Raw genomic sequence first — 57,671 nt, forward strand, 5'->3', positions numbered from 1 at the left:
TGGTAGTCGGTTTCGTTCATTTTAACTATTTCCTTGAAAAGTCCCTTATCAAAGGCACTTCCGGACGTAGGATCTCTTATTTGATCAAAAACCAGCAGAAACCCCTCTTGAAGCGACGAATAGAGGAATCCATGTCCGACTCCCCCTGAAAAAGAAGGGTTCCCACTAAGATAACGAACCGTATGTCCTAAAGGATTTTTTCCGGCTTCCCCACTATGGAGACCGCGCATTAAATGGTATAATTATCCATATACCATTATTGAATAGAGTGAGGCGGTAATTCAATGGAAACAGGTGATAAAGTAACCCTATCGGTAGAAACCATCGTTCGTCAACCAAAGGAGAAAGTGTGGAAATACTGGACAGAACCACAACATATTACGAATTGGTATTTTGCTTCAGACGAATGGCATTCACCCCATGCCGAAAGCGACTTAATAGTCGGCGGTAGATTCCTTACAAGAATGGAAGCCAAGGATGGAAGTGTTGGATTTGATTTTACAGGTGTCTATGACGAAGTGCGAGTAAATGAATTTATTTCTTACACTCTTGAGGATGGAAGAAAAGTTGCCATTACTTTTATAGATCAAGGTAGTCAAACGAAGATCATTGAATCCTTTGACACAGAAAACACCATTTCCATTGACATGCAAAGAGGCGGCTGGCAGGCCATTCTGAACAATTTTAAAAAATACAGTGAAACTTTGAATAAAGATTAGTAGAAATAATGCAGAAGACCCTCCCAACGGAAGGTCTTTTTCTCTTCTCCTTACTGACAAAAGTCAATTGCTGTTTGTAGGTAAATTCTTACTGCATGTTCTAGTTGTTTGATCTCTATTTTTTCGTTCCTTGAGTGCGAATAGGCAATGTCGCCAGGTCCACAGATCACGGTTGGAATTTTTGCATAGTGCGAGATCAGTCCTCCATCGGTCCATCCTCTTTTAGTGGATATTTTGGGGTTATGAGAAGTAACCTTTCGAATAGAGTTATGTAGTACATGAACTAATGGATCTTTTGGGTCTGTGAGCATGGGTACATGATAAAGATGATTCATTTGGTTAGCAGCCATCGGCCGACAAGTTGCTTGAAAGCTTGCATCTTCCCCGGATAATCGGTTGATGACGGCTTGTATTTCCCCAATCACATCTTCCACTGATTCCCCTCGAACATAACGTCGATCAAGTTGTATGGTACATTGATCCGCAACGGTGCTGGGTTGGGTGCCACCATCTATTCTCCCGAAATTCAGAATAGATGGTCCTGTATAGGGATTATTCCTTTCTTTCAACTTGGGTCCTAGCTCCTTTTCTAACTCTACAATGAATTGGGCAGCTTTTGAAATAGCATTGACCCCTGTTTCAGCCACTCCACTATGAGCAATCTTTCCCTTAACATGGATCTCTATCCATTCCAATCCACGATGTCCGATAGCATAATCAAATTGAGAAGGCTCGCCAACAATAGCTCTATCTGCATGGATTCCTTCTAAGACTAATCTTTCTGTCCCTTCACTTCTCCCCTCTTCCCCCACGACGGCCGTGAAGATCAAATCACCCTTCAATTCGATTTTATTCCTTTTACACAGCAACAGGGTCATCCCTTATTCCATCGAAAATCAGAAGAAAAACCTCCTGAAACGAAAAATAGCGGAACACATGTCCACTTCCCTCTAAAAAACACGGTTTTCCCTCAAAATAACGCATGATATGTCCTCAAGAAAATGTTCCGCTCACATCGTTCCTCCATGAGGTAGAATTAAATAACCAATGGCCCTCCGTGTTTTAAGAACATTAATCGTCTGGTTCTGCAAAGAAGAATCACATGTGACCTGTATAATGACTTCACTTTTACGACTTGCAAACACTTGTAGTTTCTTTTTATTAAGTAATAATTCGACAATCAAGCCCAATATGAAGCCGCCTATTAAGCCGAGAAGACCCCAAATGACGGGTCCCCATTTCCAGACGAATCCATAGATCGTTCCAAGAACCATAAAGATCGAAGCACCCACCATAGCTCCGTCCAGAATACTTCTGCCATCGACCCGATGAATAGAATCAATGATATGGGTTTTAGCATCATTATTTTCCAGGGGTAAGGCAATGATATTCTGCGCCGGAATTCCCATCGTCTCCATATCATGAATCGCCATCTCGACAAAAGGGGAATGGTCAAATGAGGCAATGATTTGTACGGTATTGTTTTCAGTTGTGTTTAGTTGTCCCAAGTTTTCAGCCCTCACTCTAAGGTAGCGTATTTGCTCAATATCGTACAAAGCATTGTTTTCATTTACCGCTGCATAAGCATGATACATTGAAAACACGTACATAGAAGGCAAAAAAAGAAACCATTGCCAGTTCACAATGACAGTTACAGTGTTAAAATCTCCAAGGAATGAATAAAGCCAAGCACCAATCGCCTGGGCTTTGTAAGTCACAAATATCCACCAAGCCAAAACAAAGGCACCAACAACCGTACTACCGCTATAGAGTTGCCCCAACCCAGGTGATAGAATTGACCAGACCATTCCCACTAAAGGATTTTTCTTATCCAGGATCGTATAGTCAAAATAACTAATATCAGAAGGTGAGATCGGTGCATCTTCAATTTCGGACAGAATATGAGCTTTGCTGAGTTCAACCGCAGAACGGTAGCTGTCCCATATGGCAAATAAATAGACAGCCACATAAAGTAGAACCCATTCTTGGCTTATGACGGACTTAGCCTCTTCAAACTTCCCATGAAAAGATAAGGCAATCCCCATGTTTAGATCGGCTTGACTATTCACAACGAGTTCCCAAATCACAAGGATAAAACCATAAATCGTTCTTCCTAAGAACAGGTGCCCGAATCCTGGAAAAACAACCGACCACCATGCCGCAACCCAAGGAGGGCGAGGATATGCCGAGTTAATTCCAAATAAGGAAATATGACCTTTGGCATATCGAGGCTTGATGTTAGAGGATTGGAATCTTTGATGTGGCATAAGTTTTTTGCTCCTATGGCATGCTGAGTACTTACGTCAACTACTTGGAATTATGTACGGTAATAGTATCCACCACCTGTTTAAAAACATACGAAAAGCGAACTGTAGCTTCACCTATTGACCTACACCCCACGCCCCCACAACATACCACCTCCGTGTTTTTTTGAAGACAATTTCAATTTCATTTTGAATGCAATATAATCATCTGTTGACTCAGCCCAGATCTGCCCATCATGTAATTCAACTATACTTTTGGAGATCGCTAAACCGAGACCCGAACTGTCATCCTCAACCGACCTCGATTTATCTAACTTATATAGTCGTTCAAATATTCTTGGTAGATCCTCTTTTGGAATAGAATTTCCGCGATTTCCAAACTCAATAACAGCAAAGTCATTTTGCAATTCTAATTTTATTTGGATAGTACCAGGTTTTACGCTATACTTAAAGGCATTACTCATTAAATTCTCAAAAACTCGAAGCAATTGGCTAGGGTCAGCTTTAATGGGAACAGAACCATCTGGAAACTCACTTTTGATGACAATCTGGTTTTCCCCAGGTACACTCACTTCATCTATAAATTGCACCATCATGTCTTTCAAATTTATATCTATAAAGTGTAATTGGACTTCATTATGATTTAACTTCGTATAAGCAAATAAATCATCCATGAGTTTTTTTAATCGCTCAGCCTTTTCGAAGGCTGTATCTACGTATTCATCATGAGATTTTTCATTTTCATATCTCTTATCTTTAAGGATACGTAAATATCCTATAATCGTGGTCAGCGGGCTTCGCAAATCATGTGAAATGTTGGTAATCAGTTCATTCTTCAGTCTTTCTACTTCTCGCTCTTCCTCTATTTTTTGCTTTAACGCTAAGGACAGTCCATTAATACTTGATGCAAGCCTAGCTAGTTCATCTTTTCCTTTCACGATCATGGTAGAACCAAGGTTTTCATCAGCCATCTTTCGAATATTTTCTTCCATGTATTCAATATACTTAATACTACTTCGAATACTGAAGATGAATATAAGGATAAACAAACCAACGGCCAATAAGAAACCAGTAATGATAATGGAGTTGTGTTCTACAGGCGAGGTAATTCCGCCTTCAAGATATTTTGTTAAAATCCAAATAGCATATAAATAAAAGAATAAAAACGAGAGCAAAAAACAAATAGTGATAATCAGGAGTAGTTTGGTTACAATTCTCATGAGTACGGCTGCTCCTTAGTATGATTCCAGTTTATAACCCACACCCCAAACCGTTTTAATGTATTTGGGCTCTTTGGGATTTTCCTCGATTTTTTCTCTTAGTTTTCGAATATGAACCATCACCGTATTCTCTGAGCCAAGAAACGCTTCATTCCATACTTTTTCGTATATTTGTTGAATACTAAAGACAATATCCTTATTTCGGGCAAACAATTCTAGAATATCAAATTCCCTACGGGCTAATTTTACTTCCTTGCCTCCAACGGTTACCTCACGTGTTTTTCCGTTAATCCTTATTTCCCCAATTTTTATTTCATCTTTGTTGTTACCAGAATCCCCTCGACCTTGCAGCGTCATATACCTTCGAAGATGAGATTTGACTCTAGCCACCAATTCTAAGGGATTAAAAGGCTTCGTCATATAATCGTCAGCTCCAATAGACAACCCCCTTATTAGATCCATGTCTTCCGACTTAGCGGTTAAGAAAATAATAGGAATGTTCTTGTTCTCCCGTATTTTCATACAGGTTTCCATCCCGTCCATTTTAGGCATCATCATATCCAAAATGATCAGATGAACATCTTCTCTGCTCAGAATTGCCAATGCTTCTACTCCGTCGAAGGCTTGAAGTAGGTGAAATCCTTCGTTTTTTAGATAAACTTCAATGAGCTTGTGAATATTTTTGTCGTCATCAATAATGAGTATGGTTTCTTTTTCTTTCATTCCACTTGTTCACCCGTTTTTTTTATTTTATTTACCAAAAAAATAACTAGGGCCGTAATCCCCGAAATTGAAATGGCCATCCATCCTATATGAGTCATATAACGGCTAATGACCTCGATGGATTGACCAAAATACATTCCGGTGATAAAGAGAGCCAATGTCCAAACGAATCCCGTTGAAAAAGAGAACAGGGCATATTGATAAAATGGCATTTTATTCATTCCTACAATATACGGAACGACATGACGAACAACAGGTAAGAAGTAGCTCAGAACCAAAGAAAAAGCCCCATAGCGTTTAATCAGATCATGGGCCTTCTCTATATATTTACCCATTTTCTTTTTTCGCATCAGATACTGAATGGCTGGAAAACCAATGGCTCTTCCTACGCAGTACCCAATGGTAAGTCCTGATACGACTCCTGCATACGTAAGAATGAAGGCAGGTAGTGGTTCAAATATCCCCGTGGATGTCATAAAACCACCACTCATGACAATCACTTCATCTGGAATTGGCATCCCGACAATCCCCAACCACAAAAAGAAAAATAAAGCAGCATATCCATAATGTTCGACCCCATGTAAGATAACATCTAAATCCATTCTAATCTCCCTTCTTTCTTCTTCTTGCACGTATAAACAAATGCAGGTGGAAGATTACGCACCTCTAAGCCGATTTCTACATGATGGAAGTATTGTTTTAACATGCTCTTCATCTGTAGAGAGTATTGAAATGCAATAAAAAGACCATCCGGCTTGAGACTTTTGGTGATAGCCTCCATGATATTTTTTCTAAGCTCTAGTGGAAAGTTAGCAAACGGTAAGCCTGAAACAATACAATCCACTTGGGGAATGTTTAGTTTATGAAGTAATAGATCTAGCCTCTCTGCGTCTGGCCCAAAGATTAAGGATGGATAGCTTTTCTCTAAGTTCAGCCTCATTTGAGTGTCCTTTTCAATAATAACGGCCTTTGTTGAAACTTTTTTACGTTCAAAAATGTGGTTGGTAAAAACTCCGGTTCCAGCACCCAATTCAACAATGGTGTCCAGCTTATCCCATGAAACATTCTCAAACATCTTATTTACAAGAAATTTCGAACTAGGGGTTATACTCCCCACTTGCGCCGGTGATTCGATAAATTTATTTAAAAACGTGAAGCGCTGCTTTGCTAAACTCATCATAAATTTCACTCCTATTAAAAGGTTTCATAAGAACATTATCGTTTTCAAATCTTAAAAAAACCTACAGATATTCTTAAGAAATCCTTAAGAATTGCAAAATAAAAACCCACTTAAGTAAAGTGAGTTGAAAATTTAGGACTTTTATCTACCAGCTTTCTTATCTACAAACGTATCGAACTTCTTAGTTGAGAATTTTGGTTTAGGTGCATGGAAATGTTCATTCTCTTTATTTATCTTAACCCAACTACAATCTAAATTTTTCGGTTAGCTCCTTCATATTAGAGGACATATCTGCAAGCTTTTCAATCAACATGGACATTTCGGTAATCAACGCTTCTTGATTCGAAGTAATGTTAACCGTATTTCTAGTATCTGCTGAAGCTTGTTCTGCAATTTTTGCTGTTTCATGTGCGGATGCCGTGATCTCCTCCGTAGCTGCAGACATTTCTTCAGATGTTGCTGTTACTTCTTGAATCTTCTCATTCACTTCTTCTATCGCCACAAAAATGTTTCTAAATACATCTCCAGTTTCTCCTACGGCGTGGATTCCCTCTTTTACGTCGGTTAAAACCACTTCCATGATCTCTACGGTTTGAGTAGTATCCTTGTTGATTTGATCTATTATATCGCTGATCCTAACCGTTGATTCTTCCGATTGTTCAGCAAGTTTACGAACTTCATCAGCCACAACGGCAAATCCTTTTCCAGCCTCACCAGCTCGAGCTGCTTCAATGGCCGCATTCAATGCGAGCAAATTCGTTTGAGAAGAAATTTCTTGAATGATGCTCACAATAGATTCAATTTCTTTAGAATGTCTTTTTAGAGTCATAATTGAACTCGACGATTCATTGACAGAACTACTAATCGTATTCATTTGTTGATTTAATTTGTCAATTTTTTGTCTACCAAGTTCAACTTCCTCCTGTGTTTTGGCAGAAAGCTCTGATACAATTGCAGAATTATTCGCAACATGGTTTATACTCATTGAAATCTCTTGAATAACTTGTGCACTTTCACTTAAGCTCTTATGCTGTTCACTCACATTGTCAGCGATTTGTTCCATTGTCACCGCCATTTCGCCACTTGCAACTTTTGTTTCTGTGGCGCCTATTAATAGTTGTGAGGTTGTATGATTTAATTCAGATGAACTGTGGTTGATTGCGGAAATGATCGCTTTTAAATCCTGAAGCATTTGATTAAAGGAATGAGTTAGTCTTCCTATTTCATCTGTTCTCTGTGATTCCATCGAAACGGTTAAATCCCCTTTTCCAATGAATTCAACACTTTGACTCAATTTTTGGAGAGGTTTTATGATGGATGTCGTGGTTATGTAAATAAGAATGATACTAATCAATACGATAAATAGGGTAAGCATCATGATCTTCAATTTACTTTCTTGCATAGAAGAATAAACATGGGTGGCATCCAAATCTGCACCAAGGATACCGATGACCTCACCAGATTTTGATTTAATGGGAACATAGGATGATATCAACGCCCCATATTCATCTGTATAGCTCATCTCACCCACTTGTTGCTCTCCTGTTTCAAAGGCTTTCACAATCTGTGGATATTCCTGTATTTCATTCTCCACATCCCCTAGAGCAGATACATCTTCAGAACCCTTTGGCATACCGTCTACCATATAGATATACTCATAACCACTACTCGCTTGTTTCCGCCCCATTGTATATAAATAGATTAAACCATTGGTTTCTCGAATCTCATTCAGCTTGTCTCTCAGCTCATAATAATAATCCGTCTCCCCTGACTCAACTGTAATCCCTAGATATTGCTCTGTATCCATTATTTTTAAAGCTTGTTGGGTAATTGATAAAGCTTGGTTACCCAATGAATCCGTTACAATCTTCATGGACGTATTTATTGATATTAAGCTAGTTAGTACACCGGACAGCAAGATTAAACTTGAAAAAATCACAATCATTCTAGCTTTAATACTGGTTCTCATATATTCTCTCCCTCTTAGCACGATACATCTCATTACAGGAAAATAGACCCAAGACCATTATACTATATTTATAAAAAGAACCAATTTATTTCTAAACCTCTTGATGACGAAAGTCATCATCAATTGCCCCTTCCATTAATGAGAAGGGGCTTTCTGTTGAAACTATTTCTTTCTTAACAACAACGGTAAGGGTAAGCTGGATTTCTATAATACGGGTATCCAAAACCTGGACGACCAAAACCTAGACCTGGATACAATCCGAAACCGGGGCGACCAAAACCTAGACCTGGATATAAACCGAAGCCTGGAGCACCAAAACCTAGACCTGGATATAGACCGAAGCCTGGGGCACCAAAACCTAGACCTGGATATAGACCGAAGCCTGGAGCACCAAAACCTAGACCTGGATAGACACCGAAGCCTGGAGCACCAAAACCTAGACCTGGGAATATCCTTTCGCCTGTAGGGTTGTAGACCTTTTCGCTAACTTCCGTATGATTAGGATTCACCAATATTCGCCTCATTTTCCATAGTAAATTGTTTTCTTTAAATAATATGGGCTTTTTTGGGCTTAGGTGCTTGGAATATTCATTACTCTTGTAAGATTTTTGTTACAGGATGGTAAAACGGGATATACAGTGGTTGTGTCTACTTATTTTTCAATAAATTCATAAACATTTATATTAATGGTAATTTACTTAAAATTATGTTATATTTTACCTATATACTAGTTTTTTATGGCATATTTTTAATAGAAGGGAGGATTTGGGTTAGAAAGATTCATATTTTTATTGCCTATTAAACTAGTCTTTCTACTTAACAGGTAAAATTATTATGGAGGCCTACATATGATTAAAAAATTGCTCGCTTTGTCGTTAACTGCTGTCTTACTATCCTCTCCAGTAGGTGGGAATATCTATGCTGCACCTACAGAAACCAATCAACAGCTTCACCCCATAACGAAACAGCCTATCTATGAATTAAGCTCTATGGATTATCAAGGAATGATCAAGACCCTTGAAGAGTTTGAGGAAAAGAGCAATGGAAAACTAGAAGTGTTCACCCTGAGTGAACGTGGTTATCAACATTCAAAAAGTCAACAAGGTCGCGAGCTTTATGTAGCCAAGATTGGTAATGGGGACAAAAAGATTTGGATTCAGGGGCGTATTCATGGTGATGAGCCTTATGGATTAGAATCTCAGATCGAAATTCTTGAGAGATTAATTGAGCAAAAAGATGAAAAATACAAAACGCTAATGAATGAATTAACCATGTATTTTATTCCGATGTACAATCCAGATGGAAGCGAAATGAATAATAGAAGAACCTTTTTATTTGACCCTAAAACAGGTGAACCCGTGTTAGATGAAAAAGGTGAACAGAAATCGGTTGATATGAATCGAGACTGGGCAGAAAACATGTTCCTTGCGAGCGATTCCATTGCTTTTTACGAGTTTTGGGCAGATATTAAGCCTGATTTCGCCTTTGATATTCATCACCAAGGATTGAAAACGCTTTACGGAACTGAGGACAAGCAAGTCACCATGTCCCTAGGTATTTCTTTAGCACCGGGTGGACCGACACTTCCTGGGGTACAGGATGGCAAATATGACGAAGTCACTCGTCAAGCCTTAGTTCATGTTTATGATGAGCTGCTTAAGTACGATCAGTTTGTCGTTGACCGTTATACGGTAGGGAATGGTACTCAAGAAATTGATATTAAAGGCGGCGTAGTATCTGGTATGATGCTCGGCCTGAACTACAAAGGGCTCAATCCAGATGGTCACAGTAACCCAGCCATATTCATTGAAACTTCCGGTAATACACGTCAAGGTGATATGCCAGAAGATCAGCGTGAAGATTTAATTTTACAGAACGTCGTTGCACTCGATACCTTCCTGACTGGTATTGCATCAGGAGATATTTATAAGGAAGATGCGTCACGCTGGAGTGAAATCCCTCATGCACCCATTGAAGGATATCAAACAGATTATGATGGCATCATGCCTATTATCCCTGTAAAAGGTAAAACCGATGAAAAGATTGTCTTGGATAAGCCTAATAACACAATCACACGTTATCAGGCAGCCGAATTGTTAGTAAAAGCATTAAACCTCCCGGTTAGTTCAAATAATGCCGTATTTAAAGATGTTCCTAAAGGCCATGAGTCTGAGATTGTAGTCGGAGCCGTACATGCTGCGGGTATTTTTACTGGTAAAAGTGATGGAACATTCGGTTCGAATGATGAGTTAACAAGGGCTCAATTAGCTGTTATACTTGAACAGGCTTTTGATTTAAGCGCAAGTACTGGAAGCGTGCCTTCTTTTGAAGATGTCCCTACGTCTTGGGCTTCTCAATCCATCGGAGCTGTTGCATCATTAGATATTTTAAATGGAAAAGATGGAAAGTTCAGACCGAATGAGGCCGCTACAAGAGGAGAGTTTGGTACGGCATTAGTTAAAGCTATCAACCAAACAAAGATGAACTAGAACTAAAATAATTGACTACGATGAAGAAGATGATTCCTGTACCTACGGAATCATCTTCTTGTGCGTGTGGCCGTTCCAAGCCCAAGGTCTAAAAGACCAACAAACCTCCTAATTCGATCCAAGAGGAAGGTTGACATCAACGATGGTTCCTTGGTCTACTTCACTTTGGAAGCTGAGGGTTCCCTGGTGCTCCTTAATAATCTTATAGCTAACCATGATTCCGAGGCCTACTCCTTTTTCTTTCGTGCTGTAGAAGGGCTCTCCGAGAAACTTCAATCGATGGTCAGATATTCCGCACCCATTGTCCGCAATTCTAACTCTGATCGTATCTGCGTCAATCAGATAGGTCTGAATCGTGATTCTCCCTCTATCATCGATAGCATCTATCGCATTCTTTACTAAATTAATAAAAACCTGTTTTAATTTATTGGGGTCACACCGTAAAGGCGGAAGTTCCGAAGCCAGTTCGTAAAGCATTTCAATGTTTTTTATTATGGCCTGATTATGAAGTAAGGTGATCACATGGTACAGAATGCTGTTCACGTCGGTTTCCTTAAAATCAACCACTTGTGGTTTGGCGAGAAGCAAAAACTCCTCGATGATGGATTCCAGACGATTCATTTCCATAGAGAGAATCTCAAAATATTCGGGTTTAGTGATTCCAGTTTGAAGCAGTTCAATGAATCCCTTGATGGATGTCAGTGGATTACGTATCTCATGTGCAACTCCTGCAGCTAATTCACCCACTATTGACAAATTTTTCGTCTTGCGCAAAAGTTCTTCTGATCTTTTTCGTTCCGTAATGTCCCGGGCGACAAAAACAATATGTTTGACTTCTCCCGATCCCTCTATGATGGGATTTCCTTGCGCTTCCAACACGACCCAATTTCCATTGTCATGTCTGCAACGAAATTCCACTTGGGACGTTGACTTCGACTGAATCATCCGATCATATTGCTTTTGGAAGTAAGACAGATCTCCTGGATGAATAAAATCGATAACGGATAGACCCATAATAATTTCAGGTGAATAACCCAACACCCATCGATGGGAAGGCGATGCATACTGTATGACTCCATTTAAATCTAAAATTCCTATCAAATCACACATGTTTTCGGTAATCAGTCTATACTTTTCCTCACGATCTCGCATGATCGCCTCAGTTTGTACACGTTCTGTAACATCTCGTATGATTTTTTGAGTCACCAGTACTCCTTTATAATGAATGGGAGCGGCAGTGGTTTCCACATGGATGCATTGTTTATCCAAACGAATAAGTCTCTTTTGAACAGCACCGATAGTTTGATTCTTATGCTGAACCTGTTCGATCCGTTTTCTTGTCAACTCTTGGTCATCCGGGTGGATAAAATCTAGAAAAGACTTTCCCAAAATATCCTCGGCACGTTCTGCTCCCAATAGAGTAACCCCCGCCTGATTAACATAAAGGATGTTCCCATGATGGTGAACGACAATGGCATCCGGGGCAATATCGACTAATTGACGGTATTTTTCTTCACTTTCTTTGAGTTCCTCCTCTATTAGCTTGCTTTGCGAACTGCTATTAATAAGTTTGCATATTCTTTTTGGTTCCATCTGATATCTCCCAAAGAAAAGTATTAGGATTCTACTGCCCATTATTGCCGATGCTCACGCTATCCATTACTATTTATAAACAAAAAAATAACTACAAGAAATTTTTCTCGTAGTTATGATCAAGCGCACTAAACTTTAAATTTCCGCACCCATTGTTGTAATTCTTCAGCCATATTAGACAAGGAGGCGGCAGAGGATGTAATTTCCTCCATGGACGCTAATTGCTCTTCGGAAGAAGCTGCCACCTCTTGAGTAATTCCCGTTGTTTGCTGCGCTATACGAGCAATCTCGGTAAATGAAGTGGTCACTTCTTGTGTTCCTGCTGACATTTGCTGAGCCGTTGAGGCCATGCTCTCCATTTGGATCGCTACTTTATTCGTCGCTTCCACAATCTCCTCGAAATTTCTCCGGGTCTCATTAGCAATTATTAACCCCTGACCTACTTCATTTTTCACTTGGGCCATGGAAGTAGTCGAGGCTATCATGTCTTTTTGAATTTCATGAATCAGGTGACCAATGAGACTAGATGAACGTTGTGATTCTTCGGCTAGCTTTCTTACCTCATCCGCTACAACAGCAAATCCCCTTCCTTGTTCGCCAGCCCTTGCCGCTTCAATCGCCGCATTTAACGCTAGGAGGTTCGTTTGTGCTGCAATTCCATTAATGACGTCAAGAATTTCACCAATCTCCTTAGAGCGCTCCTCTAAACTGCGAATTAACGTATCCGTTTCTGTCACGGAATCACGGATAAATCCCATCTGATCGACTGTTTTTTGTACGCATTGTCCGCCTTCCTGTGCTTTTTCAAGTGTAAGTGTAGAGCTTTCCGATATCGAAGAGGATACCTCAGCTATTTGTTGAACACCGGTTGAGATTTCTTCCAACGACCTGGCGCTTTCAGCTAATCCTTCATTTTGCTGCCCCGCTCCAGCAGACACCTGCTGAATCGAGCTAGTCACGAGCTCTGTGGTCTTTGCGGTTTGATCCGCACTAGCGGTCAATTCTTCCGCAGAAGCCGCTACTTGCTCTGCACTAGAACCTACTCGCTGGATTAATTCCCTTAACTGGCGGGTCATACGATTGAAATGTTGGGTCAACTCGCCAATTTCATCCCGACTTCTCGCTTGAATATCTTCCCCGGATAAATCCCCTTCTGCCACCCTTTTTACTTGATCGGTTATCACTTGGAGGTTGCGACTAAAGCTGCGGGAAATTAACCAAGCCAGAAGAGCAATAAGGATGGCAGATATTCCCAGGATTATAAACGAACCCAACTTGACCTCGTTCGTAACAGCGAGCACAAGGTCCATTGGACGATGTAGATAGAGTCCATAATTAGCTAAGGACACAGGTGCATATGCGACTACAAATTCTTTCCCATCTACATCTATGATGGAGTGTCCGCTTTCTGATTTTCCCATTCCCAATACGGATACTAAATCTTCATCTGCCTCGATCTCAGTAATACCTTTACCGATCATCTCCGCATCAGGGAATACCTGTAATCGATCTTCCTTATCCACTAAAACAGGAAACATGCCCTTAGCAGTTACATTTTCACTCTCTAAAAACTGATGAATCAGCTGTTCAAAGTTTACCGGGGCCGAAAGTACTCCTTGGACCCTTCCATTCTCTCCTTTCACAGGTACAGCAACAACCACAATCCGGTTTCCAGTCCCTTTAGAGACAAGTACACTTGAGATGCTAGATTGCCCCTGCATTCCCGTGATAAAGTAATCCCGGTCTCCTAGATTCATAACTCCGATACTGGCTTCATTTGTATGAGCGCGGACAAGTCCGTCAGCTCCCGTAAATACAACATTCTCATACGCTTCCGACTGCTTTTTAAGTTGATGTACAACGGCAAGCTGTCTTGCCGGGTCCATCGAAATCATTCCTTCGGTTTGCGAGGCTACTTCTAGTTCAGCCAACCTAATGGTAAGCCATTGTTCCATCCCTTGTGCCGTGCTAACAGCAAGAGATCTCATCGACTCCTGCTCCTGTTTGATCATCTCATTGCTTCCAAGGTTCAACACCACCATAGAAGAAATGGCCATAGGAAGAAGTCCTACTAACAAAAATGAAAGAACCAGTTTAACTTGCATCGTAAATCTAAGCTGTCCTACCCTCTTCACACTCACTACCAAATCCCCCATCTTTTTCCTATTAACTTTACAAAGCAAAAAACAAAGTACAGGACTTATATACTGTTTTCTCTTCCGTAAATACTATAATAATGGAATTGAAACAAATCAACACTTAATTGACTAAGATTGCAAATAAATTCATCCTACTTGCAAATAATTCTTAGCGGCCTCACCAACCATAATGTTAAAACAGCCTAGGATTCATCTCATTTTTGCCCCAGAGGTACGTGAGTGTATAACGATTTGGACCAATTACGATTTAACTACTAAAAATTCACCATAAATAGAGACAAACTTGCGAAGTTATAGATAGAGAAATGCAAATGATAGAAAAGGGGAATGATAGGTAAAATGCTACAACGATTATGGCAAAAATGGGACTGGGATTCCTCTAGGTTATGGTGCATCATCTATATTGACTCCAATACATTTCGCCGGGATCGTGTAGGGGAAATCTTACGAGACGCCGGTGTGTTAGTGAAATCCTCTGAAGAGCATCTTTTCGTCACACAGGAACAGTATGACCAAGCGCTGGTGGTGCTGAAGCACCATGGATATTAAATGACAAAAACCCATCACGAGTGAAGTGATGGGTTTTTTGCCACACTAGTCCAAGTCCTCTGTTATCGATTCGCGACTCTGAGCTCTGCTCAGCTTAAACAGGGTTACTAGGCCGTGAGAATTCAGGAAATTTGTTAGAACTAGACTCAAATTTATAAGTAATTTGTAAGTATGAGCAGGCAACCGCCTACCATCGCACCCGAATGCTTGCTCTCAGCAACCCATCGCGGGCATGATCTGACTAAAGAGTAGCTTTGGTAGCATTCAAAAAAAACCACTGCCTGAGCAGTGGTTTTACTATTTATGGGGAGATTCTAATAAACTCGACGCCTGGTACTGATCCACTTCCAAGACAAGGGAGAGCTCGCTGACAAGCATTTGCTGGGCATGGTTGAGCATCGTTCGATCGGCTTGATTGAGCTTTCGATCCTTACTCAGTATCATTAAATCTCGAAATACACTAGCTCCCTCAAAAATATCTCCGCTTTTCATCTTATCCATATTAATCCGATGTTTCTGTTGTCGATGAGAGATGGAGGTGTCTGCTTCCTCTCCATGACAAATGGTGAGGGCCTTTTGTACGGTGTCACTATCCACCACTCCGCGCAGTGAAGATTCGGTATTCGGATGTGTAGGAACCATCAGTTGCATACTTGTCAAAGAAAAGTGCAAAATATAATACAGCTTCTTTTCACCTAATATTTCTTTTTCTTCAATGGCTTCAACAATACCTGCACCGTGCATGGGATAAAAGATTTTGTCGCCGACTTGAAACATCATCTACCTCCTGTTAAACATTTATTATAAATCCAAAAAAATCAAAACAACGAAAGCCCTACCTCTCTTTCATCCTTACGGCTCCGAAGACCGTGCCAGTGCGAATTGAAATCTTAAAATATAATGGTGGAGTCAATTAGAAAGTGATTAGACAAAAGAGGTATATTTATTACGGGGAAAGATGGACTAGGTTATGTGCAAAAAAAATTCACACATTACAAAGAGCAACCATCCATCAAGTGATAACCCTTTGTAAAATGTGAATTCCACATCGCGAATTATACCTTTTCTCAACATCTCTTACTATACCTCTTTTACGTTAATAAAGCAATGGATACCTTAACCAGTCACCTGATTGAGGATCAGCTTATTATATCTTTTCGTTCCCTTTTTCGTCCTGAGATGGTACGATCAGGTAAAAAGATCATAAAAGGAGGCCAAAAGAATGTATTACGTCACTTGTTTTGAAATTGATACCCCCGTTCTCCACTAATCTAAAACGGAGAACGCGCAACGCAACTCCGTTTTAGGTATAGCTTATTGACCTAAAGAACGGAGGGATCATCGATGAAGTCCACTTTACTTGGAGCCATTTGTTTATCATTAGCCGCCGCGATCTGGGGTGGCATGTATGTCGTTAGTAAGTATGTCTTAGATTACGTTCCGCCTCTTACCTTGGTTTGGTTTCGCTATATTGTTGCGTTTGCCGTTCTATATGCTGCTTTAAAATGGACCAGACGAGGCAAAGAGAAGCTCAAGCTATCCAAACAGGACTGGAAACTGTTTGTGTGGATTGGTTTTATCGGATACTTTGCATCCATCTCTTTCCAATTTATGGGGACAAAGCTTTCAGATGCTCACACCGGAGCGCTTGTAACCTCAGCAACACCTGCCTTCATCGTCATCTTTGCTCGCTTGGTGCTAAAAGAGCGGATTACCTGGGCAAAGCTCGTCGCCTTACTCCTATCGAGTGTTGGAGTGACCTTCATTATTGGTTATGATGGAACTCATGGCGATTACTTCTGGGGAGTTCTATTCCTTATTGGGGCGGCCTTAACTTGGGCTCTTCTCTCCGTGTATGCCAAAGTGGCATCCGTTCGTCACGACACACTAACCCTAACAACCTATGCGGTGTTCTTTGCTTTACTATTTACAACACCTGTTATGGCATGGGAAATACAAACAGCCCAAATCCAGTTAAATACTTCGGTCATCTTCGGCATTCTCTATCTAGGAGTCATCTCCACAGCGGGAGCCTTCTTCTTATGGAATAAGGGAATGGAATTAATGGATGCATCAGTCGGGGCTTTATTTTTCTTCTTACAGCCTGTCGTCGGCACTTTCTTCGGATGGCTGCTCCTAGGTGAACAGCTGGAACTGAACTTCTTGGTCGGCGCCGTGTTCATTCTTCTTGGGGTATCGATTACCACTTTTCATAAAGAAAGCTTGACGGACGCCAAACCTTTGGTACAGAAATCTTGAACGAACGAGAGGGCTCTCCCTCTCGTTTCTGTTGCTATTTTCTCTTTATCTCTAAGTATTAATTGCCCTAGTTAAATCATCACTTAACTCCCTGAGGCTAGAATAAGGTTCATCGAGTTCAAATAATCTTCGAATCACGCTCCTCGTTGAAGGACGGAGGGTCAGCTCCTCCTCCCAGCTCGCTTCCTTCTTCTTATCCGAGACATAAGTGGTATATAAGAGAAAGAGCAAAAAGTGCCCTAGAGCGTTAAAGTCACGATCCGACTCATTGGCTATCTCTCGAGCTAATCCAAAGTCAATCAACTTCATATGTTGCTGTTGATCCATCATCACGTTGGGAATTCGAATGTCTCCATGACTAATTCCGTTCTCATGAAGGTATTCCACAATGGGGAGCAGCTGTTGAATGATTCGTAAAGATTCTCTTTCGTTATATTTTGTTTGATCTTCGAAAATCAAATCTTCAAAGTTTCTCCCCTCCATGTATTCCATCGAGAAGAAATAATCCCCTCCGTGCTGAAACTGCTGATAAAATTTCGGGATGGACGGGTGATCCAGCTGCTGCAAGAGGGTCGTTTCATACTCGTAAGCCTGCCCTCCTTGTTTTGTTTTCTTCTTGCTAGGCTTGAGTTGCTTAACCACACAATTCCTACCCCCGATCTGATCCCTGCAAAAGTACGTGATGCCGTAACTCCCCATTCCCAAAATCTTCACCAGTTCATATCGATCACCGATAACTGTTCCCGCTGGATAGGGTCGATCCTGAAAGTAAGACCAGATCTTCTTTATCATCACTTTTAACTGCTAAAAAAGCTGGAATGCTTCTTTTTCTTATAATGAGATTGTCCATAATACGATTGTCCTCGACCAAAATTTCTTTTGCCCTTGCGATCGTCACTGCTGCTATATTTATAGTGTTTATGAGATCCACTGCGTCCTAGGAATTTGTTCATAAGTATTTTTACCAGTTTACCGAACATCTGATCACTCCTTTTTCCTTATAGACTAGTTATACCTTATATCCGGTATCCCTGAATATAGGACTGAAGGTCATTTTATTCACCAACAAAAAAAAGACGGCTTCACACCGTCTGTCTACTCCACCGTTTCCCTATACACTAGTCGACTCTGAGCTTTCCGAAGGGAATCCACCTCATAATACCCGATGGACGCCTCTGGACCGTTGACCGACATCACCGCATACGCGTGATAGTAGAATCCATCGGGATTGCTACTCAGCTTTGCTTTTTTGAGATTCATCTTCGGGGGGTGTTGCTGCCCCTGTAGATTCAGGTTGAGAATTGGTTGGTACGGTTTTTGATTCGCCATCTTCGGAATCGCCCCGGAACCGATACATCGACCTTTCCTCAGTGACACGTAAGGATCGAAGACGATCAAATTATGTTCATGTCCCCATAACCATAAAGCAACTTGATCCATGACTTTGTTAAAGGTTCCTTGCAAATGATTATTGACCGCCACCCGTTGGCCCTGTCGATCCCTACCAATCCCTTTGGCGCTAAACAGGGGATGATGTGACAGCAAGATGGTTTTCCGTTGGCCTGCCGTTTGAAATTTATCTAAATGCCAAACTTCCTCTCCTGGATCAAGGAATGTCACATTCGATTTCAACGTATAAGGATTATGATCGTGTAAGGCCGTATCCATCGCTAAGAACTGCCAATGCTCATTTCTCAAGCAGAAGTAGCTAGCTGGCTGGTTTAATTGGTTAAGCAACCCGTAGTAGCCTTTTCCCCCGGAATACATCTCGTGATTCCCCGCTAGCGCATACACCGGTGTGTTGCCCGCTGCTTTTTGCATAATCTTTAGGAAATGATCTTGAATCTCGCTTTGTGTACCCGAATAATAAATATCCCCCAAATGGATAATCAGATCCGGTTTATGTACCATGACTTGTTTCAATAACCACTCTGCAGATTCTGAACCCGTTCCCCAATCCGAGAGGAAAGCGATCTTTAAACGACTCGGGATGGGGATGATGAAATCATCGAGCTGCTGATAACGGATGTAAGGGATCCTCCCTTTTTCCTTTTTCACTTTTGAATAAACCTTAAGAATCTCCATCCATCCGGGATCACAAATTGACATCTGGATCCTGTTCTTCAGCTCCTGATATCGCTTTTTATCCCCAATCATCTCCGCAACAGCCAAGGCTCCCATCAGCATTGCACATTCTTGAATCTTGTTCCCCAGATTGTCTATGGTAGGTGAGGGATTCCCCTCTGCAAATGCTTGAGCCACCTGCACAAACTGATTCATTCGATGGTCGCTTGGATCCCTAAAGGACCTGCTTTTTCCTACTTCCGCAATAGCTGTTTGCCAGAGGGATAATATAGGACTGCGAAACGTGTAAAAAGCACTCATGATTTCACCCCTAAGGTAAGCGTACAGATACTCTTTAGCTTATGTGGGCTTTTTCCTCCGGTGCCTGTCAAACCAAAACAAAATAGGTTGATCACATAATCATGTGGTCAACCTTCATTTTTGAATTTCTTTTAAATATGGCCTTCATAGAGTCTAATACTTTCGTAAAATATCATGATGACCGATTGCAACTAACACGAAGGTATCACCTTCATGTTCATAGATAAGACGAATATCCTTATTGACGTACGCTTCCCACAAATTTCTTGTTCCTTTGATCCGGTGGACTTCAAGAGACGGATGTTTTGGATTTTCAGCAAGTAATCTAATTGCTTTAGCTCATTGTTTCCGTTCTCTTTCTGTTAGTTGAGTGAAATCTATCTTAAACGGATCAGTTCGAACTATTTTCGGCATTTCCGTCCTCTTCGTCAGTATGTTCCACACCTAAATCGGCTAACAGATCGTCGACGCTATCGAATGATTTATACTCGCCTTTATCCATCGCTTCTTTACTACGCTTCATCTTTTCCTGCCATTCTCTCGTCCAAAAATACTCTTGGCTTTTATCGTGCCAACCGACAGGTCGAATAAAGATTCCCCCATCCTTTTCTTCAAAGAACATGATCGCCTTCCTTCAAATCGAGTTCTTTGGCTATTTGCGCTAGACTTACTAGCATTCGCTTTTGGACTTGTACTACAACATCAGGCATCACAACACCCCCAAATCACTTGACAGGCTGTAGTTACAGTATAAATGTAATTTCAGTTATTATCAATTTTAAACAACCCACATATGAAATAATTTGTCAAACGCTAACGGAAATCAAATGAAAGAAGGGCTTCTTCATCAACATAGCAGTTGAGAGAAGTCCTTCTTCTGTAATTTTGACCCTCGATTAAAGATGTTTAAGTCCCTGACAAATCGCTTCCGTGACTTCCACCGTATTCGCTTTCCCGCCGATGTCTCCTGTCTTGATACCACGAGCCGTCACTTCTTCCACCACATCAAGCAACTTCGCTCCAAGCTCTTCTTCTCCTAAGTGATCCAACATCATTTTCGCCGTCCAAATCTGACCGATCGGATTGGCAATTCCTTTTCCATAAATATCAGGGGCAGAACCATGAACCGGCTCAAACATGGAAGGATATTTCCCATTGATGTTGATATTCGCTGCAGGAGCAATTCCGATGCTTCCCATAATCGCTCCACCAATGTCCGTTAAAATATCACCAAATAAATTACTAGCCACAATCACATCAAAGATCTGAGGGCGGGAGACAAAGAAGGCCGCAAGCGCATCGATATGATAGGAGCTCGTATCGACATTCGTGTAATCGCGCTTCACTTGATTAAACACGTCATCCCAGAACGGCATCGCGTGGACAATTCCATTCGATTTCGTGGCGCTGGTCACATGACCACGACGCTTCTGAGCCAATTCAAACGCATATCTCATCGCTCTTTCGGTCCCTTTTCGAGTAAAGATTGCGTTCTGAATCGCGATCTCGTCATCGCCTTTATGGATTCTTCCGCCTGCTTCGCTGTACTCCCCTTCGCTGTTCTCACGAACCACAATTAAGTCAAAATCTCTAGGGTTAATTAATGGGGAAGCTAAGCCCTTGAACATCTTGGCAGGACGGATGTTGATCACCTGTTCAAACTCGCGACGAATCTTAATTAATAACCCCCATAACGAGATATGATCCTCTACAAGTTGCGGATTCCCTACCGCTCCAAGGAAGATCGCTTCGAAGTTACTTAAGGTCTCAATCCCGTTATCCGGCATCATTTTCCCGTGCTGCACATAATAATCACAATCCCATGGGAACGAAGTGAAATGAAAACGAAGACCTCCATGCACCTCCGCAATGGTATTTAAGACGTCTAAGGCGGCAGGAACAACTTCTCGTCCAATTCCATCCCCTGGGATCACCGCAATTTCAAAGTTTTTCATCATTCATTACTCCAATCTATTTTTAATTTAGACGACGGTCGACTGCAATTTATTATGAAATTATCATAACACAAAACGAAGAATTTTCAATAACAACCATGACCTACTGATCATGGTTAGATAGAACTTGCAATAGATAGTCCAGATCGCATTGCAGATGCTCGATCATCTGCTTCGAGGCTTTCTCTGCTTCTCTATTCTTGATAAAGTCAAAAATCTCACGATGTTGACTTAATATCGTTTCCGCTCGATTTTCTCCCTGGAAGTTGAGGATACGAAACAGATACTTCAGTGACTTCAGATCATCTAGCTGCCTCTTTAACCGACGGTTTTGGGTACAATTGACAATCAGATCATGAAACTGGGCATTAAGCAAAATGATCTCACGATCCTCCTTTCTTTCCTTTATCGCTTGTTCTGTGTCCTGCAGCGTTCGTTCAATCGTCTGTAATTCGAGATCGGTCGCGATCGTGGTCGCTAATCCCACAGCAAAGGACTCTAGCGCCATCCGGCAAACATAGATCTCTTCCACATCTCTTAACGTAGGTTCATAGACCATGACTCGTGATTTTTCATCTACCACGATAAGTCCTTCTTTTTCTAACACACGGATCGCTTCCCGAATCGGACTCTTGCTTACCCCAAACTCTTTAGCCAGCTGCGTCTCATTAATGCGCTCACCGGGCTTATACTTCCCCTCATAAATCATTCTCTTGATAGAGTGATAAAACTGTTCATAATATGGTGCCTTCTTCTCGATCCCATAATCGTTCATGTTCTGACCCTTTCTTCTTCCCGCAACTTATACTTAGGTTCTATTTTACACAAACAAAACCCAAGTTGAAAAGGAAAGTCGGTCGCTACCCTCCCAAGCCATCAAACAAATCATAGAAAAAATAGATTTCTTCCATAATGGCTTTATCGTCCTTAGCTTCAATTCCTCCCTTGATGCGGGCGAGTGCGCCGTTGATTTCAAACATGTAATCTCTTTCAACACTAAATTGAATACGATTGACGATTTTCTTCCAAGCTTCTGTAGCAGAGTCCGCATTGTCTTTCGCTTCCTTCCATTGCTTGGCTCTTACGTTCTTTTCTATCTGTTGCACGGCATCGAGGACGCGATCATCCTTACCCCATGGTTTTTTGAGGATACTCCCGCCCGCCATCACAGCGATACTTACAGTAAGAATTAGGATGGGAACCGCAAAGACCATGATTTTTCTAATAAGGCCGATTTTCATAATATCCTTCCATTTCTAAAAGGGTCCTTTATAATCGCTGATATCCATACATTCCTTGATATCATCTTTGTACTTATCTATGTATAACGTATCGTTTGGAAGAATGGCTGCGAAGGCTACTTCTTTTACATCATTTATTCCTTGAGCTTTTAGTTGCTCCATGAGCCAGGAATGATCCTTGTTGCGTTGCTTGAGATTTTGCTCAAGAATAGTCTGATTCATGATCACTTCCGTTACTAATTTCGCAGGAGTTCGAGTAATGTGCATATCTTGACCGGTTACGGGCTGAGAGTCTGCCTTAGGGAGTACGGACAGCTGACCATCCGTTTCTAAAATGGCATATTCTACTTGTGTGATATCAAACATATCCTTGCGCCGCAGAAGCATCATCAGTTCATCCATGCTAATTCTCATCTTTTTTAAATTGTCCTCGAGGATCATTCCATTTTGTACAACAACAGCTGGTTGTGCATTGACCATCTTGGAAAAATAGCGACTTTTTAATGTGCTGATCTGGAAGACGAAGGTAAGGAAAACAAAGGTGGTTAGGCCGACCCAATGCACCCATGCCTTCGCTGAGAGATCCGTCGCCAGCGTTCCTCCGATCGACCCAATCACAATCCCATTGATATAATCGAAGTAGGACAAGTTTCCCATCTGTTGTTTGCCCAGAATACGCGTGAAAATTAACAAGGTAAAGAACGCAATAATGGCTCGTACGATAACCACCCATGTTTCTTCCATCATAACGGGCAAGCCCCCAGTCTTCACGTGTCACATTTACCTCTTTATTGTTCTTCCATTAGGATATTATTATTTCAGATTAAGAAAAACTCTACAGAAAGATCTGCAGAGTTCTCTATACAAGAATGGACTAGCGGCGAGGCCTGAAAGACATTTCTTCATCATCAATCATATTGTCGTCGTAATCTGCGTCAAATACCCTGCCGTCATTATCCGTCAACTCAGGGTCATTACGAAGAGGCGAATCTTTTAGAGGCCTCGTATACATTCCGTTATCCAAGTTAGTGTCGTAGGGAGTCATGTTTTGGCCGCGATAGTTGTCATTGACATCTTGAACCCCAGCCGTACCACAAGCAGAAAGGACAACCACCATCATTAGACTGGAAACCAAAGTTGCAAATTTCTTCACTTTAGCACCCCTATTCGTTGATTGTTTTTTTGCTTGCCTTATTGGTATGGCTTGATTCGATCTAAATTATGTTTAACATTTTCTGGTGATCTTGCTCTCATACTTCAAGAGCCCTTGCGAGACCAAGATTTGTTTATAAACAAACATTATGTTGATCTACTAACAAATGGTAGAATGTAGGAAGTAAAACAAAAAGGAGATCACTTGTTCATGCGCATATGGTCAAAAAGTAAGAAGATCCTATCCTGTTTCATTTCATCGGTGCTTTTTTGCTTGCCGATGTCTGGAGCTATAGCTGAAACCAACTTCTCAGACATTCATCAATCCTATGCCAAGCAAACTATTGAGGAATTAGTAGCAAAAGGGATTATTAAAGGGCAATCCAATGAACAATTCAACCCTGCGGGGACCATTACCAGGCAGGATTTCTCCATTATTTTAGCTAAGTCTCTAGGACTCGAAACTAGCAATCTACCAAACAAGCCCACGTTTTCAGATCTACCTCCTGAGCATTATGCATACTCTTGGGTAGAGGCGGCCGTCCAGGCGGAACTGATTAGCGGAGTTGGGGAGGGAAGATTCGGGGTTGGAGATAACCTGACACGTGAGCAGATGGCTACTTTTTTTGTCCGTGCTCTAGGCGTCGATGCGACGGGGAAAGGCGCAAGTCTTTCGTTTTCCGATGCGGACCAAATTTCCTCATGGGCCAAAGACAGTGTAGCAGCAGCCATCGAATTAAAGCTCATGCAAGTGGCTCTTGACAACCAGTTTCATCCACAAGGCAACACCCAAAGAGAACAAGTGGCTCTGGTTGCCTCTCGCTTCTTGACCATTAAAGATCAATACATAGAGCCGAAAATAACGAGCGCTGAGTATGTTACCAACCGCTCGATAACGCTCTTCTTTGACCGTCCTGTTCCTTCTCTTTCTCCTCAGGACATGACGATCCAAACGAAGGCTACACAGGAACAAATGCTTGTCGAGAGAGTAGACATCTCCTCAGATCAGAAACAAGCAACAATCTATCTCTCCCCTCTCCATGTAAGCACCGTTTACACCCTGACTTACAAGGGCCAGACGATAGAATTCTCTTCACCCATGAACGTGCAGATTCAGGTCACACCAACCCATCCAACGGTTGAAGTGAACCAAACCCTGCAATTCCAGGCTAAGGAAGTAGATGAACAAGGAAACGAAACGACAGGGGGTACGTATGAGTGGTCGACTCAAGATCTGAATTATGCTGATAATCAGAGCAAAATTAGCCATACGGGGGCTTTTATCGCGAGCAGAGCCTCGCAATATAAAGTCACTGCCAAGAGTCCATCAGGCGCTGTCGGTTACACTACCGTTACCGTCCAATATCCTGTATCCTCAGACAGCGGTGACAGCAGTGATGATTCCCCTTCACCTTCTCCTGATGCTCTGGCAGTTCAGAAGATTAGAGAGGTCCTAAGGAAGGATTACCTATACGAGCCATCAGAAGAACTACTCAACCAGTACTCGGATCCTGCTCGTTTAGTAAAGGCCGTTTCAGAACAATCGAATGATCCTTACACAACTTACCTGAATCCGGAAGAGTATGCACATTTTAATAGAATGATGGATGGATCTTTTGCCGGAATTGGGGTTAATATCGCTACGGATCCTGAAGGAGCAAAGGTGGTACAGGTATATGAAGATTCCCCTGCCTCCCGTGCTGGAATTTTAGTAGATGATGTAATCATTAAAGTAGATCATATCTTATTGTCTACCATCCCTTGGGAATTACGCCCCACACTATTACAAGGTCAAGCAGGCACCGAGGTGTCTGTTGTCGTGAGGCGGTCAGGTGCGGAGCTCCCTCTATCCATCACACGCGATAAGGTTAAGATTCCTACGGTAAAGGTAGAGGTCATGGAGATTCAGGACAAACTGATGATTTATGTTCGCATCAATAGGTTTACCGAAGAAACGTATGATGAGTTTAACACCAAATTCATGGACTCCATGATGGAAACGATGGAAACAAGGAATCCCGAAGACCTAACCGGGCTCGTTTTTGATCTGAGGGATAATCCTGGTGGATTGTTATCCGCAACAACATCCATTCTTTCTTGGTTCATTCCTAATGGAGAGATAACAAGCATTCTAGAATATCGGAACAAGGAACCAGACCATTTCTTGAGCACAAACTTGGAACCTTTCCCTTTACCCATCATTGTAATGAGTAACCATAATACAGCCAGCTCCGCTGAGATCATGACTTCTACGTTGCAGGATTACAAAATGGCTACTATCGTTGGAACCAGAACTTTTGGGAAAGGCGTTGGACAATCAGATGTTAAGCTCCCAAATGGAGGAGGCTTGTTTTATACCCAATTCCGATTGTTGACGCCTGTAAGCAAGAGCGATTACCATGGTGTGGGAATTGAACCTAACCTATCGCTATCCTCCACCGATCATGACAAATGGTTGGATACGGTTCGCCTTTTATTATCCGGAAGTCTTGATCCTAGGCTAGGAGATCTTTGCCTTTCTGTAGGCGATAAAGAGTTCTTCATCGATAGCGAGTTTGCCAAACAACCTGAGACTTGGAATCTATTTAAAGAGGTCATGACCCTCGTATCAGGCACCTCTTCTGTTTCGATCTACACCCTTGCCGGATTCATTGATGTAGAATCCAACATGATCCCAGCTATTGAGGGCGTGTATTTAGCCGAAATCAGCAAGACTCAAACGGATTACCTATCGGCGATGGCAGCCGTAGAAACGATCGAACAGGAAGACATAAGGAATGTATTATTATCTAGACTCCATGCCATACCGCTGACGACACCTGAAACCGAAACTGTAAGTGATTCTGTGTACACCGAATAAACCGAAAAAGAAAGGGAGCTTCTCTTTTATACAAGAGATAGCTCCTTTCTTTATACCCACAGGATACACTGTCTTATCTCATTTCCCTTTCACTTTCTCCCGCCAGAGTCGAAACTCTTTCTTTTCTTTCTCTTCCTTCTTCTTCTTTGTCATGACCTCGTCTTTAAACGATTTCAACATAGAAATCGCCATCAGTAAAAGCACAAACGATAAAGGAAAGGCACTCACAATAATGGCGGTCTGCATCGCGCTCAGTCCACCGGATACCATGAGAACCACAGCAGAAGCTGAAAGGATAATCCCCCAAACGAGCTTAACAAGGGTAGGGGGATTGAGGCTTCCGTTGGTCGTCTGCATTCCTAACACAAACGTAGCCGAGTCTGCCGAAGTAATAAAAAAGGTGGATATCAAAAATAAAGTGAGCACGATCAACACCATAGTTAAAGGCAGGTGCTCATACACATAGAACAGGGCTGTTTCCAGGGATTGTGCCGATACAGGAAGTCCTGCAAAATACTGCATATGAATCCCTGTTCCGCCAAAAACGGCAAACCAAAGCGCACACACCACCGTCGGGATGACCAGAACGGCAATGACGAATTCTCGAACCGTTCTTCCCTTCGACACGCGAGCGATAAAGGTTCCCACAAAAGGTGCCCAGGCAATCCACCAGGCCCAATAGAAAATGGTCCATCCCTGTACCCATGCCGCTCTTTCTGTATTAAACGGAGCAAGACGAAGTCCCATACTGGGGAGATTTTGCAGATACGATCCAAAAGTAGACACAAACAGATTCAACAGAAAGACCGTCGGTCCCATAAAAAGAAACGTAAAAAACAGGATAACAGCCAAAATCATATTGGTGTTGCTTAGATATTTAATCCCTTTGTTGATTCCCGTTCCAGCAGAAATAAGGAATAAAACCGTTACAATCGAGATAATCACCAATTGAACGGCAAATGTATTTGGTATCCCAAACACATAATTTAATCCCCCATTGATTTGAGCCGCTCCTAGTCCGAGCGATGCAGCGACACCAAAAATGGTGGCAAACACCGCTACCATATCAATGAAGGTCCCGATCGGCCCCTTCGTCCTCTCTCCTAGAATGGGGTAAAGCGCTGCGCTCATTAGACCTGGAAATCCTTTACGAAACTTATAGTAAGCAAGCGCAAGAGCAATCGTCGCATAAATGGCCCAGGCGTGAAAACCCCAATGGAGATAGGTGTATCGCATAGCGATGTTAGCGGCATCGCTCGTCCCGCCTTCACCCAGTGGAGGGCTGGCAAAGTGAGAGATGGGCTCTGATACACCAAAGAAAAGAAGTCCAATCCCCATCCCTGCACTAAACAGCATGGCAAACCAGGAAGCACGGTTAAACTCGGGCTTGTCTTCATCCTTACCTAATTTGATTTTCCCATAAGGACTGAAGATCAGGAAAAGGGCAAAGATCAGAAAGAAGGTAGCTACAATCTGATAATACCAGCCAAAGTTAACCAAGAAGAATTGCTGCCATACATTCATGACACGGCCAAGGTTTTCAGGGGTAATGACACCCCAGAGCACAAACCCTAACGATATGGCAAGTGAGAACCAGAAGACCTTTGTTACATCCTTCAACATTGTCCCTCGCTTTCCGGTTGGTTTTCGCTACCTTATCATTATTTACCAGAACGGCGGAAATCATTTTGAAGGTCATGTTGTTCATCTTTTCCTCCACTCACATATGGTAATATATATTCCCCATCAGAAAGGGCGTACGATATGTCTGTTTTCAACCCTCAGAAATTGTCGGTAAAACTCCTTCCCCCTGCGACGTTCCTTCACCCTATCGAAGGGAGGAAATACACCCTCACCCACTCCGATGATACCGGGGAGCTGTTCCTAGATATTGGGTATGTTTATAATCAGCAAGCCATCAATCCGAAGATGAGAGATGAAGTCCTAGCGGAATGGAAAAAAGACCCACAGGGGCGTTTCTACTTGCTCGGAAAAGCCTACGTAGACGGTGGCGAATTCAGTAAACAAGTTGCAGGCTTTCGTTTTAACATTTTCCAAAGAGAAATGAATTTAGCCCTAAAAGGAATCATTTACGGAGACCGACCTTTTTACGCCAACTATCCTCTCCTGCTTGATGCCTCCATCTTCATCCATTATGAATCCACTTTCCCGGAATACAGGGGACTCTATAACTATGGTACTCCACGGTCGATATTTAAAAACTTGACCTAAACGTTCAAAATCCCCAATCAACAAGTGATTGGGGATTTTGATACATTACCACGCTGCGATTTGGCCGTCCGTTCTCGGCTCCGTTCCACCGGTAAGTACGCCCGTTTTTGGATCTCTCCAGATGATTTGACCTCTTCCGAATCTGGAATGGTTGATCGACTTTTGAACCTCATGACCCTTCCGCTCCAGAGCTTGAACAAGATGATCCGGGAAATTCGGCTCTACTTCCACCACCTTATCCTTGATCCAACACCATCTTGGACTGTCTAGGGCCGCTTGTGGGTTTAAGTGGAAGTCAATCGTGTTCATAATGACCTGAACATGTCCTTGCGGCTGCATGTAGGCGCCCATCACCCCGAAAGGTCCCACTGCTTCATTATCTTTAGTCAGGAATCCTGGAATAATCGTATGATACGTTTTCTTCCCTGGCTTCAAGGCATTATAATGCGTCGGATCAAGTGAGAAGTCCTTCCCACGATTATGCAAGCTGATTCCTGTTCCCGGTACAACAAGCCCCGATCCGAACCCGTGATAATTACTTTGGATGAACGAAACCATATTGCCCTCTTCATCCGCAGTGGCTAAATATACTGTACCTCCTACCGTCGGTTCGCCCGCTTCGGGAAAACCGGCCTCAGACGAGATTCGTTGTCTTCTCTGTTCCGCATATTCATCGGAAAGTAAGCGTTCCACCTTCACTTTCATTTCTTCTGGATCTGTTATGTACTTCAAGCCATCTGCAAAAGCAAGCTTCATGGCCTCTAGTTGCTTATGGTAGGTTTCCACGCTATCTTTTTCAGATAGATCGAAACCTTTTAAGATATTTAAAGCCATAAGAGCCACGAGTCCTTGTCCATTTGGAGGAATCTCCCATACATCATATCCACGGTAGTTGACCTTGATTGGATCCACCCATTGAGGATAGAAGGCCTCTAAATCTTCTTTTGAGATAAAACCACCATATTGCTTAGAGAATTGATCCATTTTCTCAGCCAGTTCACCCCGGTAGAAGGATTCTGCCTTCGTTTCTGCGATCGATTGAAGGGTAGCGGCATGACCAGGAGAACGCCAAATTTCACCGACTCTAGGAGCACGGTCATCCGGCATGAATGTTTCAAACCATGTGGTAAATTCGTCTCCTTGCGCATTCTTTTTGAACTGGTGGTAAGCAACGTCCAAATGATAGCTTAAAGTAGGTGTAATCGCATATCCTTGCTCGGCGTATTCAATCGCAGGTCTTAGGACTTCCGTTAATGGAAGCTTTCCGAAGCGCTCAGATAGGGCTGCCCAGGCAGACGGCGCACCAGGAACGGTGACCGGAATGAAGCCGTACTGAGGCATCACATCATATCCACGGTCTTTAACCGCTTCAATGGAAATACTCTTCGGTGCAGGGCCGCTTGCGTTTAATCCGTGCAATTTTCCTTTTGTCCATACTAAGGCAAAAGCATCTCCGCCTATTCCATTTGAGGTTGGCTCCACTACAGTTAAACAAGCAGCCGTGGCAATGGCAGCATCAATGGCGTTCCCGCCCTTTTTTAGAATCTCAAGCCCGGCTTGGGCAGCCAACGGCTGGGAAGTCGCGACCATTCCTTTTCTAGCAATCGTAACATTGCGTCGGGAATGATAGGGATAATATAATGAGTCAAAGCTAGGCATTCGTATTCCTCCTCTGGGTTTAATACAATTTAAATGAATAAGTTTCTTTTATTATAAACAACTTTATTTTATTATCCTATGGATTAAAAAAAGCAAAAATAGCCTCAACCAAGGCTATCCTATGAGCTTAAAGCAATATCCCTTTTTAATAGGCCGAGCCTGCCGTTCTTAACGAAGGTTAAGGTAAATACGGTTTCACCTTTTCGAGAAGAAAAGCTCAAATTCCCCTCATTTTTCTCCATAATTTGTTTACATATAGCTAGACCAAGCCCTGTTCCGTGTTTCTTGCCTGTGACAAAGGGTTCGAAAATAGAGCCTTCCAATTCCTCTGGTATACCCGGGCCATTATCCGAAACACTGATATAATAATGGTCGAGATCTTCCCAGCTGCAGATCGTAATTCGTTTAGGATCATCTACAAACTTTAAGGCGTCCAAGCTATTATTAATTAAATTAGATAAGACCTGTTGTATCGCCACCCTTTGCACAATGAGGTTCACGTCACCTTCTACTTTCTTGACGCAAACCACTTTTTCATTCACCGTACGTGGTTGAATAAGCCTCATGACTTGGTCTATAATCTCACTCATGGAGCATTCCATATAGGACTCTTCCGTTCCACTATTTTTGGAAAAGCTTAGAAAAGATGTGATTTGTCCATATAGCCCTTCAAACTCTTTTTCTACTACATCCATATAGCTATTTATCTTCGCATGTGAACTACAAGGTAATTCACTCCTAATTAATTTTAGAAAGCCTTCAATGGCAAAAAGCGGGTTCTTGATTTCATGCGCCATTGATGCCGCCATTTTGCCCAATAAACTTAACCGGTCATTATGTAATTCCTCAATTTTTCTCTGCTTTTGACTAATGATCCTCTGAGCGTAATCCCAGTATAACCTGCAAATTGTTCTTTGAACCTCGTCAATTCTCGCATCAAGGATGGAAATGACGTCCCACACTAGATCTTGATCCATTCGGTTGATATGGACATAGGACCAAATGTTTTCTAATAAAGCTGCTCTCCACAAATGACTACTGTGAAGAATGTGCTCTACTGGAGTTCCTCGTTCCGCGTGGTACTTACACATGATCGAGATCGTATCAAATAATGGATGTTGTGCTAAAGGGATATGCTTATCAACTAGTAATCTGAAATATTTTTTTCCATTCGGATATAAATCGATAAGGTTATACAGACCAGGGAATTCGCTTTCAATCTTTTCAAGCCAACCTTGTATTATTGTTTCTTGATGCTGGTCTATAAAGGCTTGGAACCACACTCGTTTCCTTCCCCCTCGCTTCCGACAACTCTATCAATAGCATAGCATTTCATAGTTACAGAAGATAGTTTGCAAATTAGAATAAACAGAAAATTATAACTAATTAGCGCAAATCCCGCCTATTAAAAGAAGACCTAATGATCTCGCGATCCACCAGGTCTTCTCAGCTACCTTCACATGTTCAATTAATACTGCATCCTTCTAAGATACACTCGTAATGCCGTCATCACAGCCACTCCAACCGCTAGGTATAGAACAATAGGATGATATAAGACATAGACGAGTCCCACAATCGGTGTCAGCAAGCCGCGAACTAGCGCCTTTAGCCAATCGCTATCCGCTATGTACTGCGCTATAGGTGGAGACACTTGATAATACCAGGCCACAAACTTTTTCCCGATCTCCGTTGTCATCAAGTAGTCATCTCTAAAATGTCTTAGCAAGGTAACCGCCGGGTCGAACTTGCTTCCGAACGAAGCGGTTGCGATAAAACATTCATCCACCGGTTCTGTCGTTACGGTAACTTGTGCCTTCGCTTCTTTATCCACATATTGTGCTTGAAGTTCCGTCACTCCTAGCGTGATTCCAGTCAAGAGTCCTAACTGATCTACTTCGGCAATCGTCGGTTCACTAGATTGGTAATTCGCTTTCGTTGTGACGTTCGTTTGTGTCCCATCCGTGTACGTCGCCGTAACTTGAGTCTGGCGTTGGCCTCCGATCGCTAGTTGGTACTCTTCCTTATCAAACTGAAGGAAAGCCAGTTTGGACGGATCGCTATCGGTTAACCCCAGCTCCAGCGTAGCCGTGGAAGCATCGTCCGCCATCTCTTGAACTTGTATCATCAATCCAAGCTGTGGAAGCACTCTCCCAAAGACGGGGGCCTCAGGAATTGAATAATCATAGCCATCATAGAAGAGGGAAACGGGAGCCTGAGAGGAAAAATGAATAGTGCCCGCTGGACCACTCAAAAACCTCTCTGAAGTGAAATTCAAGCCAAAGGCAGCATCGCTGATTTGATAGATCGAATGGGCAGGATTGTTCTTGTCTCCGCTAATATATTTCACCTGACGGTGGGCATCAACAACTCCAAGCATACCATATCCCGCATTCTCTTTCGCATGATCATTCGACTCATAGCTTCCATTATACGCCCAAATCACCACTCCCGGATCATAGGTAAAATAGGAATCCGCCGATACATAGGAAGATAAACCTTGATCCACTCCATTATGTGAGCGCAATTCAACTAAGTAATAGTTCTCTAACTGTTCATCTGACCCATCATGAAGGAGGAAGCCATTGATATCAAAAGAACTTGGACCTTCTGCATCATCTGAGAGAATAACTTCCCCGTCAGCCGTTAAGTTGATATTATCCAATAGATATCCACCTTCACGGCCAGAGGAATCTGTCATGTAACGGAATTGAAGTTTAATTTGCCTTCCGATATAGGCCGATAGATCGATGGTATCCTTTACCCAGCCATCCGTATGATCACTGTAGATAGCCAACGGCTCCCAACTATGTTCCACATCATCCATCACACCTAAGATAAAGAAATCATAGCCTTCTTCAACACTTCGAAAACTATCAAACTCAAGATAGACATCTGAAGTGACACTAGACAAATCTATCCAAGGCGAGATCATCCAGTTATTCAAGTAGTCTCTATTATCAGAGTAATAGGAATACGTGCCGTCTTTAGGTTGAGCCAAGGCTGGTATCAACGTCGGAGGGAGATCCAACTTGATCACCTTATCTCTAGGGTCAAAATCACTTGCTTCCTTTACAGATATCCTTTGGTTCCCATTTTTCAGTTCTTCCCAATGAAGTTGAATCGGATCCACCCAATTCCCGCCTAAGCTTGTTTGGAGATACAATTTACTCCAAGGATCTAAGCCTGTTGGTCGGGTTCTGGCGACTTCCCCAGTGAAACCGCCATTCGCCATTAAGGACCACCCCCCCACTGGGGATCCCAATCCGCTATTTGTTGTATCATATAGATCAGGAAGATTGAGGTTATGACCATATTCATGGGTAAACACGCCTGGTGGTCCATCCTCTGGTTGAATCATATAATCATAAGCTAATAAGTTCGTCCCTGGAATCGGAACGGGTTCAGAAAGGGAAGACCGATGAGAAAAGATCGCCTGATCATCCTCCATCGTCTGTTCTGCAATACCAGCATGAACAACCATCAAATTATCGAGGAATCCATCCGCTTCTAGAATAATGCCATTACCATTCATATCGTATGGATCTCGCTGGTCGTATACATCCTCTTTCCCCTCCACGAGGCTCCCTACTTGCGAAAGGGTCTCCTTAATCAATTCGGTTACGTGCTCATCGCGCTCATTTTGCGTATTCTCTCCATAATATACATAAGAATGAACAGACTGCATCCACGGTGTAACCTCACCCTCTACGGTCCAAGAACCCCCAGACTGCTGGTAGTAATATTGGGCCATCGACGTCATCGCAATCCCATTCGGTGTAACATAATCTTCTTTAGAAAAAAGCATGTCACGATAGTGTTCTTGACTGAAGTCTTCCAACCAAAGCCGATTCTCAGGATGTGCAGGAATGCGGTTATGCTTACGGTCAGGGAATTCAATTAAGGCCACGACAACTTGGTCTGTATGCAGGCGGGGCTGTGTCTGTTTTGCATGAAACATCATCATTCGTTGTTCGCCCATCCGCTCGATCGTTTCCCTTCTGACTCTTTCCTGATTCCTCTTCGTCACTTTTTCGAAAGCAATTGCATCCTCCCCACTCGTTTGGAATTCTTGAATGAGTTGCTCTCGATCCACATAAGTCTTATTGGCTAAATGGTGTGCTTCCTCATGAAAGTTTTGGGCCTGTGCTTTAATGTTCCCTGTATTGAAGCCCATAAGTAGTACGGCAAGAATACAGTAAGCCTTTAGTCGTTTCATCCTTCCCTCCCATTTCAATAGGCGTATTGTACTAACTCTATCAATCTCTAAAAATAGTACCACAGCTTGAGATTCTAATATAGCAATAGTTGGTATAAGTATTGAAAAGAATACTTAACGATTTTGAAGATATAGACTTTTAAGTTATAATGAAAAGAAAACCAACAAAAGGAAGTATAACTTATGCCAATATCTCAACCAAAAATTCTCGTTTACGCCCCTGAAGGTTCAGAAAAATATGCTGCAATGATTCGAAAAGAGGGATACACCTTGGTCGAATCTGCTTCCTCAGTTGAAGAAGCACGTCGTTTACTCGATGGAACCGAAGTACTACTTTGTTGGAAATTCCCTATCGATCAAGTAGAACTCCCTACATCTCTGCGATGGATTCAATCCATGGGCGCAGGAGTCAACGATTGGTTAGCTTTCGCAAATCGACTTGAAGGGATTACACTGACACGCGTCGTTGGACAATTTGGTAGACCGATTGCCGAGTATGTCTTTTCCTACCTCCTTTATTTAGCGAAGGATATTCCTAGGCTCAGCCGCTCCCAACAAATGAACGCCTGGGAACCGTTCCTTACAGACTTTTTGACCAATAAGACGATTGGGATCGCCGGAATTGGCTCGATCGGACAGGACATTATCCGAAAAGCTCGAGCTTTTGATATGAACGTACATGGTCTTAGCTTTACGGGCAGTTCGGCCCATCTTGTTGATCGTCATTATCATGCAACGGAATGGAAAGCTTTCTTAACAGAATTAGATTATTTAGTTCTCACCCTTCCATTGACGGAGCAAACCAAGGGAGTCCTAAACCGTGAGCTATTACTAGGAATGAAGCCGGATGCTTGTCTAGTAAACGTTGGTAGAGGACCCGTAATCGTAGAGCAAGATCTCGTGGAGGTGCTAAAAGAAGGGCATCTTCGCGCAGCTGTGCTTGACGTGTTCGAACAAGAGCCATTGCCGGAATCTCACCCATTCTGGAACCTACCAAATGTCTATGTCACCCCCCATATATCGGGGCCAAGCATGCCGCAGGACGTTGGTCGTTTCTTCTTAGAGAATCTACGAAAATATCAGGACGAGACAACTCTTGATGGAATCGTAGATTTGAGCAAAGGATACTAGAAAAAGTCAAAAACCTCCTCAGTACGTCTAAACTGAGGAGGTTTTTTTATGTGAGCGGACATAGCATTCGTTATATACCCTAAAAAGCCTCCAAGAGTGGGGTTATCGGACACAAGATCCTCCAAAACAGAGTCTAGGAGTGGGAATCTTGAAAGATAGCGGAATCCATGTCCGCCAAACCATCCAACCAGGCGATTTTAAGGCAAATAAGGAACCCAGTGTCCGCGCGCAAGCTCCTGGGTACTGTAGTCATGTCCACTCGACTTCAATCCACATTGATATTACCAGGAAATCATATCCTTTCGATAAAAACAAAGAAAAGAGCCTTAGAGGTTACCTAATGCTCTCTTTAAATACCAATATGTAAAAAATGGCTGGCCCGCCTGGATTCGAACCAGGGCATGACGGAGTCAAAGTCCGTTGCCTTACCGCTTGGCTACGGGCCAATAAGTTACTGTACCTTTATTTTAACCCGAGGGCCAAATATTATACCAAGAAATCAAAAAAGTCTCTTGTTAATTAACAAGAGACTTAATTATGGCTATGTATGGGGCGATCGATGGGAATCGAACCCACGTGTGTCGGAGCCACAATCCGATGCGTTAACCACTTCGCCACGACCGCCATATTATTACCGTGCACCCATCTTGGATACGAGAGACCAAGCGTTACTTGTGAAAGTGAGCTCGAACCAGGCTACCCCACGGCACATAGAAGGTTCCACTTAGGGCTGCTTCCTTCCGGACCTGACCCGTTTCATGAATTTCCATTGCGTTGGACCCAATTGTCAACACTCCTTTACACAAGGCAGACCTTACCCTTTCGTACCGCAGATGGGAATTCAACCTCGCTAAGGCGGATTGCGAGTTACAGGGCACCGCCATCTCCCCATCTAGCACGGTATGTATTTTAAAAATTCTGTCCCGCCTATGCCGTCTTCCCTATTTGTTTTATTAACCCGCGCTCTTGCAGGTGGGTTTCCGCATGTTGACCTTCTCGCGATCCCACGTCCGAAGAGGGGGCATGGCTTTGGTCAACCCATATAAGAATCCCTAAAAAACAGTACGGTTTAAAACATAATGGGAAAACGCACATCGCAGGATATGTTTGCTTGCTGCATGAATTTATGGCACATGAAATGGCTGTAAGCCAGGTTTTGTTCCTGCGTGCTTCAAGCGATGCCACTCTCGCACTACAGGTGCAGTCATTTAACTATCGATTCGTGATGAACCGATCCGTCCCTTTGGTTCCTATTGTTCCCGCAGGACGGTGCCCCTACCGTAAGTTTGGGTTGCTCGCTCGTGGGGTTTACCCGTTCCACCTTTCTCGTTTCCAAGAAAGTAATCGTCACTGTGGCACTTTCAGGTTACTCTCAGCATATCCCTCAAAGAAGAACTTAGCATGATTTCACCGCCGTCAGCTAACCATGAAGATTAACTGCCCACCCTTGCGAGTGGCACGAACACTCCGGGCATCTCAGCTCCGGGCGAGCCTGGACTTTCCTCAACTTATGCTTGCACATAAGCCGCAACTACTCACCATTTCATGTTTTATTTCGTTGTTGTTTGTGTAAACTAATTTATCATGGATCACCGTTCACTGTCACTAGTGAATGTTTTCCAACACTCACCGTATACCCTATTTGGTGATGCGTCTCATCCACGAGACTTAATTTATCATTCTACGATGCTTCTAGGCAATAGATTATTATTTCCATTTTAGATGTCGTCGTCATCTACTCCAACGAGAAACAATCGTTCTTGAAATCCACCTCGAGTTTCGGCTTTTTCTCTGCGAATCTGTTCCAATTCTTCGAAAGAAGAATCATGAACCTCCACTAACGCATAGATCATCTCCAACAAATCAGCTAGTTCCTCCATGGCTTCCTGATCATTTCTCGCTTGCAGATACTCGTCCAACTCTTCTCGGCATTTTTTCTGAAGCTCCAGCTTGTAGTCTTCCTGTTCTAAGATGCGGAAACTGTACTTTTTTCCCGATTTCTCAATAATCTCTGGGATGCGATCACGTACAAGTTTATTATAGATAGGCATATTAGTGTCTCCCTTCTAAGAATAACACGTTCACTGAATAACCTAATTATAACAAACCTCCACCATATTGTCAGAATAATCTTATATATATATATTTCTATACACCGGTATCTAGTAGGGGATGCATCCTTTTACTTTTCCTCTTCTTTTTCCACACTTTTCTTCTTATCCCTCATAAACATCATGATGGCTATCGTAAGAAAGGCACTCCCACCAATCATCGAAAAAATGAAATCCGTCCATATTAATTTATCGTTAGGACCATTACCGATTGGGCCCACTTTTGGAGCATAGGCATAATACAACTCATAAATCGAAATCCCAATATAGAACAGCGCACTAAACAACACAATATACTTTCTCAAGTTATCTGACTCCTTTCTTTTGCAATGACATCCTGACCGATTCGTAATATTTTTTTATTATAGATAAATACTAACCATGAAAGGAGGGTTTATGTTAAAAGAGAATCGTCTTAATCGCAATTCCATCCCTTTTCTCATTTTAGGTATCATCCATCTATTTATCCTCGTTAAATTAATAAACCAACAAAGGCATAGACTTACCTTCATTCTATTATTAACCAATATTGGATTGGCTTACATGTTTGAGTATTTTGTATTAAACCTGTTTCAGGCCTACACCTATAAACCAAGAGTAATGAAACAACGGAACTTTGATAATATCTTTGGAGCCATATTATCTCAAGCACTGTTTGTACCCGTCACAGCAACTTACCTAACCTTGTCGCAAAAAAACTGGAAATGGAAACTGGCATTCTCTAGTGGATATTATTTCATTGAGAAACTCTTTCTACGATTACAAATTTATAAAGTACATTGGTGGAAGCCTCTTTACACCTTCCTATTAATCAATGTTTACTTTATAATTAGTGATTGTTTTTATCAGAGCATCATGAATCGAAAAAAATGGGCGCTAAAAACCGCTCATTATTTATCCATAGAAGTCATTTATATTACCTTAATGTATGTGGCTGCCGCGAGAAGAAGGATCCGATTTGGACGAGGATATGTTCATTCTTGGAGAGAACACTTCATCATAGCCCCTCTATATAGTTTTCTATTTTCAGCCATGGCCTGCTTAACTTCCGTAAAATCTGGATTACATTATAGGCTGCTCCTACTATTTGGGAATGTCGTCATGGACCTTGTATTGGTAAGGGCAGGGGTATTAAAACTCCATTTTCAGTATTACATCAGAATCCTTCTTTCCCAATTCCTCATGTCGATATTATCAAGATCGCTGTATAACCTCATCTACAAACAAAATGACGCGAACATACATTAATAGAACATGTTCGCTCTTTTTCGTTTTGGTATAAGCAAATGCTTCTCTCTTGCTTCACTTCTTAAATTGCGCACTATTATTCATGATCGTTAACGGCTTCGTCATCTGATTATAATTCATCCAGTACCGGATAATGACCAGCAACAAAAAAATGACAAGGGACATAAACAAATTGACTGCAGGCCATAACCCTAACCACTGTGCTCCCCAACCCAATCCGAGTAATGGTATACTAACACCCAAATAGGAGATTGCGTAAAATATCGAGATCACATTCCCACGTACTTCTTTCGGTGCAATCTCATTGACCAAAGACAAGCTGCCAACAAACGCTGGGCCATGCCCCATTCCTGCAAAGACTGCACATAGTAAAAGCAACGGCAACGAGGCAAACCAGTTTAATAATACTAATCCTGTCAGACAAAACAAGGCGCTAACAATCCCTACTAACGTTACGATAAAGGTGGAAAAAGAAAGCTTTCGCAATATGACCTGAACGACCGTTGAGGAACCTAAAGCTAGAAACACAATTAGTCCGGATACTATGATGCTCTTGGTACCTGTAAACGTAAACAGGTAGGTCGGAAGCACCGTTAAAAACAAACCGATTACAGCCCAAACTAAAATGGATGTACAAGAAGCCAAGTAGAACGACGAACGGATTTCTGTCGGGACCCTAGGTAAATAAAGCTTCTCTTTTCTTTTTTCTTTTAGCGTCTCGTCAATTGTTACCAGGACAAAAAGACAAGGCAACAAGAAGATTAAGAGGATAACGTATGGCATACTTATCGAATCCATAAAAGACTTAGCAATGCTAGCGGAAAAAATGGGTCCAAGCGCATTCCCTACAGACATGGCAATCGATGATACAAAGGCACAAAAGGTCTTATCTTGTGAAGGATGTATCTCCGTCATGGCAGCGACAGCGACACCGTTAAAAAGCCCAACAGAAAGTCCTTGCAACACGCGCGATAAAAGAATGCTAATCGTTCCATCTGCCAAAGCAAAACTAACAGTACCCAGAATCGACATGCTTAACCCCAACACCAGAATCCATTTCCTTCCGATCCGGTCTGATAATTGTCCAGCTATCAGACTTGTTGGGATAATAGCAAAAGCATAAACAGCAAAGATCAACGTGATCATGCCAGGGGAGAGCTCCCACTTTTGCTCGTACAATGAAAATAGCGGGATCGGAATATTAGCCCCTAGCATGATCAGAAATAAGGAAGACGCTATAAACCAAAAAGGAACAGACTTAATAATTTCACCTCATTTTTCTCATAGTTTCTATATCATTTACTGGAATTCTATGAAAAAAAGAAGATGATTACAAGTATGCAGTTATTCATGACTAAGTAAGAAAAAACTGACTAATAGGAACCAAGTAACACTTACACTAAACGGCATCCCATATTTTCCTGTTCGATCTACTTGCTTTTTCTGTATTGACAACAATTATCAATAGACTTATAATCATCTTATTCCGATAATGATTATCAATAACTAACTGTATTGATTATAAGCAAATACTCATAATTTAGAATTGTATATAAAAAGGAGATAAACCACATGATTAATATCCTTTTGAACCACCTTTACGGAAATAAAGCTAAAGAACTGGCCAACACCCAATGGAAAAGTTTGAATCGCACCCTCAAATTTGATCGATATCAGCAAGCTCAAGAAACACCAGAAGTTAAGTCGAGCAACAAGCGTATCAAGGTCTTAAAAGGTAAATGGAGTGTGTAACATGACTTCCGACATAAAGGAGAAGCTTGGATAGCTTCTCCCTTACATGTCTATTGTGCCATTGGAACACTAGCCTTCTTTGTATCTCTCACGCTCCACCATATAATTGATACCACGAGAAGTAAAGCAGCCGCTCCCCAATACATACTCTCTAGTCCAATTGACGCTAATAAAAAATAGCCTAATGTAGGTCCAATGGCAGAACCTAGATCCGTAGCAATAATGTAAGAGGTCGTTACCGCACCTTTCCATTCCTTCTTCGCCATATCTAGAGCCAAGGCATCGATAACGGTTGTGATCAAGGTAGCTGACATCTGCACGCCGAGGAGGATGATCAGCCATAAAACCATCGGCACTTGCAAAGGAACTAAGGCAAAAATCACAGAGGTAATGAATAGAGCTATCGTTAAAGCTTTCTTCCTTCCCATGCCATCAGAGACCTTCCCAAATACAGGGGCCAAGATCGGCTCCCATCCCCAACGAATTCCTTGCATAATGCCTGCAAGAGTTGCGGCTCCAAGCGTTAGACCAACGATCGTGATCATGGGATATCGGGTATCAATGAGGTGACTAAGCACCGCCACAAACAAACCTTGGAACAACATATTCAGGAACAGACCGGTTGTGAGCACGCCTAATACGGGTGGATTTTTAAATACTTGCAGCGTATGGGCTCGACCCACCTGCGGCACATACCCCCTAGCCGGATCGGAAAGTAAGAAGACCAAAGGAAGGGCGCATAATGCTGCACCTGCAAAAACCAGCGACACCATATACAACCCGGCTAGATCGGCAAAGATTCCCCCAATCACCATCCCAAACAAACTCCCAAGTCGATACAAACCATTGAAGGTGCCCATATAATGCCCTCTGTTCTCATCCGTTGATAGATCAGTAATCATGAGATAGGAGCCGATCCGAAGGAAACTCCATGCCACTCCCCATAAGCATCTCATGAGCACTAATATCCAGAAAGAAGAAAACAGACCATAGGACGAGGTTGTCATGATCGTTAAAACAATGGCTAAAATAATTCCCGTACGCCTACTCAATTTCATAAATAGCCAGCTAATCACCGGATTCATCGGAAGACGAATAAACCGATTAACGGATAGTAAAATCCCCACTTCCCACAAAGAAGCTAAACCAATCTCCTTCCAATGGGTAGGTAAAACTACATAAAGCATCGAATCTCCCAATAGACAGATGGCTGTAATGATGGCCATGATTTGAACTTGTCTTTTCTCCATGACCTTCTCCTTTCGTGCTGAGTAAGACACATTCCTCCTTGAAGTAACTAGTTGTAGTTTGCAAATACAAAAGTAAAAATCTCCAATATTTCACAAATTATGTACTATCTCATTATAAATTATTTTTACAGAATGTGGATTTATTTTTTTAAAAATAACGAAAAGCTGCTCACGATTGGGAAGTCGCGGCAGCTGATTTTAAGTCGGGGCAACACCATCATTGCAGGTGTAAAGCTAGTATAACAGAATTCGATGTCGGTTCCGACTGGGAAAGTAAGGAGATGTTACACCTCTTGGAGTGAATACTCCTTCTCCACTTTGCAGATTCTCGTCTTATAATTCTCATACCAAGCCGTTTTCCCTTTTTCCTGCGCAAGCTGATGTTCTTCGTTGGCTTTCCACGAACGGATCGCCTCTAAAGACTCCCAGTAAGAAATCGTGACCCCGAAACCATCAGCGTCCCTCACACTTTCAACTCCTAGGAATCCGGGCTGTTGGGAGGCTAGCGACACCATATGCTCTGCCATTCTCTCATATCCATGATCTCCTGCAGAGCGTTGATTCGTAAAGATGACAGCATAGTAAGGCGGTTGAGGCGTATGGGCGAATGTACTCATTCTTGGAGTCTCCTTGGTCTTCTGACCAGCTCCCCTCCACAGTTGGGGCAAGTATGATCCATTTCTTCGGTACAGGGAGTGCAAAAAGTACATTCATAGACACATATAAAGGCTAGAGCTTGATCCCCAAGAGAGGATTCACAGCGTTCACAGTTTTCTCTCATTTCTAATGCCATCGTTAAGGCCCCTTTTCTAGTAGGTTTACATCAGAAATATACCATTCCTCCCATTTCGATGTTAGGGCCAGTTTTCAACTTTTATTGGAGGTCAGATTGGAGTGACCTTTTGCCTTCCCATTACTCCCAAACAATCTAATTTTCTCAATCACTTTCTTTTTTACCGCTTCTCTTGATTCACCATGCACAGTGGCCAAATGATATTCCTTAGGATTCTTCTCCCACACCTTTTGCGCTGCTAACGTAAAAGCGTGTCGAAGTTCCGTATCTACATTAATTTTCGCAATGCCCAAGGGGATTGCTTCACGGATCAAGTGGTCGGGTACACCAGAGCCTCCGTGCAAAACTAGCGGCAGAGAACATGCTAATTGGATGTCATCCAATCGGTCAAAATGAATCTTGGGCACCCCTCTATAAAATCCATGGGCTGTTCCTACAGCCACCGCTAAATAATCCACTCCCGTTTCCCCTACAAATCGCACAGCATCTTCTACGTTCGTGAGAAAGGCCTCTTCCTCGCTTACCGTTAAATCATCTTCCGTACCAGCGATTCTCCCCAGTTCCCCTTCAACCGAAATCCCTACAGCATGGGCCGCTTCGACCACGCGTTTCGTTATCTCAATATTTTTTTCAAGCGGATGGTGAGAGCCATCGTACATCACGGATTGAAATTGAAGTTGAATCGCTTGGACCGCCTGTTCAAAGCTATTTCCATGGTCTAAATGAATGGCTGCCTCTGCTTCCACTCCCTCTCCCAATGTCTCAATGAGCTTAACCATCGCTTTCATTCCGGCATGCTTGATGACCCGTTGGCCAATTTGAATCATGACTGGGGCTCTCTCTTCAACAGAAGCGGCTAGAATCGCTTGAACCGTTTCAATATTATGTGCGCTAAACGCACCTACAGCATATCCTTCCGCTCTTGCTTTTACGAGCATGTCTTTTCCTGACACAAGCTTCATCAGTTTCCCCCCTTTTTCAAAAAGTGTTGGCTAGAATTCCAGGCTGGATAGGCCTCCAAGTCATCTCCAACCAGGGATCGAAGCCATTTTTTAAATAGGGCTCCCTCCCCCTGTTCGATCTCATGGAGTAGACTCTCCGGCATTCTTCTTTCTTTGCCCGCGACATCCGATAGACTACATTTACCGACACGATAAGTATCACCTTCGGAATCTTTAATCAGGGTAAGCATGTGTCCGGATATACCCTGATCCAATAAGCGGACTGCCTCTTGGCCCAACAGTCCGGCTTCATACCGATCTGTCTTGGATACTGTCGCGGCGCAGCAACGCTGATTCATGCCAAGCAACTCTGCCCGGACAGACAAATTCATCTCCCCGCTGACTTTATCAGCCAAATATTTAGAAGCCCCGCCCAAGACCGTTTTGCCCCCCTCGCGTAAGCTTATTTGAGATAATACCTGGCCTTGTTCATCGCGAATCCCTTCACTAATGACCACTAGAGCATAGCCGACATCTTTGACCACCTTGGAAACATCCTGAAGAAACAACTCTATGGAAAAGGGGGTTTCTGGTACATAGATCAGATGAGGCGGATGTTCCTGACTTTCTTTTAGAAGTATACTTGCGGCCGTTAGCCATCCTACATTGCGCCCCATCGTCTCAACGATTCGGACGTTCTCAAAATTACGCATGGACTTCAGGTCTTCTCCTATATCCCTTACCGTAGAAGCGACATACCGTGCAGCACTGCCATAGCCCGGAGTGTGATCCGTAACCAAGAGATCATTGTCAACAGTTTTCGGAATTCCGATCACCTGCAACTCATAGTTCATCGCCGCAGCTGTTTCCTCCATAAGCTGACAGGCTTTCATTGTCCCGTTGCCGCCGATCAAAACAAGAGAATGAATCTCTTGTTTTTTCAGATTCTCTACGGCTAGTTGAAGACCATCTTCCTGAACACTCCATCTCCCCGAACCTAATATAGCGCCGGGTGCAAAGCGAAAAGGCTCTAGTTCCTTAAATTTTTCTTCATCAATCTCAACGATCCAATTTTCCATAAGCCCCTGAAGGGCATTAATAATACCAAAGACCGTGTAACTCTTCATAGCTTCCTCTATGAAGTAAATCAAGCTGGTGTTGATCACCGCCGTTGGACCGCCTGCCTGACCTATCGCTACTCTAGGCTTTTTTCCCAGATTCATATAAGCCCCTCTCTAGTTATAGATACGTGACCGCTTCGATTCCTAGCATTTTGCTTAATTCTATTAATTCCTCTACTGCATCGTCATAAATAATCGAATAATGCGGCTCGAATCCCTCCATCATCAAGGAATGAACTACAGTCTTCGCATCCCCCCGAAGCTGCACTTCTACCGTCGTTCCATTGAAACACTGAGGACGATCAAGTGCCTCACCTCGCATAATCAACATGCGGTAACAATCGCTCAATTTACTCAAGCGGGCAATCGTAACTTGCCCCGGCTTCAAACCAAATTCCAAAGTAAATCCAAGCTTGCGATTAGGATGAACTCCAGCAACTGCTCCAGTAGCCGGATGTGCCAGAGAGTAAGCACCTGCTCCACAATGCCAGAACACAACGCTGTTGCTTTCCTCATTTAGATGAACCAAGTCACCGAGATAAGGGGCTGCCCCTCCGCTTAACTCCCGCTGAATATACATGGTAATCGCTCCGTGGATGTCTGACTCACATGAAGAAACGACGCCATCCTCCGTAAATTGGGATAACGTAGAGCAAGCCGCTGCACCCATCTCGGTAAAAAAATCCGGCCAGCATCTTACAGCTGTCGCTTTGATACCATGAGTATCAATATATTTTTTAAGATGGGACGAAAACTTGGCAAATTTAATAGCCGTTTCCTCATCCTTATTTAAACCAACGACTTTCGAGGCCGCAGACTCGAGCATAGGGCGCCATTCTTCTTCTGGGGCTTCCATGGATTTCTTAAACAGATCATGCAAATGGAGGTGGTGGACACGGACCCCCATTTGCTTTTTCAGCTCTAATTCATCTGTCCCGGAAAAGAAGAAGCCTGGAGGATGTTCACCAACTACCCCAACTGCTAAGGTAGACAATTTCTTCTGGACTTGTTTGGCCTTTAGCTTGCTCAGCAGCTTTTTCTGCGTGTATCCTTCCGTTGGATTCCCTAATAGGAAATCATAGTCGCGCTTAAAATATTTCAAGGCATTACAGGTGCTATTCCCTCCGGTTAAGGAATTGAGTCGTAGTCTTCCCCCTATTTCAGGCTCGCGGACCGACCATACGAGAATCGATTGCTTGTAATGGTCCATCAGCTTAACGATGAACTCAGCATCGGCAAAGGTAATCATTTGAAATAAGAGAAGATCCGGCTTTTGATTAGCACCTTGAATAAAGGCTTCAAGCTCTTCTACTGAAGTTAGAATTTCCTGAGGGGCACTCAGATTCATACTATACTTTTGCAGCCAACTTTTTGTTTCCTTAAAATAGCGATTAGCCGTCTCCATATCAAAGGTTTTTCTGCCGATGGGAAAATACGCCACACTTACATCAAACATCATAGTGCCTCCCTATTAAATAAATTGCTCTAAGTGCCTTTTGGCGTGGAGCAAGCCTTTTTGCACCAACTCCTCGGTTCCTTCCCAAATTGGATCTTCGTGCTCAATGCTAAGGACGTGATCATACCCAATTTCGTGTAGGGCGGTTATAAATTTATTCCAATCGACGTCTCCTTGACCTGGAATCCGATGCCTCCACCACTTCATTGTCAACATTCCTTCCTTACGCAACACATTGAGAAGGACTTCCGTATCTTTCGCCTGGGCCAGCACGATGCGATCTTTAAAGTCATGGACGGCTTCTACATAATCAATGCCTTGCCAAACTAAGTGAGAGGGATCTATATTTAAACCGAGTGCGTTTGATGGAACACGAGTGAACAACTCCTTCCAGAGATAGGGGGAAACAGCGATGTTATAAACGGGAGGCCAAAACTCATACATAGGACAATTTTCAAACGCTAACGATACTCCGTATTTCTCTGCTTTTTCGGCTATCGCGGGGAACACCTGCTCATACATATCGAGGTTTTCTTCGATCGTCTTTAGCGGGTCGCGGCCTGTAAACGTTGATACCACCTTTACCCCCATGTTGCTTGCTGCACGGAGGAGCATGTCAATGTACTCGACAGCTTCGGCCCGCTTGCTCTCATCGGGTGAGAGGAACGGAATGGCTCCAAACATAATGCCGATAATCGGCATGTCGTAACTTTCCTGCAGCTTCATGATGGACGTGGTGTTCTTCCCTTCCGCCAGCTCCTTCCAGTTAATATGCTTATATCTAGGGCCACCATGAAGTTCAATTCCATAAAATCCATGTTCTTTCGCCCAAGCAAAGGTTTTCTCCAATTCCCAATCTCTAAAGCAAGAGTGATACAGTCCGATTCGCATGCTTTCATCCCATCCTTTCAATCCATTAAAATTTAGACGGTGACCACTTGACCTGTTTCAATCGATTCGAGAACCGCGTAGGACAGCTTCAACATTTCCATTCCTAGTTCAAACCCATAAGGCTCGGGTGCATTCGTTTGCAGGGCCTCAATAAAGGCTTCAAACTCGACTTTATGTAGTTCTCTCTTTTCCAAGGGAACCACTTCAAGCTGATCTCCAATATACAACTTGACCTCTGTTCCACTGTCCCTTCCCCAAGTATTGAAATACCCGACAGCGCCACCCTTCGGGCCGAATATTCGATCTGGATTTGCCTGAAGTTGGGTATCCTTAGCTAAGCCCCAGGATATGGTCATCGTTCCGATATCCCCTGATTCATATTCGATGGTGATGATCGCCGTATCCACAGCCAATTCTTTAAAATGTGCGATTTCAGGGCGACCCTTTCCTAATATCCCTCCTCTTGCGTAAACCTTCTTTGGTTTAGAACGAAAAATCGTTTGCCACATTAAGAAGAAGTGACAACAAGTATCCACAACAGGACCCTGGTTTCCGTCCTTATCATGCATGGCAATCTTCGGTCTTACCTCTTGCAGAAGATCCGAGCTGAACACCATCGGGGAGCCGAATACTCCTTCCTCAGCCCACTTCTGAACTAGTTCAACGCCATGAGCAAAATTACGTTGAAAGCCCAACCCGAATTTCACTCCCGCTTCCTTCACCGCCTTCTGCATCCTCTCCACTTCTTCCCATGAGCTTGCTAAGGGCTTCTCACAAAATACGTGTTTGCCATGCTGGGCAGCCAGGATGGTAGCAGGGCCATGATAGACCAGAGGCAGCGCAATAGAAACAACATCAATATCGCTACGTGTTACAGATTCGGTAAAGTCCATGTAAACCTGTTCAACCCCTGCCTTTTTGGCTAAATCAAAAGCTCTATTTTTGTCCGTATCGGTAATCGACACCACTTCATGGCCGGCCAACTGCCAACCTTGCACATGACAGCGCCCCATGTCTCCAGCACCAAGCACGGCAATTCTGTACCGTTTCCCCATATCGTCACTCCTTTGACTTTTTTAATTGATAATTATAATAAAAATAAATATTCAGAATAATAATAGCGTGCTCTATCCTTTAGGGGTTAGGCTTGACGTTGTAATATAGCCGGTCGCCTCCAGGTTAAGCCCTCCAACTGAAATTCTTTCATGGGAAACTGTTTTGAGGGGGTTAGAATTTCATTTTCACTCACTCCAACAAACAACGTATCTTCCGATTTTGCACCCGCTATGGATGGATTCCAAGCATAAACTTGATTAGCTTGAACCACGAAGCTTTCCCCATGGGTCGCCAATTTCTCTCTCGTTGCATAGCCGGTTAATCCTCCCTGGTGGTGAAGCCGAAATTCTTCCGGATAACCTGCTTCATGGTAGAATTCTTTTAATCTATTAAAAATGGATCCCAGAGTGATTCCCGGACGGCTCAGATGCATGATCTTTGCATCAATCTCAGCTGCTGCCTGATGTCTTGCCTGCAGTTCTTGTGGAATCGCACCAAAATGCAGTGACCTCGTTGCTGAAGCAATCAAACCGTTCTTCCGCGTACACACCACCAACATCGCATACTGCTCTAGGCGCTTGGGGGTCGGCAGAGGATGCCTTCTCACATAGGCCCTTTCATCCACTGCGATGAGATTCACAATAGGTTCGAGTTCCCTCTCCCAGCAATGATAGGCTAGCTTGCCAGCGATCTGATATTCACTGTCTCCTTTATTCACAGCCATGGCCGCTTCCTCCATGGCTTCAGTCGTTAATGTCCCGAGTTCTCTTAATTCAGGTAAATCCTCCACGTCTACACAACTTCTTAAGGTGAGTAACACCGATTCTAGTTCCAGGTCCATTACAACACGAGAAGTTGCGGCGTATTTCTCTATCCTTCTTGCCAGTTGAGCCGGTTCAAACCAGTCCCATTTTTCATTCCCTGTAATATCCTTCTCATCCCGAAGCAGAATCTCTTCTTGCAGCATTCTTTCATTTTCAATATTGTTGGAAATAAAGATACAATCCACTGAGGAGATTAAAAAGTTACAGCAGGCTAGTTCCGAAGCTGTATTCACATGGGTTCTCCCAGCGATCAGCCAGGAGATATTTTTTTGAGTCGTTAGTCGTAACCACTCCACTTGATTTGCCCGCATAATTTCACGTATTTCTCCTAGCCGTTTACTAAAACGCGATTGCACCATGAGACACCCCGTTTCACAGATTACCTTTTCAAATGAGCTTGATATGAATATTTATCACTGCGATATTTGGTCTTGGTATATTCAATCGGCCTTCCCCCGTGATCGAAGCTGACTCTTCGCCGTTCCAACAGAGCATCCCCGAAATTAATTCCAAGCATCTCCGCTTCATATTTCGTTGCATTCACAGCATGGATCGTTTCGATAGCTTCGTTCAAAGCGATACCATGTTTCTCAAGTACCTGATAAAAAGCTACCGCATTCAAATCCTCTACCATGAGAAGTTGACCCAAATCCTCCGGCCAACAGCTTCTTTCATAGGCGAAAGGTTCTTGATCTGCAAGCTGGATTCTATCGATTACAAATACAGAAGCGTCTATTGGCAGTTTTAGTTTGGATATTTCATAGTATAGATCTGTTTTAAACTCGCAGCTAAGTAATCTTGCTGAATGCTTAAGTCCTCTTCCTGCAATTTCTTCCGCAAATCCCGTCAATTTGCCCAGCTTCTCTTCCACCTTTGTAGCCGTAACAATGGTGCCCTTCCCCTGCTTCTTTTCGAGCAAGTCTTCATTCACCAGGGCCATAATGGCTTCCCGAACGGTCGTCCGACTGACCTTGAATTCTTTGATCAGTTCCTGTTCTGTCGGAATCAAACTACCTACTGGCCACTCATGGACAATTCTATGCCTTAAGATTTCCTTCAGTTGATGATACAACGGAAGGGGGCTATTGGGATTCAAGTCTGTTCCGATCATACATTCACCTTCCTTCCAAAAAAATCATAACATCATGACCTTTTAGTAAAATCTTATCACATAACCACTGTATTTTATACCATAAAATTCTAATTTTTTTTTACATTCAAACAACATATTTTTACATCAATAGAAAAATCCGACTTAATAAGTCGGCTGGATCAAGTGATTTCGGTATTGTGAAGGTGAATACCCCGTCACCTTTTTGAAAACCTTGCTAAAATATTTTTCATCTTCATACCCCACCATTTTTGAAATATCTGACACTCTAAGACCGGGATCGGTAAGTAAGGCTTTCGCTTTTTCTATCCGCACGGAAATCAGGTAATCAAACAGATTAGAACCAAACTCCAGTTTAAATTTTCTGGAAATATGCTCCCTGCTTAAATAAAATTGCTCGGCAATACATTGCAAGGTCAGGTCTTCATGGTAATGTTTATCAATGTATTTAGCGATCTCCCCTATGACGTTTAACCTTTCCTTTGAACTATGGGATATCGTTTGGTGTAGGTTCAACAAAGATTTTCTAAGTTCTCCTAACCAGTCCTCCATTAATAATTCCCCTTTATCATTCATCTTCAGATAAGACATTTTAAGATCCACTTGATTTAGCGCATAACGCTTAAAATGCTTAAGCTTCAATATCTCTAACTCATTTTGCCAAATATCAATATGACTCAGGGTGATGGATGGCAAACTCCGCACTTCATTCGTTAATCGCTCGGTTACAGAGGTAAGGATATGGGCATCCTTATTTTTCATCGCAAAAAGAAGCTTCTCTTCATACTGATTTAGGTAGAGGGTATCACTCTCAGCTAAGGAAGCCTGTGATTCTTCAAAGATAAAGCCCCCTGGTTTTTTCAAATTAATTTTTTCTTTTAGCACTTTTCTTGCCTTTTGGTAAGACAAGTCCACCCCCGACAGAGTGGATTGAACACTCCCCATAGCGAAGAAAAAACGTGAACCCACTTCATGGTATATCGCTTGATTGATTTCCTCTAGTAGAAACTTCATCCGGTCGAATTGATCCCAGACCAGGAGAACGACTTCGTTTTCCACAGCCCAATTACGAAAAGCATAACCACAACCATATCGGTTCAGATATCCGTTACAAACCTTACTAATAGAAACATAGAGTAAATCCTTATTCGACAGCATCGATTTGTAAATCTCGGAATGAATCATCTGCAGGCTTAACAAGGAGATCTGAACACGGCATGCCGTATGGTCGAGACTAGGATTCAGTTCTTGAATCATCGAGAGATGCTTCACAGGTTCCTGAATAAAGTCAGATAAGACTTTGTCCCAATACAAGGGTTCAATTTGATCCATTCGTTTGTTTTTTGATTGATGTTCTTGTCTTCGGAATTCATCATCCTTCCACTGTTCTATGGCTTTTTCCAAGGCTTGAATAATCTGTTGCTCATCGATCGGCTTGAGGATATAATCCACCCCATTGTATCTCATGGCATTTCTAACAAAATGAAAATCATTAAATCCACTTACAATAATGACTTTACAGCCCATCGATTGCTCATAGGTCCATTGTAATAATTCACTACCTGTTTCCCCCGCTATCATCATGTCCAAGAACAGAATTTCAGGATTTTCTTTTTGGATCAGCTCTTTCGCCGCTTCTACATTCTGTGCTTCCAGTATGCTTGTTATGTCATACTCTTCCCAGGGAACCAATAGCTTGATGGCCTCTCGAACGTGCTTTTCATCATCCACGATCAACACTTTCATCGTCTACTGCACCTTCCCTTTTTAGTGGAATGGAGATTTCAACCTTTAAACCGTGCGGACTTAAAGGGGTAAGGTTTACCGTTACCTTCGTATGAAAGTAAACTCGCAATCGGGTCATTACATTGACCAGCCCAATGTGTTCCGTAGATTTATATTGTAAATCAGCCTCATGATGGAGAAGACTCGAGATTTTTTTTCGCTTGGCTTCCTCCATTCCTTGCCCATTGTCTTCTACGATGAGGACAAGGAGCTCGCCGTCTTCTAGTCTTGTCGCAACCGAAAGTCTTCCCTTCGTATTCTCAGCGAACCTGCCATGCTCGAAGTAATTTTCGACAATGGGTTGAAGAATCATTTTAGGGATTAATATATCAAGTGTTGCAGGATCGATCTCCATTTCAATTTGTAATTCTTCTTCAAATCGTTGCTTCTGCAAGGCAAGATAGGATTTAATATAATCCATTTCGATCTTGAGAGGGACAATGGACTCATCAATATTCATGTTGTAATGCATCATTTTGCCTAAGGAAGACGTAAGCGAGTAGATTTTCATATTTTTATCCTTTAAGGCTAAGGTGCCGATGGACTGCAGGGCATTATTAAAAAAATGAGGATTAATCTGAGCTTGAAGCGCTTTCAATAGATGAGTCTTATTAATTAGCTCGAGTCTGTACTCTTTTAAGATTAAAGAATGAATTCTGTCTACCATTTGGTGGAACCTTCTCGATAGGACACCAAACTCATCATTCCTTTTTAAGTTAGGGAATTGAACGTCTAGTTTTCCTCTTTCCACGATGTCCATTTCATAAATAAGCTGTCTTATCGGCTTGATAAAACTATGAATAACCAGAAGAGATGCCCCAATTGCCAAAATAAGTGACCCCATGAGGATGTACATATTCATTTGGGTTAAATAAGCAGCATCTTGATACAACCAGCTATAGGGAATTTTTTTAACCAGTTTCCATTGGGCGTAAGGAAGATCAACCGTATCATATAAAATGAATTCGGGGCTCCCTTTGTCTTCTACTGTAAAATGTGAGGACGTTTCTTCTTTTGCAAAAAGGGGCTTCATCCAATCCGCCAATAGATTGGAGCCAATCAGAGCTTGTTCTGAAGAGTAGATCACACTCCCCTGTTGATCCAGGAGAAAGAATTGCTCTTCGCCCTTGGTATATAACATATCACTGATATAACGAACATAATCCAATCCTACATCAATCGATAAGACACCTAGCCGATCTGGCAATGGAATATCTTCAATGGTTCGGTAAAAGGAAAAGACGAGTTTGGGATCTTCCTTGTAGATCAGATTGCTCTGATTGATCCCATATTGATCACTCCAATGGGTTGGCTGAATATAAACTACATTACGTAGAGGTTGATATTCCATCATGCGTTGATAGGTGACAACATCATGATAGAGATAACCTTGCTTCTGTCTATCGCTATATAAGAAGACTTGATGAAATTCCTTCCTAAAGTCACCTAGTTGAGTGATGGATAATTTAATCTTGGAAAAGTCCTTGTCCGTGAGGTGACGTCTTTGCATTACGTCTAATAAATATGGAGCTGTCCCGGAGAATAGCACGGAATGAGAGATTCGATCAATGCTTTGCAAATAGTTGCTTAGATTAATTTTCCCTTGAAATAACAGCTTCGAATTTTCTTGAATGGTCTTTTCTGTTACAGAGGACTTCGTGTGGCTGTAGGTAATCGAGATGGAAGCAACAATAGGAATGATAATCGAGGCCAGGAGTAATAAGGTTAATTTATAGCGGATGCTGAACATGGACATCTCCTAATCAATAAATTACACCTATATCATCAATTATTTGAATTTACACTCAATTCTATAAGTTTTAAACTTATTATAAGTCAAATCAAAAAGAGGGGGTTATGAATGAAATATAGCAAAAAAAGTGATCTTTTTCAACTTTTAGTCTTTTTAGCTCCTGCGATTCTTTTTTTCGCTTTGATGAAGATTATACCCTTCTTCATGGGCATGTACTATTCCTTTACCGACTGGAATGGCATATCCGCGGTGAAAACCTGGGTAGGATTTAACAACTTTATCCGCCTCTTCCAAGATGAAGATTTTTCCAACTCCTTTATATTTACGGCTAAGTATACCGTTGTCGTCGTCATCATCAACAACCTTCTCGCCTTTTTATTAGCCTTTTTATTAACAAGAAAAATCCGTTTTAGAAACCCCGTACGCACGGTTATTTTTATGCCTAATGTGATTGGAGGGATTCTACTTGGATTTATTTGGCTCTTTATCTTCACCAGAGGCTTTCCTACTGTGGGAAAGCTTACCGATCTCGCCTTTTTCAATCTACCATGGCTGGGTACGGAGAACACAGCATTCTGGGGAATTATCATTGTGAGTGTCTGGCAATTTGTCGGTTACCTGATGGTGATTTACGTAGCTGGAATTCTGAGCGTACCTCACGAATTAATAGAAGCCGCAGATATGGACGGAGCCACCAGTCTACAGAAAGTATGGCATATTATTCTTCCCTTAATCATGCCTGTGATTACCGTCTGTATGTTTTTAACGTTATCCACCTCTTTTAAGGTGTTTGACGTCATTTACTCTTTAACCAAAGGAGGACCTTTCCGATCCACCGAACCAGTAGCACTCAACATTTATACAGAAGCCTTCGGCCGGAACAATATGGGACTAGGGTCAGCCAAGGCCTTTATTTTCTTCGTCATTGTCGCCTTACTCACCTTGCTTCAGGTCTGGTTCACCAAAAGAAAGGAGGTTGAATAGTTCATGATCTTTAAAGGACGCTGGTTCTTGGAGTTACTGGCCATTGTCATCGCCATATTATTTTTAATTCCTTTCTATTTCATTCTAGTTAATTCCGTAAAGAGCTTCGGAGATATCATCATGGATGGGGCTAGCTGGCCCAAGGCATTCATGTGGGTCAATTATGTAAGAGTATGGGAAACGATCAACTTCCCGAGAGCTTTTTGGAATTCTCTTGTTGTAACGGTTTTTAGCGTCGCTGGCATGGCCATCATTAGCGCGATGGCGGCTTACCGTATTGTACGAAGGCCTACCGTGTTCAGTAAAGTCATCCTCTTCTTGTTTGTTTCTGCTATGGTTATTCCTTTTCAATCCATCATGATCCCACTCGTCCAAGTGGCCAATGGTCTAAATATGCTAAACAGCCATGTGGGCCTTATCTTCATCTATTGGGGTTTAGGCGTACCGTTATCCGTGTTCTTATTCCAAGGATTTATCAAAACGATTCCCATCGAACTAGAAGAAGCCGCAGTTATCGATGGCTGCTCACCCTATGGAGTATTCTGGAAAGTGGTATTCCCCTTATTAAAGCCTGTGACCGTTACTGTTATCATCTTGCAAAGCTTATGGGTATGGAATGACTTCTTGCTTCCCTCCCTAATTCTACAAAATACAGATCTGAGAACCATACCGCTTGCTAATTTCTCTTTCTTTAGTGAGTATACCAAGCAATGGGACCTAGGGCTTGCAGGTTTGGTTATGAGCATTACCCCCTTGCTGATCTTTTTCCTCTTCATGCAAAAACATATTATCGATGGAATTACGGGGGGATCCATTAAAGGGTAAGGCCGATTCTGTAGAAGATCAATATTTTTCACCCAACAGATCAACTCTTTTCGTTTAATTATCTGAAAAGTTTGTTTATTATTTATATTGAAATAAATAAAATAAAGGAGGTTACTTTGAATGAAAAAGATACTTCGATCCTCTCTAGCTTTTCTTTTCGCCCTTAGTTTGTTAAGCGCTTGCAGTAGTGGCAACAGTACTCCCTCTTCCTCTCCTACACCTGCACCTAGTGGAGGGGGTGGCGACCAACCCGCAGAGAAAAAGGTCATTACCGTGCTTCAATTAAAGCGTGAAATTGCCGATCCTCTAAAAGAAATGGCCAAAGAATATCAAAAAACACACCCCAACATCGAATTTCAATTTTTAGGCGGACAAGAAGATTATGATACGGCCTTGAAGTCCGCTTTTGCCTCTGGGAATGAACCCGACATCTTCACCAGCAGCGGTGATGCTCACCTAGAATTGTGGAAAGAAAAGATGATTGACCTTACAGATGAACCATGGATGAGCGACATGGTGGATGTTTCTAAGCCCCCTATTACATCAGACGGTAAGATTTACGGCATGGCTTACAATATAGAAGGATTTGGTTATATTTACAACAAGGACTTATTTGCTAAAGCAGGTATCACGGAGACACCGAAAACCCTCAGCGAGCTTGAAGAAGTGTGTAAAAAGCTTGAAGCCGCTGGGATTACGCCTTTTGTGAACGCATGGCAGGAAACTTTTACACTGGGCAGGCACGGGATGAATGCTACCTTGGCTAGACAGGAAGATCCAACCCAATGGGCAAAAGACCTTCTAGAAGGAAAAACAACGTTTAAAGGGAATAATCCTACTTTAGATTACCTTAACCTCATTGATTTGAATAAAAAATACGGAAACCAAGACGCGATGACAACCGATTATAATACTTCAGTGGCCAAATTTGCTGCAGGTGAAGCCGCTATTATTCAACAAGGGGTCTGGACCCAAGCCATGTTTGATAAGCTAGGCGTTCAATTAAACATGGGAATGTTCCCGATTCCCATTAATGATGATGTAGAAGCCAACAATGAAATATTTGCCTTTGCAGGTAACTACTGGGTGATTAACAAAAATTCCAAGGTCATTCCGGAAGCGAAAGAATGGTTGAATTGGCTTGTAACAGATCCGGTTGGGCAGTCGTTCATTGTGGATAAGTTTAAATTCATCCCTGCTTTTAAATCTATTGATTTTACAACAGAACAACTAGGAGACCTCGCAGGCGCTTTAACAGATTACACCAGTCAAGGCCTATCCGATGGTCGTTACTTTAATAAGATGCCTCCTGGTTCCGATAAGGAATTTGGTGTAGTCTTGCAAGCCTACGTTGCGGATAAATTAACGAAAGAGCAAGTGCTTGAGAAATTTGATGAAGTCGTAAAATCCTTAGCCAAATAACGAAAAATAGGAGACGATGATAGAACGTCTCCTATTCTTTTGACTCCATTTTCCTTTAGAAAGTGAGGGATTAACCATGAGCACCCCAAAAATAGCGATACAAACTAGAATGTGGGGAATTGATCGAATTGAAACGGAGTTTGAACAGATCCTTGATGAGGTATTGCAAGCTGGATATCATGGAGTAGAGTGCCGAAGCACCCTTTTAAATCAAGAGGAGAAGGTAAAAGCTTATTTGGAAGGAAAAAGCCTGAAGATTGTTGCCTTACATATTTTAGCCGATGCCTTTCATAAGGAGGATCTAGAATCCCTCCTTCAGAAGATGAATGATCTCCAAATCCCCACGATACTTGTCACGTTACTAAAGAAAGCCTCCTTGCAGGAATACCAACA

Annotated in this window: 53 protein-coding genes, 2 tRNA genes and 3 other RNA genes (1 of these 58 running past the window's edge); 13 read left to right on the top strand and 45 right to left on the bottom strand. The window is 42.4% G+C overall.

The window, feature by feature from the left end; all coding sequences use genetic code 11:
* Nucleotides 1–230 (bottom strand): hypothetical protein (locus EIZ39_RS27140; protein WP_205668621.1); only part of this gene is annotated, 230 nt, incomplete at its 3' end.
* A gap of 54 nt (nt 231–284) precedes the next feature.
* Between EIZ39_RS27140 and EIZ39_RS22950 the strand changes: the two genes are divergently transcribed.
* On the top strand, nt 285–719 hold the full coding sequence (locus EIZ39_RS22950; protein ID WP_129203308.1) for an SRPBCC family protein: 435 nt from the start codon (nt 285–287) through the stop codon (nt 717–719).
* 50 nt (nt 720–769) lie between these two features.
* Here EIZ39_RS22950 and EIZ39_RS22955 read toward each other — a convergent pair whose 3' ends face one another.
* The 8 genes from EIZ39_RS22955 to EIZ39_RS22990 form a co-directional block, all read right to left on the bottom strand.
* Nucleotides 770–1,588: a M20 family metallopeptidase gene (locus EIZ39_RS22955; protein WP_164985274.1), complete on the bottom strand. Its 819-nt coding sequence runs from the start codon at nt 1,586–1,588 to the stop codon at nt 770–772.
* A gap of 141 nt (nt 1,589–1,729) precedes the next feature.
* Nucleotides 1,730–2,986, bottom strand: a complete 1,257-nt coding sequence (locus tag EIZ39_RS22960; RefSeq protein WP_129203311.1) for a hypothetical protein — start codon at nt 2,984–2,986, stop codon at nt 1,730–1,732.
* Between the two features lie 122 nt (nt 2,987–3,108).
* Nucleotides 3,109–4,203, bottom strand: a complete 1,095-nt coding sequence (locus EIZ39_RS22965) for a sensor histidine kinase (protein ID WP_129203313.1) — start codon at nt 4,201–4,203, stop codon at nt 3,109–3,111.
* Nucleotides 4,204–4,218: 15 nt separating this feature from the next.
* Nucleotides 4,219–4,926: a response regulator transcription factor gene (locus tag EIZ39_RS22970; protein ID WP_129203315.1), complete on the bottom strand. Its 708-nt coding sequence runs from the start codon at nt 4,924–4,926 to the stop codon at nt 4,219–4,221.
* Nucleotides 4,923–5,528: a DedA family protein gene (locus EIZ39_RS22975; RefSeq protein WP_129203319.1), complete on the bottom strand. Its 606-nt coding sequence runs from the start codon at nt 5,526–5,528 to the stop codon at nt 4,923–4,925. Before EIZ39_RS22975 ends, EIZ39_RS22970 begins: the two co-directional genes overlap by 4 nt.
* Nucleotides 5,519–6,106, bottom strand: a complete 588-nt coding sequence (locus EIZ39_RS22980; protein WP_129203321.1) for a class I SAM-dependent methyltransferase — start codon at nt 6,104–6,106, stop codon at nt 5,519–5,521. Before EIZ39_RS22980 ends, EIZ39_RS22975 begins: the two co-directional genes overlap by 10 nt.
* A 244-nt stretch (nt 6,107–6,350) precedes the next feature.
* On the bottom strand, nt 6,351–8,075 hold the full coding sequence (locus EIZ39_RS22985; RefSeq protein ID WP_164985275.1) for a methyl-accepting chemotaxis protein: 1,725 nt from the start codon (nt 8,073–8,075) through the stop codon (nt 6,351–6,353).
* Between the two features lie 173 nt (nt 8,076–8,248).
* Nucleotides 8,249–8,584 (bottom strand): spore coat protein, encoded by a 336-nt coding sequence (locus tag EIZ39_RS22990; protein ID WP_483296070.1) that lies wholly within the window; start codon nt 8,582–8,584, stop codon nt 8,249–8,251.
* A gap of 339 nt (nt 8,585–8,923) precedes the next feature.
* Between EIZ39_RS22990 and EIZ39_RS22995 the strand changes: the two genes are divergently transcribed.
* Nucleotides 8,924–10,564: an S-layer homology domain-containing protein gene (locus EIZ39_RS22995; protein ID WP_129203325.1), complete on the top strand. Its 1,641-nt coding sequence runs from the start codon at nt 8,924–8,926 to the stop codon at nt 10,562–10,564.
* A 108-nt stretch (nt 10,565–10,672) separates the two neighbouring features.
* Here EIZ39_RS22995 and EIZ39_RS23000 read toward each other — a convergent pair whose 3' ends face one another.
* The gene (locus tag EIZ39_RS23000) at nt 10,673–12,157 is read right to left on the bottom strand and encodes a PAS domain-containing sensor histidine kinase (RefSeq protein WP_164985276.1); all 1,485 of its coding nucleotides are present in this window, start codon (nt 12,155–12,157) and stop codon (nt 10,673–10,675) included.
* Nucleotides 12,158–12,285: 128 nt separating this feature from the next.
* On the bottom strand, nt 12,286–14,298 hold the full coding sequence (locus EIZ39_RS23005) for a methyl-accepting chemotaxis protein (RefSeq protein WP_164985277.1): 2,013 nt from the start codon (nt 14,296–14,298) through the stop codon (nt 12,286–12,288).
* Between the two features lie 357 nt (nt 14,299–14,655).
* Between EIZ39_RS23005 and EIZ39_RS23010 the strand changes: the two genes are divergently transcribed.
* Nucleotides 14,656–14,865 carry a hypothetical protein gene (locus tag EIZ39_RS23010; protein ID WP_129203331.1) on the top strand — a complete coding sequence of 70 codons (210 nt, stop codon included), beginning with the start codon at nt 14,656–14,658 and terminating at the stop codon, nt 14,863–14,865.
* Between the two features lie 297 nt (nt 14,866–15,162).
* On the opposite strand, the gene EIZ39_RS23015 is transcribed toward EIZ39_RS23010, so the two are convergent.
* On the bottom strand, nt 15,163–15,645 hold the full coding sequence (locus tag EIZ39_RS23015) for a CarD family transcriptional regulator (RefSeq protein WP_129203333.1): 483 nt from the start codon (nt 15,643–15,645) through the stop codon (nt 15,163–15,165).
* 564 nt (nt 15,646–16,209) lie between these two features.
* Here EIZ39_RS23015 and EIZ39_RS23020 point away from each other — a divergent pair.
* Complete coding sequence (locus EIZ39_RS23020; RefSeq protein ID WP_129203335.1) at nt 16,210–17,124, top strand: DMT family transporter; 915 nt, start codon at nt 16,210–16,212, stop codon at nt 17,122–17,124.
* 51 nt (nt 17,125–17,175) lie between these two features.
* Here the strand turns inward: EIZ39_RS23020 and EIZ39_RS23025 are convergent, their stop codons facing one another.
* The 9 genes from EIZ39_RS23025 to EIZ39_RS23070 all read right to left on the bottom strand — a co-directional run bounded on the left by EIZ39_RS23025 (nt 17,176) and on the right by EIZ39_RS23070 (nt 23,858).
* Entirely contained in the window at nt 17,176–17,916 is a 741-nt protein-coding gene (locus tag EIZ39_RS23025) for a serine/threonine protein kinase (RefSeq protein ID WP_129203337.1), read from the bottom strand.
* Between the two features lie 303 nt (nt 17,917–18,219).
* Nucleotides 18,220–19,509, bottom strand: a complete 1,290-nt coding sequence (locus EIZ39_RS23035; protein WP_129203341.1) for a metallophosphoesterase family protein — start codon at nt 19,507–19,509, stop codon at nt 18,220–18,222.
* A 153-nt stretch (nt 19,510–19,662) separates the two neighbouring features.
* On the bottom strand, nt 19,663–19,839 hold the full coding sequence (locus EIZ39_RS27800; protein ID WP_205668625.1) for a type II toxin-antitoxin system RelE/ParE family toxin: 177 nt from the start codon (nt 19,837–19,839) through the stop codon (nt 19,663–19,665).
* A 61-nt stretch (nt 19,840–19,900) separates the two neighbouring features.
* A complete protein-coding gene (locus EIZ39_RS23045) occupies nt 19,901–20,131 on the bottom strand; it encodes a hypothetical protein (RefSeq protein WP_205668622.1) in 231 nt (76 codons plus the stop codon).
* 274 nt (nt 20,132–20,405) lie between these two features.
* Nucleotides 20,406–21,464, bottom strand: a complete 1,059-nt coding sequence (locus EIZ39_RS23050) for a tartrate dehydrogenase (RefSeq protein ID WP_129203407.1) — start codon at nt 21,462–21,464, stop codon at nt 20,406–20,408.
* A gap of 103 nt (nt 21,465–21,567) precedes the next feature.
* Nucleotides 21,568–22,239: a GntR family transcriptional regulator gene (locus EIZ39_RS23055; protein ID WP_129203343.1), complete on the bottom strand. Its 672-nt coding sequence runs from the start codon at nt 22,237–22,239 to the stop codon at nt 21,568–21,570.
* Between the two features lie 85 nt (nt 22,240–22,324).
* Nucleotides 22,325–22,705, bottom strand: a complete 381-nt coding sequence (locus tag EIZ39_RS23060; protein WP_129203345.1) for a DUF4363 family protein — start codon at nt 22,703–22,705, stop codon at nt 22,325–22,327.
* Between the two features lie 15 nt (nt 22,706–22,720).
* Nucleotides 22,721–23,452: a DUF421 domain-containing protein gene (locus EIZ39_RS23065; RefSeq protein WP_205668624.1), complete on the bottom strand. Its 732-nt coding sequence runs from the start codon at nt 23,450–23,452 to the stop codon at nt 22,721–22,723.
* 127 nt (nt 23,453–23,579) lie between these two features.
* Entirely contained in the window at nt 23,580–23,858 is a 279-nt protein-coding gene (locus EIZ39_RS23070) for a hypothetical protein (protein WP_129203347.1), read from the bottom strand.
* A gap of 210 nt (nt 23,859–24,068) precedes the next feature.
* Between EIZ39_RS23070 and EIZ39_RS23075 the strand changes: the two genes are divergently transcribed.
* A complete protein-coding gene (locus EIZ39_RS23075; protein ID WP_129203349.1) occupies nt 24,069–26,717 on the top strand; it encodes a S41 family peptidase in 2,649 nt (882 codons plus the stop codon).
* A 78-nt stretch (nt 26,718–26,795) separates the two neighbouring features.
* Here EIZ39_RS23075 and EIZ39_RS23080 read toward each other — a convergent pair whose 3' ends face one another.
* A complete protein-coding gene (locus EIZ39_RS23080) occupies nt 26,796–28,340 on the bottom strand; it encodes a glycine betaine uptake BCCT transporter (RefSeq protein WP_240675917.1) in 1,545 nt (514 codons plus the stop codon).
* A 141-nt stretch (nt 28,341–28,481) separates the two neighbouring features.
* On the opposite strand from EIZ39_RS23080, the gene EIZ39_RS23085 reads away from it, so the two are divergent.
* Nucleotides 28,482–28,949, top strand: a complete 468-nt coding sequence (locus EIZ39_RS23085; RefSeq protein WP_129203351.1) for a staygreen family protein — start codon at nt 28,482–28,484, stop codon at nt 28,947–28,949.
* A gap of 45 nt (nt 28,950–28,994) precedes the next feature.
* Here EIZ39_RS23085 and EIZ39_RS23090 read toward each other — a convergent pair whose 3' ends face one another.
* The 3 genes from EIZ39_RS23090 to EIZ39_RS23100 all read right to left on the bottom strand — a co-directional run bounded on the left by EIZ39_RS23090 (nt 28,995) and on the right by EIZ39_RS23100 (nt 34,824).
* Complete coding sequence (locus EIZ39_RS23090) at nt 28,995–30,608, bottom strand: gamma-glutamyltransferase family protein (protein ID WP_129203353.1); 1,614 nt, start codon at nt 30,606–30,608, stop codon at nt 28,995–28,997.
* 119 nt (nt 30,609–30,727) lie between these two features.
* Entirely contained in the window at nt 30,728–31,891 is a 1,164-nt protein-coding gene (locus EIZ39_RS23095; RefSeq protein ID WP_129203355.1) for a sensor histidine kinase, read from the bottom strand.
* Between the two features lie 185 nt (nt 31,892–32,076).
* Nucleotides 32,077–34,824 (bottom strand): immune inhibitor A domain-containing protein, encoded by a 2,748-nt coding sequence (locus tag EIZ39_RS23100; protein WP_129203357.1) that lies wholly within the window; start codon nt 34,822–34,824, stop codon nt 32,077–32,079.
* A gap of 183 nt (nt 34,825–35,007) precedes the next feature.
* Between EIZ39_RS23100 and EIZ39_RS23105 the strand changes: the two genes are divergently transcribed.
* On the top strand, nt 35,008–35,955 hold the full coding sequence (locus tag EIZ39_RS23105) for a D-2-hydroxyacid dehydrogenase (protein ID WP_240675918.1): 948 nt from the start codon (nt 35,008–35,010) through the stop codon (nt 35,953–35,955).
* Between the two features lie 371 nt (nt 35,956–36,326).
* Here the strand turns inward: EIZ39_RS23105 and EIZ39_RS23110 are convergent.
* The 7 genes from EIZ39_RS23110 to EIZ39_RS23140 all read right to left on the bottom strand — a co-directional run bounded on the left by EIZ39_RS23110 (nt 36,327) and on the right by EIZ39_RS23140 (nt 38,371).
* Nucleotides 36,327–36,401: transfer RNA gene (locus EIZ39_RS23110), tRNA-Gln, on the bottom strand.
* Between the two features lie 102 nt (nt 36,402–36,503).
* A tRNA-His gene (locus tag EIZ39_RS23115) sits at nt 36,504–36,579 on the bottom strand.
* Between the two features lie 10 nt (nt 36,580–36,589).
* Nucleotides 36,590–36,856, bottom strand: an RNA gene (gene ffs / locus EIZ39_RS23120) — signal recognition particle sRNA large type.
* A 15-nt stretch (nt 36,857–36,871) separates the two neighbouring features.
* A non-coding RNA gene (ssrS, locus tag EIZ39_RS23125) (6S RNA) lies at nt 36,872–37,061 on the bottom strand.
* Nucleotides 37,062–37,095: 34 nt separating this feature from the next.
* An RNA gene (gene rnpB, locus EIZ39_RS23130) (RNase P RNA component class B) lies at nt 37,096–37,498 on the bottom strand.
* A 175-nt stretch (nt 37,499–37,673) separates the two neighbouring features.
* Nucleotides 37,674–38,006 carry a nucleoside triphosphate pyrophosphohydrolase gene (locus EIZ39_RS23135; protein ID WP_129203359.1) on the bottom strand — a complete coding sequence of 111 codons (333 nt, stop codon included), beginning with the start codon at nt 38,004–38,006 and terminating at the stop codon, nt 37,674–37,676.
* 131 nt (nt 38,007–38,137) lie between these two features.
* Nucleotides 38,138–38,371, bottom strand: coding sequence for a hypothetical protein (locus tag EIZ39_RS23140; RefSeq protein ID WP_129203361.1), 234 nt, complete (start codon nt 38,369–38,371; stop codon nt 38,138–38,140).
* Between the two features lie 91 nt (nt 38,372–38,462).
* On the opposite strand from EIZ39_RS23140, the gene EIZ39_RS23145 reads away from it, so the two are divergent.
* Nucleotides 38,463–39,314 carry a hypothetical protein gene (locus EIZ39_RS23145; RefSeq protein ID WP_129203363.1) on the top strand — a complete coding sequence of 284 codons (852 nt, stop codon included), beginning with the start codon at nt 38,463–38,465 and terminating at the stop codon, nt 39,312–39,314.
* 54 nt (nt 39,315–39,368) lie between these two features.
* Here EIZ39_RS23145 and EIZ39_RS23150 read toward each other — a convergent pair whose 3' ends face one another.
* Nucleotides 39,369–40,580 carry an MFS transporter gene (locus EIZ39_RS23150; protein WP_368666354.1) on the bottom strand — a complete coding sequence of 404 codons (1,212 nt, stop codon included), beginning with the start codon at nt 40,578–40,580 and terminating at the stop codon, nt 39,369–39,371.
* A 306-nt stretch (nt 40,581–40,886) separates the two neighbouring features.
* On the opposite strand from EIZ39_RS23150, the gene EIZ39_RS23155 reads away from it, so the two are divergent.
* Nucleotides 40,887–41,066 carry a hypothetical protein gene (locus tag EIZ39_RS23155; RefSeq protein ID WP_129203367.1) on the top strand — a complete coding sequence of 60 codons (180 nt, stop codon included), beginning with the start codon at nt 40,887–40,889 and terminating at the stop codon, nt 41,064–41,066.
* Nucleotides 41,067–41,116: 50 nt separating this feature from the next.
* Here EIZ39_RS23155 and EIZ39_RS23160 read toward each other — a convergent pair whose 3' ends face one another.
* The 12 genes from EIZ39_RS23160 to EIZ39_RS23215 form a co-directional block, all read right to left on the bottom strand.
* Nucleotides 41,117–42,316: an MFS transporter gene (locus tag EIZ39_RS23160; RefSeq protein WP_129203369.1), complete on the bottom strand. Its 1,200-nt coding sequence runs from the start codon at nt 42,314–42,316 to the stop codon at nt 41,117–41,119.
* 284 nt (nt 42,317–42,600) lie between these two features.
* Complete coding sequence (locus tag EIZ39_RS23165; RefSeq protein ID WP_129203371.1) at nt 42,601–42,933, bottom strand: antibiotic biosynthesis monooxygenase family protein; 333 nt, start codon at nt 42,931–42,933, stop codon at nt 42,601–42,603.
* Nucleotides 42,930–43,109 (bottom strand): DUF1272 domain-containing protein, encoded by a 180-nt coding sequence (locus EIZ39_RS23170; protein ID WP_129203373.1) that lies wholly within the window; start codon nt 43,107–43,109, stop codon nt 42,930–42,932. The genes EIZ39_RS23165 and EIZ39_RS23170 overlap by 4 nt, the downstream gene beginning before the upstream one ends.
* Before the next feature lie 74 nt (nt 43,110–43,183).
* Nucleotides 43,184–44,071, bottom strand: coding sequence for a class II fructose-bisphosphate aldolase (locus EIZ39_RS23175; protein ID WP_129203375.1), 888 nt, complete (start codon nt 44,069–44,071; stop codon nt 43,184–43,186).
* Complete coding sequence (locus tag EIZ39_RS23180; protein WP_129203377.1) at nt 44,071–45,273, bottom strand: diphosphate--fructose-6-phosphate 1-phosphotransferase; 1,203 nt, start codon at nt 45,271–45,273, stop codon at nt 44,071–44,073. The genes EIZ39_RS23175 and EIZ39_RS23180 overlap by 1 nt, the downstream gene beginning before the upstream one ends.
* Before the next feature lie 16 nt (nt 45,274–45,289).
* Nucleotides 45,290–46,630, bottom strand: coding sequence for a sulfoquinovose isomerase (gene sftI, locus EIZ39_RS23185; protein ID WP_368666352.1), 1,341 nt, complete (start codon nt 46,628–46,630; stop codon nt 45,290–45,292).
* A gap of 12 nt (nt 46,631–46,642) precedes the next feature.
* Nucleotides 46,643–47,518 carry a sugar phosphate isomerase/epimerase family protein gene (locus EIZ39_RS23190; protein ID WP_129203379.1) on the bottom strand — a complete coding sequence of 292 codons (876 nt, stop codon included), beginning with the start codon at nt 47,516–47,518 and terminating at the stop codon, nt 46,643–46,645.
* 32 nt (nt 47,519–47,550) lie between these two features.
* Nucleotides 47,551–48,573 carry a Gfo/Idh/MocA family protein gene (locus EIZ39_RS23195; RefSeq protein WP_129203381.1) on the bottom strand — a complete coding sequence of 341 codons (1,023 nt, stop codon included), beginning with the start codon at nt 48,571–48,573 and terminating at the stop codon, nt 47,551–47,553.
* An 86-nt stretch (nt 48,574–48,659) separates the two neighbouring features.
* A complete protein-coding gene (locus EIZ39_RS23200; RefSeq protein WP_129203383.1) occupies nt 48,660–49,757 on the bottom strand; it encodes a M24 family metallopeptidase in 1,098 nt (365 codons plus the stop codon).
* Nucleotides 49,758–49,777: 20 nt separating this feature from the next.
* Nucleotides 49,778–50,509 (bottom strand): GntR family transcriptional regulator, encoded by a 732-nt coding sequence (locus EIZ39_RS23205; RefSeq protein WP_129203385.1) that lies wholly within the window; start codon nt 50,507–50,509, stop codon nt 49,778–49,780.
* Between the two features lie 144 nt (nt 50,510–50,653).
* Nucleotides 50,654–52,255 (bottom strand): response regulator transcription factor, encoded by a 1,602-nt coding sequence (locus EIZ39_RS23210; protein WP_129203387.1) that lies wholly within the window; start codon nt 52,253–52,255, stop codon nt 50,654–50,656.
* Nucleotides 52,233–54,044 carry a sensor histidine kinase gene (locus EIZ39_RS23215; protein WP_164985278.1) on the bottom strand — a complete coding sequence of 604 codons (1,812 nt, stop codon included), beginning with the start codon at nt 54,042–54,044 and terminating at the stop codon, nt 52,233–52,235. Before EIZ39_RS23215 ends, EIZ39_RS23210 begins: the two co-directional genes overlap by 23 nt.
* A gap of 111 nt (nt 54,045–54,155) precedes the next feature.
* Here EIZ39_RS23215 and EIZ39_RS23220 point away from each other — a divergent pair, with 111 nt between their 5' ends.
* From EIZ39_RS23220 to EIZ39_RS23235, 4 genes are all read left to right on the top strand, one after another.
* A complete protein-coding gene (locus tag EIZ39_RS23220) occupies nt 54,156–55,031 on the top strand; it encodes a carbohydrate ABC transporter permease (RefSeq protein WP_129203391.1) in 876 nt (291 codons plus the stop codon).
* A 3-nt stretch (nt 55,032–55,034) separates the two neighbouring features.
* Entirely contained in the window at nt 55,035–55,856 is an 822-nt protein-coding gene (locus EIZ39_RS23225) for a carbohydrate ABC transporter permease (RefSeq protein ID WP_129203393.1), read from the top strand.
* A gap of 120 nt (nt 55,857–55,976) precedes the next feature.
* Nucleotides 55,977–57,278, top strand: coding sequence for an ABC transporter substrate-binding protein (locus EIZ39_RS23230; protein WP_129203395.1), 1,302 nt, complete (start codon nt 55,977–55,979; stop codon nt 57,276–57,278).
* Nucleotides 57,279–57,354: 76 nt separating this feature from the next.
* On the top strand, nt 57,355–57,671 hold the start of the coding sequence (locus EIZ39_RS23235; protein ID WP_129203397.1) for a sugar phosphate isomerase/epimerase family protein. Its footprint extends 412 nt past the window's final position; only the first 317 of its 729 coding nucleotides appear in the window; its start codon is at nt 57,355–57,357; the stop codon falls past the right edge of the window.

Source organism: Ammoniphilus sp. CFH 90114 (assembly GCF_004123195.1).
Classification (GTDB): domain Bacteria; phylum Bacillota; class Bacilli; order Aneurinibacillales; family RAOX-1; genus YIM-78166.

Excerpts from the sequence above, each read along its gene's own strand:
- EIZ39_RS23035 (WP_129203341.1), bottom strand. The coding sequence starts at position 19,509 with ATGAGTGCTTTTTACACGTTTCGCAGTCCTATATTATCCCTCTGGCAA.
- sftI (WP_368666352.1), bottom strand. The coding sequence starts at position 46,630 with ATGATGTTTGATGTAAGTGTGGCGTATTTTCCCATCGGCAGAAAAACC.
- EIZ39_RS22980 (WP_129203321.1), bottom strand. The coding sequence starts at position 6,106 with ATGATGAGTTTAGCAAAGCAGCGCTTCACGTTTTTAAATAAATTTATC.
- EIZ39_RS23155 (WP_129203367.1), top strand. The coding sequence starts at position 40,887 with ATGATTAATATCCTTTTGAACCACCTTTACGGAAATAAAGCTAAAGAA.
- EIZ39_RS23015 (WP_129203333.1), bottom strand. The coding sequence starts at position 15,645 with ATGATGTTTCAAGTCGGCGACAAAATCTTTTATCCCATGCACGGTGCA.
- EIZ39_RS22970 (WP_129203315.1), bottom strand. The coding sequence starts at position 4,926 with ATGAAAGAAAAAGAAACCATACTCATTATTGATGACGACAAAAATATT.
- EIZ39_RS23050 (WP_129203407.1), bottom strand. The coding sequence starts at position 21,464 with ATGAAAAACTTTGAAATTGCGGTGATCCCAGGGGATGGAATTGGACGA.
- EIZ39_RS22985 (WP_164985275.1), bottom strand. The coding sequence starts at position 8,075 with ATGAGAACCAGTATTAAAGCTAGAATGATTGTGATTTTTTCAAGTTTA.
- EIZ39_RS23000 (WP_164985276.1), bottom strand. The coding sequence starts at position 12,157 with ATGGAACCAAAAAGAATATGCAAACTTATTAATAGCAGTTCGCAAAGC.
- EIZ39_RS23200 (WP_129203383.1), bottom strand. The coding sequence starts at position 49,757 with ATGGTGCAATCGCGTTTTAGTAAACGGCTAGGAGAAATACGTGAAATT.
- EIZ39_RS23215 (WP_164985278.1), bottom strand. The coding sequence starts at position 54,044 with ATGTTCAGCATCCGCTATAAATTAACCTTATTACTCCTGGCCTCGATT.
- EIZ39_RS23105 (WP_240675918.1), top strand. The coding sequence starts at position 35,008 with ATGCCAATATCTCAACCAAAAATTCTCGTTTACGCCCCTGAAGGTTCA.
- EIZ39_RS22965 (WP_129203313.1), bottom strand. The coding sequence starts at position 4,203 with ATGAGAATTGTAACCAAACTACTCCTGATTATCACTATTTGTTTTTTG.
- EIZ39_RS23025 (WP_129203337.1), bottom strand. The coding sequence starts at position 17,916 with ATGATAAAGAAGATCTGGTCTTACTTTCAGGATCGACCCTATCCAGCG.
- EIZ39_RS22995 (WP_129203325.1), top strand. The coding sequence starts at position 8,924 with ATGATTAAAAAATTGCTCGCTTTGTCGTTAACTGCTGTCTTACTATCC.
- EIZ39_RS23195 (WP_129203381.1), bottom strand. The coding sequence starts at position 48,573 with ATGGGGAAACGGTACAGAATTGCCGTGCTTGGTGCTGGAGACATGGGG.
- EIZ39_RS23190 (WP_129203379.1), bottom strand. The coding sequence starts at position 47,518 with ATGCGAATCGGACTGTATCACTCTTGCTTTAGAGATTGGGAATTGGAG.
- EIZ39_RS23085 (WP_129203351.1), top strand. The coding sequence starts at position 28,482 with ATGTCTGTTTTCAACCCTCAGAAATTGTCGGTAAAACTCCTTCCCCCT.
- EIZ39_RS23230 (WP_129203395.1), top strand. The coding sequence starts at position 55,977 with ATGAAAAAGATACTTCGATCCTCTCTAGCTTTTCTTTTCGCCCTTAGT.
- EIZ39_RS23220 (WP_129203391.1), top strand. The coding sequence starts at position 54,156 with ATGAAATATAGCAAAAAAAGTGATCTTTTTCAACTTTTAGTCTTTTTA.
- EIZ39_RS23205 (WP_129203385.1), bottom strand. The coding sequence starts at position 50,509 with ATGATCGGAACAGACTTGAATCCCAATAGCCCCCTTCCGTTGTATCAT.
- EIZ39_RS23170 (WP_129203373.1), bottom strand. The coding sequence starts at position 43,109 with ATGGCATTAGAAATGAGAGAAAACTGTGAACGCTGTGAATCCTCTCTT.
- EIZ39_RS23160 (WP_129203369.1), bottom strand. The coding sequence starts at position 42,316 with ATGGAGAAAAGACAAGTTCAAATCATGGCCATCATTACAGCCATCTGT.
- EIZ39_RS23020 (WP_129203335.1), top strand. The coding sequence starts at position 16,210 with ATGAAGTCCACTTTACTTGGAGCCATTTGTTTATCATTAGCCGCCGCG.
- EIZ39_RS22960 (WP_129203311.1), bottom strand. The coding sequence starts at position 2,986 with ATGCCACATCAAAGATTCCAATCCTCTAACATCAAGCCTCGATATGCC.
- EIZ39_RS23045 (WP_205668622.1), bottom strand. The coding sequence starts at position 20,131 with ATGTTCTTTGAAGAAAAGGATGGGGGAATCTTTATTCGACCTGTCGGT.
- EIZ39_RS23100 (WP_129203357.1), bottom strand. The coding sequence starts at position 34,824 with ATGAAACGACTAAAGGCTTACTGTATTCTTGCCGTACTACTTATGGGC.
- EIZ39_RS23060 (WP_129203345.1), bottom strand. The coding sequence starts at position 22,705 with ATGAAAATCGGCCTTATTAGAAAAATCATGGTCTTTGCGGTTCCCATC.
- EIZ39_RS23175 (WP_129203375.1), bottom strand. The coding sequence starts at position 44,071 with ATGAAGCTTGTGTCAGGAAAAGACATGCTCGTAAAAGCAAGAGCGGAA.
- EIZ39_RS23225 (WP_129203393.1), top strand. The coding sequence starts at position 55,035 with ATGATCTTTAAAGGACGCTGGTTCTTGGAGTTACTGGCCATTGTCATC.
- EIZ39_RS23065 (WP_205668624.1), bottom strand. The coding sequence starts at position 23,452 with ATGATGGAAGAAACATGGGTGGTTATCGTACGAGCCATTATTGCGTTC.
- EIZ39_RS23055 (WP_129203343.1), bottom strand. The coding sequence starts at position 22,239 with ATGAACGATTATGGGATCGAGAAGAAGGCACCATATTATGAACAGTTT.
- EIZ39_RS23075 (WP_129203349.1), top strand. The coding sequence starts at position 24,069 with ATGCGCATATGGTCAAAAAGTAAGAAGATCCTATCCTGTTTCATTTCA.
- EIZ39_RS23210 (WP_129203387.1), bottom strand. The coding sequence starts at position 52,255 with ATGAAAGTGTTGATCGTGGATGATGAAAAGCACGTTCGAGAGGCCATC.
- EIZ39_RS22950 (WP_129203308.1), top strand. The coding sequence starts at position 285 with ATGGAAACAGGTGATAAAGTAACCCTATCGGTAGAAACCATCGTTCGT.
- EIZ39_RS23180 (WP_129203377.1), bottom strand. The coding sequence starts at position 45,273 with ATGAATCTGGGAAAAAAGCCTAGAGTAGCGATAGGTCAGGCAGGCGGT.
- EIZ39_RS23080 (WP_240675917.1), bottom strand. The coding sequence starts at position 28,340 with ATGTTGAAGGATGTAACAAAGGTCTTCTGGTTCTCACTTGCCATATCG.
- EIZ39_RS23165 (WP_129203371.1), bottom strand. The coding sequence starts at position 42,933 with ATGAGTACATTCGCCCATACGCCTCAACCGCCTTACTATGCTGTCATC.
- EIZ39_RS22975 (WP_129203319.1), bottom strand. The coding sequence starts at position 5,528 with ATGGATTTAGATGTTATCTTACATGGGGTCGAACATTATGGATATGCT.
- EIZ39_RS23010 (WP_129203331.1), top strand. The coding sequence starts at position 14,656 with ATGCTACAACGATTATGGCAAAAATGGGACTGGGATTCCTCTAGGTTA.
- EIZ39_RS23135 (WP_129203359.1), bottom strand. The coding sequence starts at position 38,006 with ATGCCTATCTATAATAAACTTGTACGTGATCGCATCCCAGAGATTATT.
- EIZ39_RS23090 (WP_129203353.1), bottom strand. The coding sequence starts at position 30,608 with ATGCCTAGCTTTGACTCATTATATTATCCCTATCATTCCCGACGCAAT.
- EIZ39_RS23145 (WP_129203363.1), top strand. The coding sequence starts at position 38,463 with ATGTTAAAAGAGAATCGTCTTAATCGCAATTCCATCCCTTTTCTCATT.